The 56,104-nt window shown below is 66.1% G+C and carries 51 protein-coding genes (2 of these 51 cut by a window edge); 29 read left to right on the forward strand and 22 right to left on the reverse strand.

Going from position 1 to position 56,104, the window contains the following annotated elements; genetic code table 11:
- The 7 genes from ACSQ3N_RS04925 to ACSQ3N_RS04955 form a co-directional block, all read left to right on the forward strand.
- A protein-coding gene (locus ACSQ3N_RS04925; protein ID WP_056173200.1) for a M20 aminoacylase family protein crosses the window boundary here: on the forward strand, positions 1 to 459 show its final stretch. It extends 759 nt beyond the left edge of the window; 459 of the gene's 1,218 nt are visible here — the last part of the coding sequence; its start codon lies beyond the left edge, outside the window; the stop codon is at positions 457 to 459.
- Between the two features lie 85 nt (positions 460 to 544).
- Positions 545 to 2,128 (forward strand): ABC transporter substrate-binding protein, encoded by a 1,584-nt coding sequence (locus ACSQ3N_RS04930; RefSeq protein ID WP_056173202.1) that lies wholly within the window; start codon positions 545 to 547, stop codon positions 2,126 to 2,128.
- 140 nt (positions 2,129 to 2,268) lie between these two features.
- Positions 2,269 to 3,180 (forward strand): ABC transporter permease, encoded by a 912-nt coding sequence (locus ACSQ3N_RS04935; RefSeq protein WP_056173205.1) that lies wholly within the window; start codon positions 2,269 to 2,271, stop codon positions 3,178 to 3,180.
- A 125-nt stretch (positions 3,181 to 3,305) separates the two neighbouring features.
- Entirely contained in the window at positions 3,306 to 4,307 is a 1,002-nt protein-coding gene (locus tag ACSQ3N_RS04940) for an ABC transporter ATP-binding protein (RefSeq protein WP_056173208.1), read from the forward strand.
- A complete protein-coding gene (locus ACSQ3N_RS04945; RefSeq protein WP_436145736.1) occupies positions 4,304 to 5,350 on the forward strand; it encodes an ABC transporter ATP-binding protein in 1,047 nt (348 codons plus the stop codon). Before ACSQ3N_RS04940 ends, ACSQ3N_RS04945 begins: the two co-directional genes overlap by 4 nt.
- A gap of 292 nt (positions 5,351 to 5,642) precedes the next feature.
- Positions 5,643 to 8,102 carry a hypothetical protein gene (locus tag ACSQ3N_RS04950; protein ID WP_436145737.1) on the forward strand — a complete coding sequence of 820 codons (2,460 nt, stop codon included), beginning with the start codon at positions 5,643 to 5,645 and terminating at the stop codon, positions 8,100 to 8,102.
- Between the two features lie 54 nt (positions 8,103 to 8,156).
- Positions 8,157 to 8,645: a type III secretion system chaperone gene (locus ACSQ3N_RS04955; protein ID WP_056173214.1), complete on the forward strand. Its 489-nt coding sequence runs from the start codon at positions 8,157 to 8,159 to the stop codon at positions 8,643 to 8,645.
- Positions 8,646 to 8,716: 71 nt separating this feature from the next.
- Here the strand turns inward: ACSQ3N_RS04955 and ACSQ3N_RS04960 are convergent, their stop codons facing one another.
- Positions 8,717 to 9,562, reverse strand: coding sequence for a MurR/RpiR family transcriptional regulator (locus tag ACSQ3N_RS04960; protein WP_056173217.1), 846 nt, complete (start codon positions 9,560 to 9,562; stop codon positions 8,717 to 8,719).
- A 279-nt stretch (positions 9,563 to 9,841) separates the two neighbouring features.
- On the opposite strand from ACSQ3N_RS04960, the gene ACSQ3N_RS04965 reads away from it, so the two are divergent.
- From ACSQ3N_RS04965 to tal, 4 genes are all read left to right on the forward strand, one after another.
- Complete coding sequence (locus ACSQ3N_RS04965) at positions 9,842 to 10,867, forward strand: ABC transporter substrate-binding protein (protein ID WP_200912414.1); 1,026 nt, start codon at positions 9,842 to 9,844, stop codon at positions 10,865 to 10,867.
- Positions 10,868 to 10,870: 3 nt separating this feature from the next.
- Positions 10,871 to 13,108, forward strand: a complete 2,238-nt coding sequence (locus tag ACSQ3N_RS04970; protein ID WP_436147919.1) for an ABC transporter permease — start codon at positions 10,871 to 10,873, stop codon at positions 13,106 to 13,108.
- A 123-nt stretch (positions 13,109 to 13,231) separates the two neighbouring features.
- Positions 13,232 to 14,296: an ABC transporter ATP-binding protein gene (locus ACSQ3N_RS04975; RefSeq protein ID WP_436145738.1), complete on the forward strand. Its 1,065-nt coding sequence runs from the start codon at positions 13,232 to 13,234 to the stop codon at positions 14,294 to 14,296.
- 28 nt (positions 14,297 to 14,324) lie between these two features.
- Positions 14,325 to 15,272, forward strand: coding sequence for a transaldolase (tal, locus tag ACSQ3N_RS04980; protein WP_436145739.1), 948 nt, complete (start codon positions 14,325 to 14,327; stop codon positions 15,270 to 15,272).
- Positions 15,273 to 15,469: 197 nt separating this feature from the next.
- Here the strand turns inward: tal and ACSQ3N_RS04985 are convergent, their stop codons facing one another.
- Both ACSQ3N_RS04985 and ACSQ3N_RS04990 read right to left on the reverse strand, forming a co-directional pair.
- Positions 15,470 to 16,861: a sensor histidine kinase gene (locus ACSQ3N_RS04985; protein WP_056173225.1), complete on the reverse strand. Its 1,392-nt coding sequence runs from the start codon at positions 16,859 to 16,861 to the stop codon at positions 15,470 to 15,472.
- A gap of 117 nt (positions 16,862 to 16,978) precedes the next feature.
- A complete protein-coding gene (locus ACSQ3N_RS04990; RefSeq protein ID WP_436145740.1) occupies positions 16,979 to 17,695 on the reverse strand; it encodes a response regulator transcription factor in 717 nt (238 codons plus the stop codon).
- A gap of 236 nt (positions 17,696 to 17,931) precedes the next feature.
- On the opposite strand from ACSQ3N_RS04990, the gene ACSQ3N_RS04995 reads away from it, so the two are divergent.
- From ACSQ3N_RS04995 to gloA2, 7 genes are all read left to right on the forward strand, one after another.
- A complete protein-coding gene (locus ACSQ3N_RS04995; protein ID WP_436145741.1) occupies positions 17,932 to 19,182 on the forward strand; it encodes an ABC transporter substrate-binding protein in 1,251 nt (416 codons plus the stop codon).
- A gap of 101 nt (positions 19,183 to 19,283) precedes the next feature.
- Positions 19,284 to 20,405 (forward strand): carbohydrate porin, encoded by a 1,122-nt coding sequence (locus ACSQ3N_RS05000; protein WP_436147920.1) that lies wholly within the window; start codon positions 19,284 to 19,286, stop codon positions 20,403 to 20,405.
- A gap of 295 nt (positions 20,406 to 20,700) precedes the next feature.
- The gene (locus tag ACSQ3N_RS05005) at positions 20,701 to 21,582 is read left to right on the forward strand and encodes a carbohydrate ABC transporter permease (RefSeq protein WP_056173237.1); all 882 of its coding nucleotides are present in this window, start codon (positions 20,701 to 20,703) and stop codon (positions 21,580 to 21,582) included.
- Entirely contained in the window at positions 21,572 to 22,441 is an 870-nt protein-coding gene (locus ACSQ3N_RS05010; protein WP_056173240.1) for a carbohydrate ABC transporter permease, read from the forward strand. Before ACSQ3N_RS05005 ends, ACSQ3N_RS05010 begins: the two co-directional genes overlap by 11 nt.
- A 14-nt stretch (positions 22,442 to 22,455) precedes the next feature.
- A complete protein-coding gene (locus ACSQ3N_RS05015) occupies positions 22,456 to 23,520 on the forward strand; it encodes an ABC transporter ATP-binding protein (protein ID WP_056173242.1) in 1,065 nt (354 codons plus the stop codon).
- A gap of 271 nt (positions 23,521 to 23,791) precedes the next feature.
- Entirely contained in the window at positions 23,792 to 24,778 is a 987-nt protein-coding gene (gene glk / locus ACSQ3N_RS05020) for a glucokinase (protein ID WP_436145742.1), read from the forward strand.
- A gap of 2 nt (positions 24,779 to 24,780) precedes the next feature.
- Positions 24,781 to 25,233 (forward strand): SMU1112c/YaeR family gloxylase I-like metalloprotein, encoded by a 453-nt coding sequence (gloA2, locus tag ACSQ3N_RS05025; protein ID WP_436145743.1) that lies wholly within the window; start codon positions 24,781 to 24,783, stop codon positions 25,231 to 25,233.
- A gap of 44 nt (positions 25,234 to 25,277) precedes the next feature.
- Here gloA2 and ACSQ3N_RS05030 read toward each other — a convergent pair whose 3' ends face one another.
- The 3 genes from ACSQ3N_RS05030 to zwf all read right to left on the reverse strand — a co-directional run bounded on the left by ACSQ3N_RS05030 (position 25,278) and on the right by zwf (position 27,859).
- Complete coding sequence (locus ACSQ3N_RS05030) at positions 25,278 to 25,865, reverse strand: DUF6036 family nucleotidyltransferase (protein WP_436145744.1); 588 nt, start codon at positions 25,863 to 25,865, stop codon at positions 25,278 to 25,280.
- The gene (locus ACSQ3N_RS05035) at positions 25,862 to 26,326 is read right to left on the reverse strand and encodes a type II toxin-antitoxin system Phd/YefM family antitoxin (protein ID WP_436145745.1); all 465 of its coding nucleotides are present in this window, start codon (positions 26,324 to 26,326) and stop codon (positions 25,862 to 25,864) included. Before ACSQ3N_RS05035 ends, ACSQ3N_RS05030 begins: the two co-directional genes overlap by 4 nt.
- A 78-nt stretch (positions 26,327 to 26,404) precedes the next feature.
- Positions 26,405 to 27,859 (reverse strand): glucose-6-phosphate dehydrogenase, encoded by a 1,455-nt coding sequence (zwf, locus tag ACSQ3N_RS05040; protein ID WP_436145746.1) that lies wholly within the window; start codon positions 27,857 to 27,859, stop codon positions 26,405 to 26,407.
- 212 nt (positions 27,860 to 28,071) lie between these two features.
- Between zwf and pgi the strand changes: the two genes are divergently transcribed.
- From pgi to ACSQ3N_RS05060, 4 genes are all read left to right on the forward strand, one after another.
- Complete coding sequence (pgi, locus tag ACSQ3N_RS05045) at positions 28,072 to 29,634, forward strand: glucose-6-phosphate isomerase (protein WP_436145747.1); 1,563 nt, start codon at positions 28,072 to 28,074, stop codon at positions 29,632 to 29,634.
- Between the two features lie 234 nt (positions 29,635 to 29,868).
- On the forward strand, positions 29,869 to 31,104 hold the full coding sequence (locus ACSQ3N_RS05050; protein WP_436145748.1) for an AGE family epimerase/isomerase: 1,236 nt from the start codon (positions 29,869 to 29,871) through the stop codon (positions 31,102 to 31,104).
- A gap of 201 nt (positions 31,105 to 31,305) precedes the next feature.
- Complete coding sequence (locus ACSQ3N_RS05055) at positions 31,306 to 31,764, forward strand: type VI secretion system amidase effector protein Tae4 (RefSeq protein WP_436145749.1); 459 nt, start codon at positions 31,306 to 31,308, stop codon at positions 31,762 to 31,764.
- Entirely contained in the window at positions 31,761 to 32,138 is a 378-nt protein-coding gene (locus ACSQ3N_RS05060; RefSeq protein WP_436145750.1) for a T6SS amidase immunity protein Tai4 family protein, read from the forward strand. The genes ACSQ3N_RS05055 and ACSQ3N_RS05060 overlap by 4 nt, the downstream gene beginning before the upstream one ends.
- Here the strand turns inward: ACSQ3N_RS05060 and ACSQ3N_RS05065 are convergent.
- A complete protein-coding gene (locus ACSQ3N_RS05065) occupies positions 32,122 to 33,042 on the reverse strand; it encodes an SMP-30/gluconolactonase/LRE family protein (RefSeq protein WP_436145751.1) in 921 nt (306 codons plus the stop codon). The genes ACSQ3N_RS05060 and ACSQ3N_RS05065 overlap by 17 nt on opposite strands.
- Before the next feature lie 97 nt (positions 33,043 to 33,139).
- On the opposite strand from ACSQ3N_RS05065, the gene edd reads away from it, so the two are divergent.
- The 4 genes from edd (at position 33,140) to ACSQ3N_RS05085 (ending at position 38,723) form a co-directional block, all read left to right on the forward strand.
- Entirely contained in the window at positions 33,140 to 34,909 is a 1,770-nt protein-coding gene (gene edd, locus ACSQ3N_RS05070) for a phosphogluconate dehydratase (RefSeq protein ID WP_436145752.1), read from the forward strand.
- A 141-nt stretch (positions 34,910 to 35,050) separates the two neighbouring features.
- On the forward strand, positions 35,051 to 35,680 hold the full coding sequence (gene eda / locus ACSQ3N_RS05075) for a bifunctional 4-hydroxy-2-oxoglutarate aldolase/2-dehydro-3-deoxy-phosphogluconate aldolase (RefSeq protein WP_436145753.1): 630 nt from the start codon (positions 35,051 to 35,053) through the stop codon (positions 35,678 to 35,680).
- Between the two features lie 316 nt (positions 35,681 to 35,996).
- A complete protein-coding gene (locus tag ACSQ3N_RS05080) occupies positions 35,997 to 36,296 on the forward strand; it encodes a DUF805 domain-containing protein (protein ID WP_056173272.1) in 300 nt (99 codons plus the stop codon).
- A gap of 336 nt (positions 36,297 to 36,632) precedes the next feature.
- A complete protein-coding gene (locus ACSQ3N_RS05085; protein ID WP_436145754.1) occupies positions 36,633 to 38,723 on the forward strand; it encodes a TonB-dependent siderophore receptor in 2,091 nt (696 codons plus the stop codon).
- Positions 38,724 to 38,981: 258 nt separating this feature from the next.
- On the opposite strand, the gene groL is transcribed toward ACSQ3N_RS05085, so the two are convergent.
- Positions 38,982 to 40,634 carry a chaperonin GroEL gene (gene groL, locus ACSQ3N_RS05090; protein WP_436145755.1) on the reverse strand — a complete coding sequence of 551 codons (1,653 nt, stop codon included), beginning with the start codon at positions 40,632 to 40,634 and terminating at the stop codon, positions 38,982 to 38,984.
- Positions 40,635 to 40,806: 172 nt separating this feature from the next.
- Complete coding sequence (locus ACSQ3N_RS05095) at positions 40,807 to 41,097, reverse strand: co-chaperone GroES (protein WP_056173280.1); 291 nt, start codon at positions 41,095 to 41,097, stop codon at positions 40,807 to 40,809.
- Between the two features lie 348 nt (positions 41,098 to 41,445).
- Here ACSQ3N_RS05095 and ACSQ3N_RS05100 point away from each other — a divergent pair, with 348 nt between their 5' ends.
- On the forward strand, positions 41,446 to 42,666 hold the full coding sequence (locus ACSQ3N_RS05100; protein WP_436145756.1) for a sensor histidine kinase: 1,221 nt from the start codon (positions 41,446 to 41,448) through the stop codon (positions 42,664 to 42,666).
- A gap of 126 nt (positions 42,667 to 42,792) precedes the next feature.
- Here the strand turns inward: ACSQ3N_RS05100 and ACSQ3N_RS05105 are convergent, their stop codons facing one another.
- The 5 genes from ACSQ3N_RS05105 to ACSQ3N_RS05125 form a co-directional block, all read right to left on the reverse strand.
- Positions 42,793 to 43,029 (reverse strand): hypothetical protein, encoded by a 237-nt coding sequence (locus tag ACSQ3N_RS05105; RefSeq protein WP_436145757.1) that lies wholly within the window; start codon positions 43,027 to 43,029, stop codon positions 42,793 to 42,795.
- Between the two features lie 20 nt (positions 43,030 to 43,049).
- A complete protein-coding gene (locus tag ACSQ3N_RS05110) occupies positions 43,050 to 43,604 on the reverse strand; it encodes an ATP-dependent Clp protease proteolytic subunit (RefSeq protein ID WP_436145758.1) in 555 nt (184 codons plus the stop codon).
- A gap of 102 nt (positions 43,605 to 43,706) precedes the next feature.
- The gene (locus ACSQ3N_RS05115; RefSeq protein WP_436147921.1) at positions 43,707 to 46,001 is read right to left on the reverse strand and encodes a xanthine dehydrogenase family protein molybdopterin-binding subunit; all 2,295 of its coding nucleotides are present in this window, start codon (positions 45,999 to 46,001) and stop codon (positions 43,707 to 43,709) included.
- Positions 46,002 to 46,033: 32 nt separating this feature from the next.
- Positions 46,034 to 47,071: an FAD binding domain-containing protein gene (locus tag ACSQ3N_RS05120; RefSeq protein ID WP_436145759.1), complete on the reverse strand. Its 1,038-nt coding sequence runs from the start codon at positions 47,069 to 47,071 to the stop codon at positions 46,034 to 46,036.
- Complete coding sequence (locus tag ACSQ3N_RS05125) at positions 47,068 to 47,544, reverse strand: (2Fe-2S)-binding protein (protein ID WP_056173295.1); 477 nt, start codon at positions 47,542 to 47,544, stop codon at positions 47,068 to 47,070. Before ACSQ3N_RS05125 ends, ACSQ3N_RS05120 begins: the two co-directional genes overlap by 4 nt.
- Before the next feature lie 293 nt (positions 47,545 to 47,837).
- On the opposite strand from ACSQ3N_RS05125, the gene ACSQ3N_RS05130 reads away from it, so the two are divergent.
- On the forward strand, positions 47,838 to 48,125 hold the full coding sequence (locus ACSQ3N_RS05130; RefSeq protein WP_056173298.1) for a hypothetical protein: 288 nt from the start codon (positions 47,838 to 47,840) through the stop codon (positions 48,123 to 48,125).
- 77 nt (positions 48,126 to 48,202) lie between these two features.
- On the forward strand, positions 48,203 to 48,496 hold the full coding sequence (locus ACSQ3N_RS05135; protein ID WP_056173302.1) for a hypothetical protein: 294 nt from the start codon (positions 48,203 to 48,205) through the stop codon (positions 48,494 to 48,496).
- Between the two features lie 176 nt (positions 48,497 to 48,672).
- Here ACSQ3N_RS05135 and ACSQ3N_RS05140 read toward each other — a convergent pair whose 3' ends face one another.
- The 8 genes from ACSQ3N_RS05140 to ACSQ3N_RS05175 all read right to left on the reverse strand — a co-directional run.
- Positions 48,673 to 48,849 carry a DUF3606 domain-containing protein gene (locus tag ACSQ3N_RS05140; RefSeq protein WP_082517130.1) on the reverse strand — a complete coding sequence of 59 codons (177 nt, stop codon included), beginning with the start codon at positions 48,847 to 48,849 and terminating at the stop codon, positions 48,673 to 48,675.
- Between the two features lie 420 nt (positions 48,850 to 49,269).
- Complete coding sequence (locus ACSQ3N_RS05145) at positions 49,270 to 50,724, reverse strand: N-acyl-D-amino-acid deacylase family protein (protein WP_056173307.1); 1,455 nt, start codon at positions 50,722 to 50,724, stop codon at positions 49,270 to 49,272.
- Position 50,725: 1 nt separating this feature from the next.
- A complete protein-coding gene (locus tag ACSQ3N_RS05150; protein WP_056173310.1) occupies positions 50,726 to 51,649 on the reverse strand; it encodes a MurR/RpiR family transcriptional regulator in 924 nt (307 codons plus the stop codon).
- A gap of 2 nt (positions 51,650 to 51,651) precedes the next feature.
- Complete coding sequence (locus tag ACSQ3N_RS05155) at positions 51,652 to 52,935, reverse strand: amino acid deaminase (protein ID WP_056173313.1); 1,284 nt, start codon at positions 52,933 to 52,935, stop codon at positions 51,652 to 51,654.
- Positions 52,932 to 53,957 (reverse strand): ABC transporter ATP-binding protein, encoded by a 1,026-nt coding sequence (locus ACSQ3N_RS05160; RefSeq protein WP_082517122.1) that lies wholly within the window; start codon positions 53,955 to 53,957, stop codon positions 52,932 to 52,934. The genes ACSQ3N_RS05155 and ACSQ3N_RS05160 overlap by 4 nt, the downstream gene beginning before the upstream one ends.
- On the reverse strand, positions 53,954 to 54,997 hold the full coding sequence (locus tag ACSQ3N_RS05165; RefSeq protein ID WP_056173316.1) for an ABC transporter ATP-binding protein: 1,044 nt from the start codon (positions 54,995 to 54,997) through the stop codon (positions 53,954 to 53,956). The genes ACSQ3N_RS05160 and ACSQ3N_RS05165 overlap by 4 nt, the downstream gene beginning before the upstream one ends.
- Positions 54,994 to 55,884 (reverse strand): ABC transporter permease, encoded by an 891-nt coding sequence (locus tag ACSQ3N_RS05170; RefSeq protein WP_156372212.1) that lies wholly within the window; start codon positions 55,882 to 55,884, stop codon positions 54,994 to 54,996. The genes ACSQ3N_RS05165 and ACSQ3N_RS05170 overlap by 4 nt, the downstream gene beginning before the upstream one ends.
- Positions 55,881 to 56,104 carry the end of an ABC transporter permease gene (locus ACSQ3N_RS05175; RefSeq protein ID WP_056173319.1) on the reverse strand. The gene runs 724 nt beyond the window's last position, so the window shows 224 of its 948 coding nt (coding positions 725-948); its start codon lies off the right edge, out of view; its stop codon occupies positions 55,881 to 55,883. The genes ACSQ3N_RS05170 and ACSQ3N_RS05175 overlap by 4 nt, the downstream gene beginning before the upstream one ends.

Raw genomic sequence — 56,104 nt, forward strand, 5'->3', positions numbered from 1 at the left:
GACCTGGGCGCCTTCAGCGTGCTGCCCGGTTCCGCCACGCTGGTGGGCACCGTGCGCACCTTCGACCCTGTCGTGCAGGAGATGGTGGAAAAGCGTCTCAAGGAGCTGTGCAACGCCATCGCCCTGGGCTTCGGCGCCACCGCCACCGTGCACTACGAACGCATCTACCCCGCCACCATCAACAGCGAGAGCGAGGCCGTCTTCGCGGGCGATGTGGCCGAATCGCTGCTGGGCGCAGACCATGTGGTGCGCGACCTCGAACCCAGCATGGGCGCGGAAGACTTCTCCTTCATGCTCCAGACCCGCCCCGGTGCCTACCTGCGCATCGGCCAGGGCACGGGTGCCAGCGGCAGCGCGCTGCACAACAGCCGCTACGACTTCAACGACGACATCCTGCCGCTCGGTGCTGCACTGCACGCAAGCCTGATCGAGCAGTCGATGCCTTTGGCAATGCCCTGAGCGCTGGCCGCTTCGCGCACTGCCTTATCCCATTCCCCTGGATGTACACCCCTTCCGCATCCTTTTTCACCACGAGGAGATTTCCATGAAGTTCCAGAAAAAAGCCGTCCTGGCTGCATTGTTTGCCGCGATGGCTGCAGGCAGCATGGTCGCCAACGCGCAGACCATCCGGATCGCCAACCAGGGTGACGCGCTCTCCATGGATCCGCACTCGCTCAACGAATCGCTCCAGCTGAGCGTGACCAGCAACGTGTACGAGCCACTGGTCGGCCGCAACAAGGACCTGAGCGTGGCGCCTGCACTGGCCACGGCCTGGAAGCAGACGGCACCCACCGTGTGGCGCTTCGAGCTGCGCAAGGGCGTGCTGTTCCATGACGGCACGCCTTTCACCGCCGACGACGTGGTGTTCAGCTTCGGCCGCATGAAGGGTGAAGGCTCGGACATGAAGGCCACCAACAGCGACATCAAGCAGGTGCGCAAGATCGACGACCACACCGTCGAAATCGAAACCGTGGCGCCCCAGCCCATCCTGCCCGACGTGATCACGACCTCGTTCATCATGAGCAAGAAGTGGTGCGAGACCAACCAGGCCGTGACGCCCGTGGACCGCCGCAAGGGCATCGAGAACGCAGCCTCGTTCCGCTCCAACGGCACCGGCCCCTTCCGCCTGCGCGAGCGCCAGCCCAACGTGCGCTCGGTGTTCGTGCGCAACGGCTCCTACTGGGGCAAGATCGAAGGCAACGTGAGCGAGGTGGTGTTCACCCCCATCTCCAACGACGCCACGCGCGTGGCGGCCCTGCTGTCTGGCGAAGTGGACGTGATGGAGCCCGTGCCGGTGCAGGATATCGACCGCGTCAACAGCAGCGCCAACACCCGTGCGGTGACCGGCCCTGAGCTGCGCACCATCTTCCTGGGCATGGACCAAAAGCGCGACGAGCTGCTGTACTCCAACGTCAAGGGCAAGAACCCCTTCAAGGACAAGCGCGTGCGCCAGGCCTTCTACCAGGCCATAGACATCGAAGGCATCAAGAAGACCGTGATGCGTGGCGCGTCCAACCCTTCCGCGCTGATGGTGGGCCCTGGCATCAACGGCTTCCAGCCCGAGACCAAGCGCCTGCCGTACGACGTCGAAGCGGCCAAGAAGCTGATGGTCGAAGCGGGCTACCCGAATGGTTTTGAAGTGTCGATGAACTGCCCGAACGACCGTTACGTGAACGACGGCCGCATCTGCCAGACCGTGGCCGCCAACCTGTCACGCATCAACGTCAAGATCAACCTGCAGGCCGAAACCAAGGGCACCTACTTCCCCAAGGTGCTGCGCCGCGACACCAGCTTCTACATGCTGGGCTGGACGCCCACGACCTACGACTCGCACAACGCGCTCAATGCGCTCATGATCTGTCCGGACGAAAAGGGTGGCGCGGGCCAGTTCAACCTGGGCGCGTACTGCAACCCCAAGCTGGATGAGCTGACCAAGAAGGTCCTGGTCGAGACCGACAAGGCCAAGCGCGACGCCATGATCAAGGAAGCGTTCGATCTGCACAGCGCCGACATCGGCCACCTGCCGCTGCACCAGCAGGCCCTGGCCTGGGGCGTGAACAAGAACGTGAAGCTCGTGCAGATGGCCGACAACTTCATGTACTTCAAGTGGATGAGCATCACCAAGTAAGCCGCCGGCCACGAAGCAAAGAAGTCTGTACGTCAAGCGAAAGACATCGAGAGAACGACAACCGTTTCTTTTGACAATCCACACCACCGCGCGGCCGCTACCCGGGCCCTGCGGTGGTGACTGTTTACTGGTTCCCCACAATGAAAACAACCCTTGCCCGATGGTTTGACAGCGATGTCGGCTACAGCTTTCGCACCTCTCCGGTGGCGATGGTGGCCGCCGCGATCGCGCTGATCTGCGTGTTCTGTTCGGTGTTTGCCGGATGGGTCGCACCCCACAACCCGTTCGACCTTGCCACGCTGGAACTCAGCGACGCGCGGCTGCCGCCCGCCTGGAGCGCCGAAGGCTCCATGAAATACCCCCTGGGCACCGACGACCAGGGCCGCGACATCCTTTCCGCGGTGATTTACGGCGCACGCATTTCGCTCGTCGTGGGGCTGGCCTCCGTGGTGCTGTCCGTCGTGGTGGGCGTGGCCTTCGGCCTGCTCGCGGGTTTTCGCGGCGGCTGGATCGATGCCGTGCTCATGCGCCTGTGCGACGTGATGCTGTCCTTTCCCGCCATCCTGGTGGCGCTGCTGATCGCCGGTGTGGGCCGTGCGCTGTTCCCCAACGCCCATGAGTCGCTCGCCTTCGGCGTGCTGATCATCTCCATCTCGCTCACCGGCTGGGTGCAGTACGCGCGCACGGTGCGTGGCTCCACGCTGGTCGAGCGCAACAAGGAATACGTGCAGGCCGCCCGCGTGACGGGCGTGTCGTCGCTGCGCATCATGCGCAAGCACGTGCTGCCCAACGTCATGGGCCCGGTGCTGGTGCTGGCCACCATCCAGGTCGCCACGGCCATCATCACCGAAGCCACGCTGTCCTTTCTGGGCGTGGGCGCGCCGCCCACATCGCCCTCGCTGGGCACGCTGATCCGCATCGGCAACGACTACCTGTTCTCGGGCGAATGGTGGATCACCGTATTCCCCGGCGCCATGCTGGTGCTGATCGCCTTGTCGGTGAACCTGCTCGGCGACTGGCTGCGCGACGCCTTGAACCCACGCCTGCGCTGAGCACATGGCCCCCACGCTCCGCACTGTCGTGTCGTCGCTGGCCCCCAAGGGGGCAGGTTTCGCCTTGGGGCGGCCCGGCGGCGAAACCACCGCCTCGTGCCTCCAAAGATAAAAACGGTACACCCATGAGTCTTCTCGAAGTCAAAAACCTCGTTGTCGAATTTCCCAGCCGCCGCGGTACCCTGCGTGCGCTGGACGACATCTCCTTTTCCATCGCACCCGGCGAGATCCTGGGCGTGGTGGGAGAGTCCGGCGCCGGCAAATCCCTTACCGGCGCGGCCATCATCGGCCTGCTGGAGCCGCCGGGCCGCGTCGCCTCGGGCCAGATCCTGCTCGAAGGCCAGCGCATCGACAACCTCAGCAATGAAGAGATGCGCCACATCCGCGGCCGCCGCATTGGCGCGATCTTTCAGGACCCGCTGACCTCGCTGAACCCGCTGTACACCGTGGGCCGCCAGCTCACCGAAACCATCCTGGCCCACTTGCCTGTGACGCCCGCCGAGGCCCGCCAGCGCGCCATTGCGCTGCTGCAGGACACCGGCATTCCGGCTGCGGCAGAGCGCATCGACCACTACCCGCACCAGTTCTCCGGCGGCATGCGCCAGCGGGTGGTGATCGCCCTGGCGCTGGCGGCCGAGCCCAAGCTCATCGTCGCCGACGAGCCCACCACGGCGCTCGATGTGTCCATCCAGGCGCAGATCATCACGCTGCTAAAAAACATCTGCAAATCGCGCGGCGCCGCCGTGATGCTGATCACCCACGACATGGGCGTGATCGCCGAGACCTGCGACCGCGTGGCCGTGCTGTACGCCGGCCGCGTGGCCGAGATCGGCCCGGTGCACGATGTGATCAACAAGCCGTCGCACCCCTACACCAGCGGGCTCATGGCCTCCATCCCCGACATGGAGCAGGACCGCGAACGCCTCAACCAGATCGACGGTGCCATGCCCCGCCTGAACGCCATCCCCAAGGGCTGCGCCTACAACCCCCGCTGCCCCAAGACCTTTGACCGCTGCATGACCGAACGCCCTGACCTGATGCCGGCGGGCTCCACCCGCGCTGCCTGCTGGCTGCACGCCGGTGCATCCGCGACGACTGCTGCCGCCACCGCCGGAGTGACCGCATGAGCGCCGCCACCACCACGACCCACGCCGCCGCAGCGTCCACACCGGTGAAAAGCAACGCCCTGGTGCAGGCGCACGACCTCGCCAAGACCTTCGACGTATCGGCCCCCTGGCTCAACCGCGTGATCGAACGCAAGCCCCGCACGCTGCTGCACGCGGTGGACGGCGTGAGCTTCGAGATCGAGAAGGGCAAGACCCTGGCGCTGGTGGGCGAGTCCGGCTGCGGCAAGAGCACCGTGGCGCGCCTGCTGGTGGGCCTGTACGAGCCCACGCGCGGCGGCCTCACGTTCGACAAGCAGGATGCGCACGCCGCGTTCAAGGGCAACGATGCCCGCGCCATGCGCCGCCGCATCCAAATGATCTTCCAGGACCCGTACGCCAGCCTGAACCCCCGATGGCTGGTCGAAGACATCATCGGCGAGCCGCTCAAGGAGCACGGCCTCATCACCGACAAGGCCGAGCTCAAGCAACGCGTGGGCGAGCTGCTCAAGTCCGTGGGCCTGTCGCCGCTCGACATGGTCAAGTACCCGCACCAGTTCTCCGGCGGCCAGCGCCAGCGCATCTCCATCGCCCGCGCCCTGGCCACCGAGCCCGAGTTCCTGGTGTGCGACGAGCCCACCTCCGCCCTTGACGTGTCGGTGCAGGCACAGGTGCTCAACATCATGAAGGACCTGCAGCGCGAGCGGCAGCTCACGTACCTGTTCATCAGCCACAACCTGGCCGTGGTGCGCCACGTGAGCGACCAGGTCGGCGTGATGTACCTGGGCCGCCTGGTGGAGCTGGCCGACAAGCACACGCTGTTCAACACGCCGCGCCACCCCTACACGCGCATGCTGCTCGATGCCATCCCCAAGATGCACGACACCGGCAAGGCGCGCACGCCGGTGCAGGGCGAAGTGCCCAACCCGCTGAACCCCCCGCCGGGCTGCGCTTTCAACCCGCGCTGCCCGCACGTCAACGAGCGCTGCCGTGCCGAGCGGCCTGCGCTGCTGAACATCGGCGGCATCCGCATTGCCTGCCACGCGGTGGAGGAAGGGCGAATCTAGTACCGTGGGCCGTGGTGCAGCGGTAATACGAACGCTGCCGCGACGCATCCCATCATTTGACAAGGGCTCCTCACGGAGCCCTTGTGCGTTGTGCGTCGCGTTGTACAAAGCGTCGTGCTTGATGCGTGTGCATGGCGCTTGGTAGCAGTCAGTCCTCCGCGGCACCAGGCTTCGCTGCGGGCAAAGGGGCTGCGTCCCCTCAGGCCCCTTCCAGGTCCCGACATTTTCTGCCTGCCGCATGGAACGTCCGTGCCGAGCCGGTTACTCACGGCATGAAAGGAAATCTCCTGCCATGTCATCCCCCGTCAACGCCGGTGCACAGCTGCACGGCATTTCGCTCCAGCACAATTTTCAGCAAAGCCCCGTGGGCAGCCTCGGGGGCCGCACGGTGCAGCAGGCGCCTGCCCAGCCTCCGCGCAGCCTGGGCACTGTGCTGTCCGATATCGGGCGTGGCATCCAAAGCCTGGCATCGCGGGCCCTCAATGCCGTCACGCCGCACGGCGTGCGCACCGAAAGCAAATTCCGCGCGGGCCTGGAAGCGACCAGCGCCCACATGGGCAACCTGCTGGGCGCCATCTCGCATTCCTCCACGCACCAGGCCGACGGCGCGGCCGCCCAGAAGCTGCTGGGTGGTCTGCGGGACGTGGCCGCTCCGGTGACCAGCCGCGGCGTCAGCCTGGACACCGTCGTGCGCGAACGCACCACCGCCCAGCTCCAGCAGATGACCCCGGATGAGCGCCAGGCCCTGCACAAGGGCCTCGTCATGGCGGAGAACAGCGCCTTGAAGGGCGACCCCGTGCTCGCCGCCGTGCGCTCGGCCATGGAGCAGCATGCCATCGACCAGGGCATGGCCGCGCTGCAGGGCGACCTGGACCTGGCCATCGCGATGACCGCCAAGGAGGCGCAGGACACCGGCATCACGGGCCGGGCCTTCCAGCAGGTCTACGACACCGCACGCGAGGTGCTGCGCGACCAGGGCTTCGGCCCCCTGCCCGACAAGGAGTTCAAGGAAATGCAGCGCGCCCTGGTGCTGCAGGCCGTGGAGGCGCGGGTGGGCGACGGCGACCCGGCCCAGGTGGTGCCGATGGCGCAGGTCATCAACCTGCTGCCCAGCAAGGAGCTGCATGCGCTGATGCACACCACCGCCCAGATCGGACCGGAAGACCCGACGGCCGCGCGCTTCGTGGTGAGCGGCGCCATCGGCGTGCGCGCCGAGAAGCTCGAGAAAGCCGTGGCCGACGGCTCGGCCGCGCTGCTGGCACGCCGTCTGCCGTCCGAGGACGACCCGAGTGGCATGCTCCATGCGCCGCAGGCCGTGGCGCGCGACATCGCCACCACCGGCAGTGCGCTGGCAGAGCTGCGCGCGCACTGCGACATCCACGGCATGCACTTTCCTGCGGCGCTGGAGGCGCCCGTGGAACAGTTGCAAGGGCATCTGCAGGCCTACCTGAACCCGACCCACCTGTCGCAGTTGCCCGAGCTGAGTGCCGGACAGCTGCACAGCCTGGGCGATGGCCTGCGCGGCCTGGGCGTGCAGGCGGGGCAGGCCGAGATCGCGGCCGATGCCACGCGCCGCCGCTCCGAAGCGATGGACGCAGGCGCGCAGGCCATGCAGCCCGCGCTGCAGGCGCTCGCGCAGGGCGACACCGCAGGTTTGCTGCGCGGCCTGGGCACGGCCCAGCCCGCGGCCAATGCGGCCCTCGACGTGCACATCCGCCTGGGCATGAAGGTCGAGGGCGCGGACGAGGTGATGGCCTTCCGCGAAAAGCTGGTGGGCCACGCCATCAAGGACCTGGACACCCCGGCGCTGCAGGCGCTGTCCGCGCGGCTGGGCAGCCCGGCCGCCGAAGCCCTGTCCGACGAACTCGCGTCGGCCGCCATGCCGCTGCTGGGCGGCTCGGATGCGATGGAGGCCTACGACAGCGGCCTGGGCCGGCAGATGTTCGACCGGGCCACCGACCTGGGCATGCTCAAGCACTGCGTCGACCAGCGGCTGGGCGAGCTGGGGGCCGCAGTGCCCGCGCCCGCCTGGGACGGAGCACCGGCCCCGGCGGGCGTGGTGCGCGACGTGTTCAGCGCCGTTCGTGTGGAGGACAACGCGGTGGTCGTGCGCTCGGGCACTGGCGGCCCGGCGGTGCAGGGCGCCGTGCAGGACAACCTCGACGGCATGCTGGCAGCGCCCGGCAAGGACCGCGAACACGAGGTGGGCGGTGTGAGCGAAGGCTTCGTCAAGGACCTGACGCGTGCGAGCTACACCGTGGCCGATGCGAGCGGCGTTGCTCGCCCCATGATCGACAAGGACAACCCCGACAAAGCCGGCAGCGTCCGCTCCGCAGCCGCGCAGCTGCGCGAGTTGGCGGGCGGTAACGAAGCGCTGGCGCTCAAGGTGTCTCGCCTGGCCAACCAGAACGTGCTGGCCGGCGTGCAGCAGGTGCTCATGTCGCAGCAGAGCCCGCTGCGCCTGCCCGACGGCACCCCAGGCCGGCTGATGGGGCCGGAGCGCATCGAGTACGCACTGTCGAGCGACGGCGAGGGCGGCATCGTGCTGCAGGTGAACTACGCGGTCCAAGGCGCCGATGTCTTTCTGCCCGCGCCGCGCAACGCCCACGAAGGCGTGGGCACGCCCGTGCAGCTTGATGCGGCGCAGAGCGGCGGGCAGTTCGCCTTTGCTCTGCACATCGGCGCGGACCTGGCAGTGAGCGTGCAGGAGCCCGTGCGCTTTACCTACGACGCTGCCCCGGCGGTCGTGTGACCCGCATCGTGTCCTGACGACCTCTTCCTCTTTTGCAAAAGCGATCCATCATTCATGTCCACCGCCGACCAACTTCTTCTTGATCTGGGCCAGACCGCGGGGCTGTCGCAGACGCTGCGATTCGACGCCCAGGGCTGCGCCCGCCTGGTGTTCGACACCAGCCTGGCCATCGACTTCGAGCGCGACGACGACGCGCGGGTCCTGCAGGTCTACAGCGTGCTCGGGCCGCTGCCCGCCCAGGGGCGGGAAGCGTTGTACCGGCGGCTGCTGGAAGCCAATCTGTTCGGCGCTGCCACCGCCGGCGCTACCCTGGCGGTGGACGGGCACACCCAGGAGGTGGTGCTGTGCCGCACCGTGGACGTCGAAGAGACCGGCGGGCCCGCATTCGTGCGGCTGGTAGAGGGCTTCGTGGCTGTGGCCGAAGACTGGAAAAAGCTGCTGCTCTCGGGCGGCGGTGCTGAATCCCCGGTACCGTCGGCAGGTTCGGGCCTGATGCCCGGCGGGATGATGAGCGTGCCCCTGAGCGGCTTTCTGCGCGCCTGACCCCGCTCTTACTCACGCTCAGTGCGGTGTGTGAAGCCTGGCTGCGCGGTCAGCGCCGCGCCGTACGCCGATCAAGCGTACCGCTTGGCCCGCAGGTTGTCCTTCATCTGCTGCAGGATGGGCTGCAGCGGGCTGCCGATGCGCAGGGCCACGCAGGTGGCCAACACGTCGATGATGAGCAGGTGCATGAGCCGCGACACCATGGGGCTGTAGCGGTCGTAGCCCTCGGGGTGGTCGGCCGCCAGGTGGATGGGGCAGGTGCTCGCCAGGGGCGAGCCGCTGGCGGTGATGGCAATGGTGGTGGCGCCGTTCTTGCGCGCGATGTCGGCGGCGTCCATCAGGTCCCGCGTGCGGCCCGAGTTGGAGATGATCACCGCGCAGTCGCCGGGGCCCAGCAGCGTGGCGCTCATCACCTGCATGTGGCCGTCGCTGGTGGCGATGGACGTGACACCCAGGCGAAAGAACTTGTGCTGCGCATCCTGCGCCACGATGCCGGAGTTGCCCACGCCGTAGAACTCGATGCGCTTGCCGGTTTTCCACGTGGCTGCAATGGCTTCGGCGGCGCGCTCCAGCGCCACGGTGCTGGCGGCATTGCGATACTGCAAAAAGGCGGCCACGGCGTTGTCGACCACCTTCACCAGCACGTCGCCGGTCTTGTCGTCCGCATCCACGCTGCGGTGGATGAAGGGCACGCCCTCGCTCACGCTGCCTGCGAGCTTGAGCTTGAAATCCGCCAGCCCGTCATAGCCCATGCTGCGGCAAAACCGCACCACGGTGGGCTTGCTCACGTGGGCCCGCTCGGCCAGCTCGCGCACCGGCAGCCGCGCAAACGTGCGGGGGTCGGTCAGCACCAGCCGGCCCACGCGCTGTTCGGCGGGCGCCAACGAGGGGAGGGATGCGGTGATGCGTTCGAGCATGTCGGTAGGTGTGTGTCAGCCCAGGCCGGCGCCGGGCGGCTCACGGTGCATCGACGATGGGCGGGGCAGGGCTGTCATGGGGGCTCGGTGTGCGCCGCGCTGGCGGGCGGCGCGGGGGCGTTGTTCGACTAATGTAACTTGGTTCCCAACATTCCGGACCCGGGTGATTCCTCCCTTTCATCATGCTTGCAGCGGGGTTGCGGGCTTCCCCCCTGGCCCCTGTGGGGGACGGGCGATAGCATCCTTTCATTCTGTAATTCCGATACCAAGGAGCCTTCCATGCGCAAACCTCTGCTGAAACTACTGGCCGGTGCGGCTCTGACGACCGCCGCCTGCGGCAGCTGGGCCCAGGGCCAGGTCAACATCATCTGTTCCGTGCAGGCCGAGTGGTGCAACCTGATGTCCACCGTGTACGCCAAGACCACCGGCACCAAGGTCAACATGACGGCCAAGGGCTCGGGCGAGGCGCTGGCGCAGCTCAACGCCGAGAAGGCCAATCCCAAGACCGACATCTGGTTCGGCGGCACGGGCGACCCGCACCTGCAGGCCGCGGAGCAGGGCCTCACGCTCGAGTACAAGTCGCCGCAGCTCGCGCAGCTGTACCCCTGGGCGCAAAAGCAGGCCGCCGACTCCAAGTACCGCACCGTGGGCGTGTACCTGGGCCCGCTGGGCTTTGGCTACAACAAGGAGCTGCTGGCCAAGCGCAAGCTCAACCCGCCCCAGTCGTGGGCCGACCTGCTCAAGCCCGAGTTCAAGGGCGAGGTGCAGATGGCCAACCCCGCGTCGAGCGGCACGGCCTACACCATGATCGCCACGCTGGTGCAGATCATGGGCGAGGAAAAGGCGTTCGAATACCTGAAGGCGCTGCACCCCAACGTCAGCACCTACACGCGCTCGGGCACGGCCCCGGTCAAGGCGGCGGCGCGCGGCGAGACCACCATCTCGGTGAGCTTCGTGCACGACGTGACCACCGAGGCCGTCAACGGCTTTCCCGTGGCGTCCATCACGCCGTCCGAAGGCACCGGTGCCGAGGTCGGCTCCATGAGCATCGTCAAGAACAGCCCCAACGCGGAGGCGGCCAAGAAGTTCTATGAATGGGCGCTCACGCCCGGCGGCCAGCAGTTTGGTCTGGCGGCCAAGCAGTTCCAGCTGCCCAGCAACACCCAGGTGCCCAAGGACCCGCGCATGACGGACCCGGCCAAGATGAAGCTCATCAACTACGACTACGCCAAGTACGGCGCCAGCACCGAGCGCCGCCGCCTGATCGCGCGCTGGGAAAAGGACGTGCAGAACGCTGCGCGCTAAGGACTGGTGGTGTCGGCGACCGCGGCGGCGAACAGCGCAATTTCACGATCTCCTGCAACCCGCGCCTCGGTCAACCGCCCCCTGTGGGTGTGGCTGGCCATCGGCGTGCTGGGCTACCTGGCCTTCCCCTGGTATGCCCAGCAGGACTCCAACGGCCTTCTGGCCATCGGCCAGGTCTTCAGCAGCGAGCAGGCGGGCAACGGGCTCATGCAGGCCGCGCTGCTGGGGCGCCCCTGGCTGTGGCTGGGCCTGGTGGGGCTGGCCATCGCGGCCGCAGGCGCCGTCCTGCCTGCAGGCCGCCGGCAGGGCGCGGTGCTGGCAGTCGGCGGGGCGGTGGGCCTGCTGGCGCTGCTGCTCAGCGGCTTTGCCATCGGCGGGCGCGGCTGGGCCTTCGACTGGTTGAACCAGATGTTGGGCGAGCTGGGCGCGCGGCAGCCGGGCATCGGCTGGGGCGGGTTCGTGGTGCTCTCGGCGCTGCTGGTGCTGACGGCCTTCGGCGTGGCGCGGCGCGGTTTCTTCAAGGGCGATCTGTTCGTCGCAGCCGCCGTGCTGGCGTGCGGCAGCCTGCTGGCACTGTTCATCGTGTTTCCGGTGCTCAAGGCGCTGTCGGCGGCGTTCTTCCTGGAAGACGGCCCGTTCTCGCTGAGCGTGCTGTGGGAGCGCATTGCGCACGAGCGCAACTTCGGCCTGTCGTGTGTCAGCGGCGGCCAGCGTTGCGGCGTGGCATGGAACACGCTGTTCCTCGGGCTGATGACCGCCACCAGCACCACGCTGCTGGGCACCTTCATGGCGCTGATGGCCGAGCGCGCCTCGCGCCGCTATGCACGCCCGCTGAACATCGTGGCGCTGCTGCCCATCATCACGCCGCCTTTCGTGGTGGGCCTGGGCCTGATCCTGCTGTTCGGCCGTGCGGGCGTGTTCAACCAGTTCCTCGAATACGCGTTCGGCATCACGCCCTCGCGCTGGTTCTACGGCTGGTTCGGCGTGTGGGTGGCGCAGACGTTTGCGTTCACGCCCATCGCCTTCATGATCATGCGCGGCGTGGTGCAGGGCGTGGCGCCCAGCCTGGAGGAAGCCGCGCAGACGCTGCGCGCCAGCCCCCACAAGACCTTCATGAGCGTGACGCTGCCCCTGCTCAAGCCGGGCCTGGCCAACGCGTTCCTGGTGGGTTTCATCGAGAGCATGGCCGACTTCGGCAACCCCATCGTGGTGGGCGGGCAGTTCTCGGTGCTCTCCACCGAGATCTTCTTCGCCATCGTGGGTGCGCAGTACGACCAGGGGCGCGCGGCGTCGCTGGCGTGGATCCTCACGTTCTTTGCGCTCACGGTGTTCGCCATCCAGCGCGGGCTGCTGGGCAAGCAGAACTTCACCACGGTGTCGGGCAAGGGCGACGCGGGCATCGCCATGCCGCTGCCCACCGGCGTGCGCCGCGTGGTGCATTCCATCGCGCTGCCGTGGATGGCGTTCACGCTCATCGTGTACCTGTTTGCGCTGGCCGGCGGCTTCGTGCAGACCTGGGGTCGCGACTACACCATCACGCTGGCGCACTTTCGCACTGCGTTCAGCATGGAGTGGGGCGAGTTCGGCATCGTGTGGGCCGGCACCGCCTGGAGCTCGCTGTTTACCACGCTCAAGCTCGCAGCCATCTCGGCGCCGCTCACGGCCACGTTGGGCATCGGCATCGCCTGGTTGCTGGCGCGCACCGAGTTCCGGGGGCAGGGCGCCTTCGAGTTCGCCGCCCTGCTGGCTTTTGCCATCCCTGGCACCGTGCTGGGCGTGAGCTACATCCTGGCGTTCAACGTGCCGCCGTTCGAGCTCACGGGCACCGCACTCATCATCGTGCTGTGCTTCATGTTCCGCAATCTGCCGGTGGGGGTGCGTGCAGGCACGGCGGCGTTCAAGCAGCTCGACCGGTCGCTGGACGAAGCCTCGGTCATGCTGCGGGCCGGCAGCGTGCAGACGCTGCGCCACGTGGTGCTGCCGCTGCTCAAGCCGGCGCTGGTGGCCGCGCTGGTCTACAGCTTCGTGCGGGCCATCACCACGGTGAGTGCGGTGATCTTCCTTGTCACCGCCGAGAACGAGCTGGCCACCACCTACATCATCGGCCGCGTGGGCAACGGCGACTACGGCGTGGCGCTGGCGTACTGCACGGTGCTCATCGTGCTGATGTCCGCCTCCATCGGCCTGATCCAGCTGCTGGTGGGTGAGCGCAAGCTGGGCCGACGAGGAAGCACCCCCTGAGTCGCCTTCGGCGCCTTCCCCCTCAAGGGGGACGACGCCCTCGCTGCGGGGCGGCCCTTGCTCGGCGTCCCGCGCATGCGCCACGCCCGTTAATTCGCGTCATCGTCCATTGAAAAGACAATCATGAACAACATCGAAGATGCGGGCATCGTGTTCCGCAACATCACCAAGCGCTACGGCCGCGACACCTCGTTGGGCCTGGCCGTCAAGGGCATCAGCTTCGAGGTGCCGCGCGGCACGCTGGCCACCATCCTGGGGCCGTCGGGCTGCGGCAAGACCACCACCTTGCGCATGATCGCGGGGCTGGAGTCGCCCACCTCCGGCGAGATCTTCATCGGCGGCAAGGACGTGACCACGCTCGGCCCGGCGCAGCGCAACGTGAGCATGATGTTCCAGAGCTACGCGCTGTTTCCGCACATGAACGTGGCCGAGAACGTGATGTACGGCCTGCGCATGTCCGGCCAGCGTGACGAGGTGGCACGCGTCAAGGCGGTCGAGGCACTGCGCGGCGTGGGCCTGGTAGGCTATGACGACCGCCTGCCCAGCGAGTTGTCCGGCGGCCAGCAGCAGCGCGTGGCGCTGGCCCGCGCGCTGGTGCTGGAGCCCGAGGTGCTGCTGTTCGACGAGCCCCTGTCCAACCTGGACGCCCGCCTGCGCCGCGAGATGCGCGAGGAGATCCGCGCGCTGCAGCAGCGCCTGTCGCTCACCGTGGCCTACGTCACGCACGACCAGAGCGAGGCCATGGCCGTCAGCGACCAGATCATCGTGATGAACCAGGGTCTGATCGCGCAGCGGGGATCGCCCCGCGCGCTGTACGAAACCCCGGGCAGCGAGTTCGTCGCCGGCTTCATGGGCGAGGCCATGCTGTTCCCCGCCACGGCCCGCGCCGATGGCACGGTGACCGTGGGGCCGCTCACGATCCGCCCCCGGGCCTGCAAGCAGCAAGGCGCGGTCAAGGTCGCGGTGCGGCCCGAGGCATGGCGCATCGAGCGCCAGGGCGAGGGTCTGATGCCCGCGCGGCTGGAGAAGGCCGCGTACCTGGGCGCGGTGCACGAATACACCTTTGCCACAGAGCTGGGGCCCATCTTCGTCGTGTCGTCGGACCTGAGCGACGTGCTCACGCCGGGCGAGGACGTGCGGCTCGGCCTGGGCGTGCACGGGGTATCGGTGGTTGGTAGTACCGACTGAGCGGACGCTGATGTTCAATAATGACGCCATGAACCAACTCGACGCCCTCAAACAGTTCACCACCGTGGTTGCCGACACCGGCGACTTCAAGCAACTGGCGCAATTCCAGCCCCAGGATGCCACCACCAACCCGTCGCTGATCCTCAAGGCCGTGCAAAAGCCCGAGTACGCGCCGCTGCTGCAGGACACCGTGGCCCAGTTCCGCGGCCGCGCCATGGACGAGATCATCGACCGCCTGCTGGTGCGCTTCGGTCGCGAGATCCTCGCGACCATCCCCGGGCGCGTGTCCACCGAAGTGGATGCCCGCCTGAGCTTCGACACCAGCGCCACCGTCGCCCGCGCCGAACGCATCATCGAGCTGTACCAGGCCGAAGGCATCCACATCGACCGCGTGCTCATCAAGATCGCCGCCACCTGGGAAGGCATCAAGGCCGCCGAGCAGCTGGAGCGCAAGGGCATCCACACCAACCTCACGCTGCTGTTCTCGTTCGCTCAGGCCGTGGCCTGCGGCGAGGCCAAGGTGCAGCTGATCTCGCCCTTTGTCGGCCGCATCTACGACTGGTACAAGAAGCAGGCTGGCGCCCAGTGGGACGAAGCCGCACGCGCCGGTGCCAACGACCCGGGCGTGCAGTCCGTCACGCAGATCTACAACCACTACAAGCGCTTTGGCATTGCCACCGAGGTGATGGGCGCGAGCTTTCGCAACGTGGGCCAGATCACGGCGCTGGCCGGCTGCGACCTGCTGACCATCGCCCCCGAGCTGCTGGCCCAGCTGGCCGCCAGCGACGCGCCGCTGCATCCCGCACTGGACGCCCAGGCCGCCAAGACGCTGGACCTGGCTGCCGTGAGCTACGACGAAGCGGGCTTTCGCTTTGCGCTGAACGAAGACGCCATGGCCACTGAAAAGCTGGCGGAAGGCATCCGCGCGTTTGCGGCGGATGCGGTCAAGCTGGACAAGCTCATTCAGGCCGCGTGAGATCCGCTTAAGCAGGTTGCTATAAAAAACATAGCTGCTAGCGCTTGTCCATCAAGCGGTAGCAGCTTTTTTATGTGAATTCAGGGTGTGTGTGATGCCGCAGCGCTGCTGACCCGCTGACCCTTCGGTCTGCTACCCACAGGTCTTATCCTCGCACCGGTCGCACCCGACACAGGCACCCGCCAAGGCGTCAATGCTCAGCCCGCCGGCAACCGCAGCCCCACACGCAACCCGTGCGGCTCCACGTTTTCCGCCACAGCCTGGCCACCGTGGCGCAGTGCAATTTCTTCCACGATGGACAGCCCCAGGCCACAACCCCCGGGCTTGTCCGAGCCACGCCAAAAACGTGCGAACAGGTCCGACATGTTCGCGGGTGGCACGCCCGGCCCGTCGTCTTCCACCACCAGCGTGGCCCACAGGCCCGGGGCAGCATTCACCCGCACGGTGACGGTGGCACCCGCGCCGGCGTAGTGCAGCGCGTTGTCGATCAGGTTGTTCAGCGCCTCGCGCAGCAGCAGCGGGTGGCCCTGCACGGTCAGGTAGTCGTCGCCTTCGTAGCCCAGGTCCATGCCCTGCGCCAGCGCGCGCGCGGCCCACTCGCGTGCCACCTCGCGGGCCAGCGCGGCAATGTCCACTGCCTGCATCTCCACGTTCGATTCGGAGCGCGCCAGCTGCAGCAGCTGGTGCACCAAGTGGGCGCTGCGCTGGGCGGCGGCCAGCACTTTTTGCAGGCGCTCCTGCACGGCGGGCTCGTGGCTTTCGTGCAGGGCCAGCTCGGTCTGGCCGATCAGGCCGGCCAGGGGCGTGCGCAGCTGGTGCGCGGCGTCGTTCAAGAAGCGCTTTTCCTTGCGCTGCCCGCGCGCTACCGTCTCCAGCAGGCCGTTGATGGTGCTGGCCAGGGAGTGCACTTCTTGCGGCGCGGACGTGAGCTCGATGGGCGGCAGCGGGTCGGCGGTGTTGTGCTTGCGCGCGCCCGCTTTCTCGATCTGCGCCTCCAGGCGCTTTAACGGCTGCAGCCCGCGCAGCACGCCGGCGTAGACCACCGCGCTCAGCGCCAGGCCCATCAGGCCCATGGGCAGCAGCATTTGTTCGAGCAGCTCCTGCGCGATGCGCTCGCGCACCGTCAGGCTCTGCGCCACCTGCACGCGGAGGGTCTGGCGGGTCTGGGGCGTGCCGTAGTCCACATCGAGCAGCGCCACGCGCACGGGCTTGTCGTCCACGCGGGCCTGGTACAGGTACGGTTCGCCCACGCGCACGTCCACGGGCGGCGGCGAGGGCAGCTGCGCGTTGCCCAGCAGAAAGCGCCCGGGCGGGGACGAGACCATGTAGGTGATGCGGTCGGCTGGGTCCTGCTCCAGGATGTCCTGCGCGGCCTTGGGGAAGTCCACCAGCAGCCCGTCGCCGATGGGCTTGATCTGCCGCGCCAGCGCCCGCACCGACTGCGTCAGCGTCTGGTCGATGCCCTTTTCGCCGTTTTGCAACGCCACCCGCCACGCAAGAAAGCCGCCCGACAGCCACAGCACCAGTTGCGGCAGCAGCAGCCAGAGCAGCAGCTTGCGCTGCAGAGAGACGCCGTGGATGGGCTGCATGTCAGTCGTTGCCGGCATGTGCCACGCCGAGGCCGCTGAGCAAGGGCCGCCCCGCAGCAAGGGCGGTGTCCACCTGAGGGCAAGGTGCGAAGTGTCTCCAGCGCAAACCCATTCGCTTCATGGCTTTTCGAGCATGTAGCCCAGGCCCCGGATGTTGCGGATGTTCAGGCTCGTTTCGTCCAGCTTCTTGCGCAGCCGGTGCACGTACACCTCCAGCGCATTGGAGGCGAGCGGCGGTGCCGACTGACCGGGCTCCGGTGGGCCGGCGCGCCAGGCGGCCAGCACGTCGTCGCGCGTGACGACTTCGCCGCAGCGGTTGACCAGCAGTTCCAGCAGTTCCCACTCGCGCTGCGTGAGTTCCAGCGGCGTGCCGTCGAGCGTGGCCGCCTGGCTGGCATGGTCCAGCAGCAGCGCGCCGATGGTGGTGCTGGGCCCGCCCGAGGCGCTGCTGGGCTGCGTGAACGCGGGCTGCCGCGCGCGGCGCAGCATGGCCTGCAGGCGGGCCTGCAGCTCCTGCATGTTGAAGGGCTTGGTGATGTAGTCGTCGGCCCCTGCGTTGAGGCCCGCCACCCGGTCGTCGATGCCGTCGCGGGCGGTGAGAATCAGCACCGGCAGGCCGGCGATGTGGCCGCGGACCCAGGTCAGCAGCTCCATGCCGTCGGCGCCGGGCAGGCCCAGGTCCAGGATGATCCCGTCCACCGCCTGGGTCTGCAAAAGCGCGGTGGCCTGCGCCACACTGCACGCCGTGCAGACATCGTATTCAAGCTGTTTGAGCTGCCCGGTGAGGGCGTCGAGCAGCAGGGCATCGTCTTCAACGATCAGTAGGGTGGGCATGGTCTGTGAGCATAGCAAAGCATCCCGCCTGCGGTGGATGCAGAGCCTGCACCCGAGCCCATGGCTGAGCCCAGCCGACGTTGTAATTCGATAACCGGGCTAGGAGACTGGCATGTAACCAACAACCCGGGAAAGCCCTGATATGTTCATTAATTATTGTAATTAAAGTACCGACTGCGCTGAACGTCACCGGTATGTGGCGCGTAAACGGATTCAAACATCGAGGAGACAAGGGTATGTGGAAGATGACGAAGATCGCCGCAGTGGCGGTGGGCCTGGCGGCAGCGATGTCTGCCAGCGCGGGGGAGGTCGAGGTTCTGCATTACTGGACTTCGGGCGGCGAGGCCAAGTCGGTCGCCGAGCTCAAGAAGATCATGCAGGCCAAGGGCCACACGTGGCGCGACTTTGCCGTGGCCGGTGGCGGTGGCGACAGCGCCATGACCGTGCTCAAGAGCCGCGTGATCTCGGGCAACCCACCGTCTGCCGCGCAGACCAAGGGTCCGGCGATCCAGGAATGGGCGTCCGAAGGCGTGCTGGCCAACATGGATGCACTGGCCAAGGCCGAGAAGTGGGACGACCTGCTGCCCAAGGTCGTCGCCGACGTCATGAAGTACAAGGGCGCCTACGTGGCCGCCCCGGTCAACGTGCACCGCGTCAACTGGATGTGGGGCAGCTCCGAAGCCCTGAAGAAGGCCGGCGTGGCCGCCATGCCCAAGACCTGGGACGAGTTCTTTGCAGCCGCCGACAAGCTCAAGGCCGCAGGCCTGGTGCCCGTGGCCCACGGCGGCCAGAACTGGCAGGACTTCACCACCTTCGAATCGGTGGTGCTGGGTGTGGGTGGCGCCAAGTTCTACCAGGACGCCCTGGTCAAGCTCGATGACAAGGCCATCAACAGCGACACGATGAAGAAGTCGCTCGAGACCTTCCGCCGCATCAAGTCGTACACCGACGCTGGCGCCCCGGGCCGCGACTGGAACCTGGCCACGGCCATGCTGATCCAGGGCAAAGCGGGCTTCCAACTGATGGGCGACTGGGCCAAGGGCGAGTTCCTGGCGGCCAACAAGGTGCCGGGCAAGGACTTCCTGTGCGCAGCAGCACCGGGCACCACCACGGCCTACACCTTCAACGTGGACTCCTTCATCCTGTTCAAGCTCAAGGACGCCGCCGCCCAGAAGGCGCAGAGCGACCTGGCCAGCTCCATCATGAGCCCCGAGTTCCAGGAAGTGTTCAACCTGAACAAGGGTTCCATCCCGGTGCGCGCCGGCCAGAAGATGGACAAGTTCGACGACTGCGCCAAGGCCTCGGCCAAGGACTTCATCGACACCGCCAAGAGCGGCAGCCTGCTGCCCAGCGTGGCCCACGGCATGGCGATCGCGCCCGCGACCGAAGGCGCCATCAAGGACGTTGTCAGCCAGTTCTGGAATGACGACAAGGTGAGCGTTGCCGACGCGATGAAGAAGATCGCGACCGCCGCCAAGACCAAGTAATCCAAGCAAACCACCAGTAGAGGGATCCCATCATGATGAAAAGAAACCGCCTCACGGCGGTGGCTTTGGCCGCCGCATGCGCGATGAGTAGTGCCATGGCAATGGATGTTGCCGGCTTCGAGTTCAACGGTTACTCGCGGGGCGGCCCGGTGTTCAACCACTCCGACGGCGTCAAGGGCAACCTGGCGCTCGGCGGCGAGCTGCAAAAATTCCGCCTGGGCAACGAGGGCGACAACGGCATCGAAGTCAACTTTGCCAAGGGTTTCGAGACCAACGGCATCAAGTGGAAGATCAACTACATGCCCGCCAAGTGGGGCAGCGGCGACATCAGCACCGAGCAGGCCTTCGTGGAAATGAGCGGCTTCTCGTTCTCGCCCGAAGCCAAGTTCTGGGCCGGCCAGCGCCGCCTGCGTATCCAGGACGTGCACATCGTCGACTACTTCCTGCTGAACTACGGTGACAACGTCGGCGCGGGCGTGACCGACGTGCCGATCGGCGGCATGAAGCTGGGTGTGGGCGTGTTCAGCGGCGACAAGTTCGACGGCAACCTGCCCAACGACGTGAAGGCGCACCGTATCAACGCCGACCTGTCCGAGATCAACACCAACCCCGGCGGCAAGCTGCGCGTGCTGCTGACGGCCGTGGGCGGCAAGAACCAGGTCGGCGGTGGCTCCGGTTCGGGTGTGTCGCTGATGCACACGCAAAAGGAATTCCTGCTGCCGAGCATCAGCAACACGCTGTACCTGCAGACGTCCCGTGGCCATGCCCGCATCGATGGCGAGTTCGAGTCTATCGACGGCACCCGCGCCGGCCGCCGCTCCACGCGGATCGCCGACTCCATCAACTGGCAAAGCGGCCCCTTCGGCGGCCAGGCCCTCATTGGCTACCAGACCAACAAGGCTGACCTGACCGGTGTCGAGACCAAGGACTTCTCGCTGGGCGGCCGGGGTTCGTACGCCTTCACGCAGAACTTCAAGATGCTGGCCGAGCTGTCGACCACGACCCGCAAGGGCAACACGGGCCCTGACCAGCGCCTGTCCAAGGTCACGCTGGCCGGCGCCCTGGCGCTGTCGGAAGACTTCTGGTCACGCCCTGAACTGCGCCTGTATGTGACCAAGGCCAACTGGAACCAGGCAGCGGCCGTGGCGAATGCCGCCACGTTCGGCGCCAACGGCAAGACCTCGCGTACGCTGGTGGGCGTGCAGTACGAGGTCTGGTGGTAAGCAATTCCACACCGGGCCGCAGGACGTGTTGCCAAGGTTTGCGCCTTGGCTGCGCCGCCCGGCGGCCTGGGCATGGAATGGTGAAGTGAGTGAGTTAGCGAGTTAGTCAGAGGTTACTTTGTTCGGTTGGGGGGCACTCTGTGCGTGCCCCCCTTTTTTCATATTGCAGGCACATGCCACACATTTTTCGCAGCCGTCCAAGATGGCTCCCACGCTTTGCCTTTCACCTCGCCTTTGCCCCTGCGCGGGCCGCTGATCGCAAGGCCGTGGCTTTTCATTCGGGGGTGGCCCGGCGATGACCAAGAATTCGTTTGAGACATGGTTGCCCAAGCTGGTCGTGACACCGGCTTTTGTGTTGGGATTCGCGTTCATCTACGGCCTGATGCTGTGGAACGGCGTATTGAGCCTGACCGTGTCCCGCATGCTGCCCAACTACGACTGGGCGGGCCTGGCGCAGTACGAGCGCCTGTGGGAGATGGACCGCTGGTGGGTGGCCCTCAAAAATCTGGGCATCTTCGGCGTGGGCTACGTCGGCGGGTCGCTCGCCATCGGCGTGGTGCTGGCCGTGCTGCTGGACCAGAAGATCCGTGCCGAAGGCGCACTGCGCACGATTTATCTGTACCCCATGGCGCTGTCCTTCGTGGTCACGGGCACGGCCTGGAAGTGGCTGCTGAACCCGGGCCTGGGCATCGAAAAAATGGTGCGCGACTGGGGCTTTCCCAACTTTGAATTCGGCTGGCTGGTCGACACCGACATGGCCATCTACTGCGTGGTGATCGCCGGCATCTGGCAGAGCGCGGGCTTTGCGATGGCGCTCTTTTTAGCCGGACTGCGCGGCATCGACGACAGCATCATCAAGGCCGCGCAGGTCGACGGTGCATCGCTGCCGCGCATCTACTGGCGCATCGTGCTGCCGGCCCTGCGGCCCGTGTTCTTCTCCACGCTCATGGTGCTGTCGCACCTGGCGATCAAGAGCTTCGACCTGGTGATGGCGCTCACGGCCGGCGGGCCGGGCTTTGCCACCGACGTGCCCGCGACCTTCATGTACACCATGTCGTTCTCGCGCGGCCAGATCGGCCTGGGCGCAGCCAGCGCGACCATGATGCTGGCCACTGTGGCAGCCCTGGTCATCCCCTATCTCTATAGCGAACTGCGGACCAAGCCCCATGACCGCTAAGCCCTCTCTGCTCCCGTCCGTGGGCCGCTTTCTGGTCTACGCGGTGCTGGCCCTGGCCACCGCCTTCTTCTTGCTGCCGCTGTACGCGATGCTGGTGACTTCGTTCAAGGATGCGGAGGAGATCCGCAGCACGTCGCTGCTGGCCTTGCCCGCCGCGCTGAACTGGTCGGCCTGGGGTACGGCGTGGTCCAGCGCCTGCACCGGTGTGGACTGCAACGGCCTGCGCCCGTTCTTCATGAACTCGGTGGCCATGGCGGTGCCGGCGGTGCTGATATCGACCGTCTGGGGCGCGCTCAATGGCTACGTGCTCAGCCTGTGGAAGTTTCGCGGCAGCGACACGCTGTTCGGCCTGCTGCTGTTCGGCGTGTTCATGCCCTTCCAGGTGGTGCTGCTGCCGATGAGCCAGGTGCTCGGCTGGCTGGGGCTGTCCAGCTCCATCACCGGCCTGGTGATGGTGCACTGCCTGGCGGGCCTGGCGGGCACCACGCTGTTCTTTCGCAACTACTACGCGGCCATCCCGAAAGAGCTGGTGAACGCGGCGCGCATGGACGGCGCCAGCTTCTTCCAGATCTTCTGGCGCATCGTGCTGCCGCTGTCCACGCCCATCGTGATGGTCACGCTGATCTGGCAGTTCACCAACATCTGGAACGACTTCCTGTTCGGCGTGGTGTTCTCGGGCACCGACTCCAAGCCGGTGACGGTGGGGTTGAACAACCTGGCCAACACCAGCTCCAGCGTGAAGGCCTACAACGTGGACATGGCCGCCGCCATCATCGCGGGCCTGCCCACCATGGTGATCTACGTTCTCGCAGGCAAGTTCTTCGTGCGCGGCCTGACGGCCGGCGCAGTCAAGGGATAAGGGTAATCAAGAAAATGGCGTCATCACTCGACATCGCAGGCATCAACAAGCGCTTTGGCAAGGGCGACAAAAGCGTGGAGGTGCTGCGCAAGGTGGACATCCACGTGGCACCGGGCGAATTTTTGATCCTGGTGGGCCCCTCGGGCTGCGGCAAATCCACGCTGCTCAACATCATCGCGGGGCTGGACGAGCCCACCGAGGGCGAGATCCGCATCGCCGACAAGAACGTGGTGGGCATGCCCCCGCGCGACCGCGACATCGCCATGGTGTTCCAGAGCTACGCGCTGTACCCCACGCTGTCGGTGGCCGACAACATCGGCTTTGCGCTGGAGATGCGCAAGATGCCCAAGCCCGAGCGCCAAAAGCGCATCGACGAAGTCGCCGCCATGCTGCAGATCACCCACCTGCTCGACCGCCGGCCCAGCCAGCTGTCGGGCGGCCAGCGCCAGCGCGTGGCCATGGGCCGGGCCCTGGCGCGCCAGCCGCAGCTCTTCTTGTTCGACGAGCCGCTGTCCAACCTGGACGCAAAGCTGCGTGTGGAGATGCGCGCCGAGATCAAGCGCCTGCACCAGGCCAGCGGCATCACCAGCGTGTACGTGACGCACGACCAGGTCGAGGCCATGACCCTGGGCTCGCGCATCGCGGTGATGAAGGGCGGCGTGGTGCAGCAGCTGGGCACCCCCGACGAGATCTACAACCGCCCGGCCAACACGTACGTGGCGACCTTCATCGGCTCGCCCACCATGAACCTGCTGCGCGGCGGCGTGCAGCCGGCCGGGCAGTTCGGCATCGAGGGCGCGTCGCTGAGCCTGGCACCGCCCCGGTCCGTGCCCGAGATGCTGCTGGGCGTGCGGCCCGAGCATCTGCAGATGCAGGACGACGCGCCCTGGCGTGGCCAGGTGAGCGTGGTCGAGCCCACCGGGCCGGACACCTACGTGATGGTCGATACCGCCGCTGGCAACGTCACGCTGCGCACCGATGCACAAACGCGCGTGCAGCCCGGCGACCACGTGGGCCTGACCGTGGCGCCGGCCAATGCGCACTGGTTCGACGCGAAGACCGAAGAGAGGCTGGGCTGAGGTGTAGCGACAGCGCCCTGGGATTGGCGGCGCTGCTGTAGCCTCGCTCTCGCGACCTCTTCCGACGAGGGCAGGGGGCGCACCCGATGCCCGGGCGGCACCGGTTCCACGACCGCGCTCGCTGCGCGCATCAAAACGTCCAGGATGTTTCGGACGGAGACTTAGGTCTTTGCGGGGCTTTGTATTTCAGGTAAAAACTGCCTGTACCGCTCGTCCATCAAGCGCAAGCAGCTATATTTTTCATAGCTGCAGAACATTTTTCTTCAAGCCCATGCACTCCACGCACCCGCAGCGCCTTCTCGCCGACATCGGCGGCACCAACATCCGCCTGGCCTGGCAGGACTCGCCCACCGGCCCGCTCAACGACACCCGCGTGCTGCCCTGCGCGCAGTTCCCCACCGTCGATGCCGCGCTGTCGGCATACCTGAAGGAAGTGGGCGTGCCCACGCCGCGCGAGGCTGCCTTCGGCATTGCCAACCCGGTGACGGGCGACGCCATCCGCATGACCAACCACAGCTGGAGCTTCTCGCAGCGCGCGGTGCGCGAGGCGTTCGGCTTCGAGCGGCTGGTGGTCATCAACGACTTCACGGCGTTGGCGCTGGCGCTGCCGCTGCTCACGCCCGACCTGCTGCGCCAGGTGGGCGGCGGCCAGGCGGTGCCCGGCAGTGCCATCGCGCTCGTCGGGCCCGGCACGGGGCTCGGGGTGTCCGGCCTGGTGTTCCCGCCGGGTTCCAGCGCCGGCGTGCCGCTGTCGGGCGAGGGCGGCCACGTCACGCTGGCCGCGCAGACGCAGCGCGAATTCGACGTGCTGGCCATCCTGCAGGAGCGCTACGGCCACGTGTCCGCCGAGCGCGCCGTGTGCGGCGCGGGCCTGGTGGACCTGTACCACGCGGTGCGCCGCCTGGCGCAGCGCGGCGGTAAAGAGGTGAGCTCCGCCGCGCAGGTGACGGAACTGGCGCTGCAGTCCCAGGATGCCCTGGCGCTCGAGGCGCTGAATCTGTTCTGCGGCTTTCTGGGCAGCGTGGCCGGCAACCTGGCCCTGACGCTGGGCGCCCGCGGCGGCGTGTACCTGGGCGGCGGCATGGTGCCGCGCCTGGGCGAGTGGTTCGACCAATCCTCGTTCCGCGCACGCTTCGAGGCCAAGGGGCGCTTCAAGTCGTATCTTGCAGACATCCCCTGCTGGATCATCGACCCCAGCGCCACGCCCGCGCTGTACGGCGCATCGCGCGCACTCGATATCGCGGGCTCCGAAGGGTGACGGTGGGCGGCAGTGATCCGCCTGCGCCACCCTCGCAGGCTGCGCTGCCTGCACTGCAGCTGAGCGGCATCCACCACGTGGCGATCATCGCGAGCGACTATGCGCGCTCGCGCCGCTTCTACACCGAGGTGCTGGGTCTGCGGGTGGTGAACGAGGTGTTCCGCGCAGAGCGGCAGTCGCACAAGCTCGACCTGGAGTTGCCCGACGGAACGCAAGTCGAGCTGTTCTCCTTTCCCCACCCGCCAGCGCGCGCTTCGTACCCGGAGGCCTGCGGCTTGCGCCATCTGGCGCTGCGGGTAGCGGACCTCGATGCCAGCCTCCAGGTGCTGGCCTTGCACGGTGTTGCCGTGGAGCCGGTGCGCACGGACCCGTTCACGGGCGTACCCTTCACGTTCATTGCGGACCCGGATGGGTTGCCGATCGAACTGGTGGGGCGGGCTGGACGCGGAGATTGAGCCTCTCCACGCCCGCTGCGCTCGGCGAGCGATCAATGGTCAGGTCACTTCGGTTTCGATGAGGTCGCAGCCAACTCGGCCCGCGCTGCAGCAGTGGTCTTCTCGAACCATTCCGAGTCTTCTTCCACTTGCTTGCGAACCACCCGCTCTTCCTCTTCGTCCAGGAACGTGGTGCTTCGCAGCCGGCTTCTGACGACGGGCAACGAAACCAAACCACAGGCAATCCCGGCGCGGGCCCATCGGAGGTCCCTGGGCTCGCTGCGGGCGTACTTGGACACGGCTGCGTCGTTGGGGTCCAGGAACCAGATGCGCAGCCCATCACGGTGCACGCACAGCATGCGGGCCTCCCAACCGTCGGGCAGGCTCGGCAAGGTGGGCGAGACCGGGTCCAGGTAGTAGCCGTGCTCCATGCGAAAAGGCGACTCCTCGCCCAGCATGGGCCCCAGGTCGAAGATGCGGCCAGGGTCTGCCTTGGTGTAGCAGTCGATGTCGATGGACATCGACATTGCTTCAGGAATGCGAACCCCATCTTCCACACCGAGTACGGACAGGCTTCCGATGACGACGTAGTCGGAATGTCCGCTGAGCTCTCGGGCGCGCTGGAGGGCCACGACCACCTGGTCGAGGTTCATGGCGCGAGCCCCGGCCAGGGTGAGTTCTGGCGCAGCGCGGGCCCCCAGCTATCAGCGTCCGACACCATGGCCTGGGCCAACTTTGGCAAGGGCAGCTCCAACAGCGCCTGCCACCGGTCGATGTAGTCGCTGCTGCAAAGCTGGTGCGTGCGCCATTGCTCCACGACGGCCATTGCTTTTTTCACCAGTTGCCGGCCCTGCGCGGGGGGCAGTGTTGCCAGGTCGACGGCCAGCTGTTGGTGCCTGATCAGGCGCTCGTTCTCGCGCAGGGTCTGGGCCAGCCGTGCCATCTTGCGTTCGGACAACGTTGCTTGCCGTTTGTCGACTGAAGAGAAGTATTCCGGCGCAGCCATGATGGCCTTGACCTTGCCATGCTTTTCGATGGCCACAGGGCCACGCTCGGCGGCCTCAAGGAGATGGCCGAAAGACTGCTTGGCGTCGGTGGCCGAAATTTGCTGCATGGTGGCGCTCCAATTTTGTCCATTTTATAAAGAAATGGACAAAATAAAATATCCAGGTCTTTGGCGCCCCCGTTGGTATCACATTTCCTCGCTCCAGCAATGCCCATCCCGCGCGATCATCGCGCTGGCAGCGCTGGGGCCCCAACTGCCCGGTGCGTACGGACGCGGGCCGGCGGGGTCGTTCCTCCAGTGCTGCAGGATGGGCTCCACCCAGCGCCAGGCTTCTTCCTGCTCGTCGCTGCGCACGAAAAGGTTCAGGCGACCGGCGATCACGTCGAGCAGCAGGCGCTCGTAGGCGCCCACGCGCTCGGTGCCGAAGCGCTGGTCGAAGTCCAGGTTCAGCGCCACCTGCGACAGCGCGGGCTCGGTCTGGTTCTGGGGCGCGCCCTGGGCCAGCAGGTGCAGCTCCAGACCGTCCTTGGGCTGCAGGTTGATCACCAGGCGGTTCACCGCGCCGGTGGGCATCTTGAAGATGGGGTGCGGCACGGGGCGGAAGTTGACGACGATGTGCGCGTCGCGCCCCGCCAGCCGCTTGCCGGTGCGGATGTAGAACGGCACGCCCGCCCAGCGCCAGTTGGAGATCTCGGTGCGCAGCGCGACAAAGGTCTCGGTGGTGCTGTTGCCGGCCACGCCCTTTTCCTGCAGGTAGCCCGGCACGTTGTGCCCGTGCGTCTTGCCTGCGGCGTACTGCCCGCGGATCACGTGCTGGCCGATGGTCTCCATGCTCCAGGGCTTGAGCGACTGCAGCACCTTGAGCTTTTCGTCGCGGATCGCGTTGGCGCTGGAGTTGATGGGCGGCTCCATGCCGATCGCGCACAGCAGCTGCAGCGCGTGGTTCTGCACCATGTCGCGCAATGCGCCGGTCTGGTCGTAGAAGGCGCCGCGCGTCTCCACGCCCAGCTCTTCGGCGATGGTGATCTGGATGTTGGCAATGTGCTCGCGGCGCCACAGGGGCTCGAACAGCGCGTTGCCAAAACGCATCGCAAACAGGTTCTGCACCGACGGCTTGCCCAGGTAGTGGTCGATGCGAAAGACCTGCTCCTCCTTGAGCACGCGGCGCAGCGTGTCGTTGATGGCCTGGTTCGACTTCAGGTCGTGGCCCAACGGCTTTTCCAGCACCACGCGGGTGTTGGGGCCGTTCAGGCCGACGGCGGCGATCTGCTCGCACACGTTGGTGAACAGGCTGGGGGCCGTGGCCACGTACATCACCACCGTGTCGGCGCCACGTTCGTGCAGCACGTCGGCCAGGCGGGCGTAGTCCTGCGTTTGCGACAGGTCCATGCGCAGGTAGTGCAGCAGCGCGCCGAAGCGCTCGAACTCGTCCGGGGTGGGGCGCTTGGCCAGGTCCACGCTGTCGAAGCGGGACTGGATCAGGCTGCGGTATTGTTCGTCGCTCAGCTCGTCGCGCGCCACCGCAATGATGCGGCCCCCCTCGGGCAAGGTCCCGTGGCGAAACGCCTGAAAGAGCGCGGGCATGAGCTTGCGCCAGGCCAGATCGCCGGTGCCTCCAAACAGGACGAGGTCAAAACTCATGGGGTCTCCGTATCAGTGGTGTGGGTGGTGTGCACGCAGTCCTGCTGAGGGCCATGTGCAGGCTCGAAATTGTAATCTCGTTACATCGGAATGTGTAGGTGCAAAGGCCGTAGAACGATTTTTGACAGTTCGGCTGGCAAAAGGTATCGAACAAATTAGGTAATCAAGTTACTATCTCGCCGCGTGTTCTTTTACCTCTCGTGAATTCCACCATGTCCCTCCGTTGCGACCAGACACCGCAGTGGCCTCAGTTGCAGGCTGCCTATTCCACCCACGGGCACCAGCTGGACCTTCGGCAAGCTTTCGCCGACGATGCGCAGCGGTTCGGCCACTTCAGCCAGCAGGCCCCGCATGTGTTTGCCGACCTGTCCAAGAACCTGTGGGACAGCGCGACCGAAGCCCTGTTGCTGGACATGGCCCGGTCCACCGGCCTTACACAGCACCGCGATGCAATGCTTAGCGGCCAGCCCATCAACAGCACCGAAGGCCGCGCCGTGCTGCACACGCTGCTGCGCCGCCCGGCGGGACTGGCACTGCCTGGTGACGACAGCAGCATCGCCGGCCATCTGGCCGACGTGCATGCCACGCTCGATGCCATGCTGGCCTATGCCGATACGGTGCGGGCCGACAGCACCATCACCGACATCGTGAACATCGGCATCGGCGGCTCGGACCTGGGGCCGCACATGGCGGTGCTGGCGCTCGAAGAGTTCCGCGCCCAGGGCAAGCAACTGCACTTCGTCTCCAATGTGGACGGCCATGAGCTGCACACCGTGCTGCAGTCGCTGCGGCCGCAGAACACGCTGTTCCTCATCGCGTCCAAAACGTTCACCACCGCCGAGACCATGACCAACGCCCGCTCGGCGCTGGCGTGGTTCGCGGCGCAGGGCGGGCAGGATGTGGGGCGCCATTTCGCGGCGCTCACCACCAATGTCGATGCAGCCCGGGCGATGGGCATCACCACCACGTTCGGCTTCTGGGACTGGGTGGGCGGGCGCTATTCGCTGTGGTCGGCCATTGGCTTGCCGATCGCCATTGCCATCGGCTCCGCAGGCTTTCGCGACCTGCTGGCGGGCGCGCACGCGATGGACGAACACTTTCGCACCGCACCGCTGGCGCAGAATCTGCCGGTGCGACTGGGGCTGCTCGACGTCTGGTACCGCAACTTCCACGGCTTCACCAGCCGTTGCATCGCGCCCTACCATGCGGCGCTGCGCCGCGTGCCCGCCTATCTGCAGCAACTGGAGATGGAGAGCAACGGCAAGCGCGTGGCGCTCGATGGCACGCCGGTGTCGGTGGCCACATCGCCCGTGCTGTGGGGCGAGCCGGGCACCAACGGCCAGCATGCGTTCTTTCAGATGTTGCACCAGGGCACGGACGTGTTGCCCCTGGAGTTGATCGCCGTACGCCAGGCCACGCACCCCCTGAAGGGCCACCACGAAAAGCTGCTGGCCAACGCCCTGGCGCAGGCCCAGGCGCTGATGATGGGCAAAGAGGGCGAGGACGGCCACCGGCACTTTCCGGGCAACCGCCCCAGCACCTTCCTGCTGCTGGATGCGCTCACCCCCGCATCGCTGGGGGCGCTGATCGCGCTGCAGGAGCACCGCGTGTTTGTGAGCGGAAGCCTGTGGGGCATCAACAGCTTCGACCAGTGGGGCGTGGAGCTGGGCAAGGTGCTGGCCAAGGACCTGGAGGCGCGCTTGGCCAGCGGCGACACCGGGGGGCTGGATGGCTCGACCGCCGGGCTGATGGGCCGCCTGCGCAGCGGTATTTGATTTGAAGTGCAGGGGGCCGAAGGCTCCCTGCCTTCGTTTCATCGCCGCCCATTGCCGACCATTTGCCGACCATTCCCATCCCGTTCAGGCTGAGCCTGTCGAAGCACCGCGCAGCGCTTCATCCAGCACGCAAACCGACCCCTCAAAACAAACATCCGTTCACGCCGCGCAGTGTCGAAGCGATGGGCCAAGGCTTCGACAAGCTCAGCCCGAACGGTCCAGGAGATTTTCACCATGACTGCCTCCCTGCCGGACTTCCGGTCGCCCACCTTTCTGCGCCAGCATCTGCGCGACACCATGGCGTTCTACGACCCGGTGGCGACCGACCCGAGTGGCGGCCTGTACCACTTCTTCCTGGACGACGGCACGGTGTACGACACGCGCACCCGCCACCTCGTCAGCGCCACACGCTTCGTGGTCACGCACGCCATGCTGTACCGCACCACGGGCGAGGCGCGCTACCAGGCCGGCATGCGGCACGCGCTGCAGTTCGTGCGCGACGCTTTTCTGGACCCTGCCACGGGCGGCTACGCATGGCTGATCGACTGGCACGATGGCCGCGCCACCGTGCTCGATGCCACGCGGCACTGCTACGGCATGGCCTTCGTGATGCTGGCGTACGCGCGCGCGTTCGAAGCCGGTGTGCCCGAGGCGCGCGCCTGGCTGGCCGAGGCCTTCGACACCGCAGAGCGCCACTTCTGGCAGCCCGCGCACGGCCTCTATGCCGACGAGGCCTCGCCCGACTGGGCGCTGACCAGCTACCGCGGCCAGAACGCCAACATGCACGCCTGCGAGGCGATGATCTCGGCCTTTCGCGCCACGGGCGAGCAACGCTACATCGAGCGCGCCGAGCAGCTCGCGCAAGGCATCTGCCAGCGCCAGGCGGCCCTGTCGGACCGCACATCGGCCCCCGCCGCCGAAGGCTGGGTGTGGGAGCACTACCAGGCGGACTGGTCGGTGGACTGGGAGTACAACCGCCACGACCGCACCAACATCTTCCGCCCCTGGGGCTACCAGGTCGGCCACCAGACCGAGTGGGCCAAGCTGCTGCTGCAACTCGACGCCCTGGCCCCCGCCGACTGGCACCTGCCCTGCGCGCGCTTCCTGTTCGACGACGCGCTGGCCAAAGGCTGGGATGCCGTGCATGGCGGCATCGTCTACGGCATGGCGCCCGACGGCAGTGTTTGCGACGACGGCAAGTACCACTGGGTCCAGGCCGAAAGCATGGCCGCCGCCGCAGTGCTGGCCGTGCGCACCGGCGAGCCGCAGTACTGGGACTGGTACGACCGCATCTGGAGCTACTGCTGGGAGCACTTCGTGGACCACGAGCACGGCGCGTGGTTCCGCATCCTCGACGGCGCCAACCGCAACCACACGCGTGAGAAGAGCAACGCGGGGAAGGTGGACTATCACAACATGGGGGCGGTTTATGACGTGTTGTTGGCAATCGGTAACCGTGTCGGAGTGTGAAAGTTAATTTTTCAACACTCCTGATTATGAAGGTTTCGATTAATCCTGTGGCTAAAATTGGACGAAAGTGCTGAGTTTGAAAATCTGAAGATTTTTTCTCTTCTCCTGTGCCAGTGGTTTGCTAGATTGCGCATTTCTTAAAGATTAAGTTCAATGACACGCCCTAGAAGACCGGTTTTTAACCATGCATGGCGCGCTTTCATGACGGTTCGTGTTCCCGTCAAAGAGGTCGGGCGCAAGATTGGCGGTATGGTTTACAAAAACACTGAGCTTGATCCAAAGCTCGGTGGCTTTCAAAATGCTTGTGCCATCAGAATGAGCTATGTTCTGAATATGACTGGCTTTCCCATCCCCAAGGGGCAGTCATACAAGTCAGTCAGCGGTGCAGATGGTCAGCAGTATCTGTACCGTGTGTCAGAGATGATGGCCTATTTGGAAAAGACTTTTGGCAGGCCTGACAAGTCTGTGCGGGCGCCCAAGACGACCGACTTTCACGGGCTGAAGGGCATCATCGTTGTCAAGGGGCAAGGTTGGGCCAATGCTGTGGGGCATATCACGCTGTGGGATGGGGTCAAATGTTCTGATAGTTGCCATTTGATGGCAGACCCTGACAATGGTCCGTTTGTGCCTGATATTGGATTGCTCTGGGTCTTGTCATGAAAGCACTTTTTCTTGCGCTTGCGCTGATAGCATGGGTAACGCCACCGGCATTTGCACGGCCTTTGGCGCAGACCAGCCAATACTCCCAGAAAACACTGTTGAAGAATTGGGCTCTCAGCATTTGTCTGGCCCAGGTGGCGCAAGATGAGCGCACTGCGCAGGACGCCGCGTCAACGGCTGGCGCCTACCTGGAGTTTGGCCACCAAGATTTGGTGGTGTATGAGCAGATCAGGGCACTGGTTGCCAAGTATGTTGCGCTCCAATATGGCGGGTCAGTGCCCTCTGAGTTCAAGACCATGAAATGCATTGATCTATTTCACAGCAAAGAGTTGGATCAACTGACCGCCAGGGCAACAGTCAAAAAGTCGAAGTAGTAAATTTCTGAACAGCGAGTCCAGTCGTATCAACTGCCACGCTGAACAGAGACCCCGCCGGCACCTCAGCCTCTTGCTCCTCCACAGGCCGCCCGGCCCGCGCCGACGTGATGTACAGCGTGCGCAAGTCCTCCCCGCCAAAACACACCATGGTCGGGCACTGCACCGGCACAGCGATGCGCTGCAGTACATCCCCTGTGGGAGACAGCTGCAGCACGCAGGCCCCTTCGTACATCGCCACCCAGTAGTTGCCCTCCACATCCACCGCCGCGCCATCCGGCCGGCCTCCGTACGGCTGCCCATCCACCTTGCGGTCGAAGTGCACCCAGGGCCGTCGATTGGTGATCGCACCGGTGGTCAGGTCGAAGTCAAAGCGGTCGATGCGGTGCTCGGGCGTGTTGGACCAATACATCACGCGGTTGTCGGGGCTGAAGGCGAGGCCGTTGGCGGTGAAGTTGTCGCCGGCCATGTGCCGCACGGTGTAGCCGGTGCCATCTGCAGCCGCCGACAGGCACCACAGGGCCGCGTCGGGTGCGGTGCGCGGGGTGATCATCGAGCCTGCCCAGAAGCGGCCTGCCGCATCGCAGCGGCCGTCGTTCAGGCGCAGGCGCCGGGTGTCGTGCTGGTCCGGCGGCAACAGGGCGAGCAGGGTGAGGTCGCCGCTCGCAGTGTCGAGTTGGTAGAAGCCGTCCCGTAACCCGATTACGATGTTTCCGCCTGCCGAGGGCGCGCAGCATGCGGGCTCGCTGGGGGTCTTCCACTGGCGGTGCTCTCCGCTCACGGGGTTCCAGGCAATCACCGTGTGTCCCTGAATGTCACACCAGTAAAGGGATTTTTCCTCGGGGTGCCAGAAAGGAGATTCGCCCAGTTCGGACGGCGGAAGGGGCAGGCGCTTAAGGGTCATGGGTTGAAGTGCGGTGGTTATCGAGTTACATTCTAGGGCCCAGAACAGGGCCTGTGCACAGGCCTTTTCCCTCCTTTCCCCACCGATGGAGCATCCCATGCATTCAGTCGTAGCGCGCGTGACGGCTCGCATCATCCAGCGCAGCGTGGACACGCGGGCCGCCTACCTGGCCGGTGTCGACGCCATGATCCAGCGCAAGCCCCCGCAAGACCGCATGGGCTGCGCCAACCTGGCCCACGCGTACGCGGCGCTGCCCGGCGCCGAGAAGTTCAAGGTCACCGTCGAAAAGGCGCCCAACATCGGCATCGTGACGGCTTACAACGACATGCTGTCGGCCCACCAGCCGTACCAAAGTTACCCCGCGCTGCTGCGCGACGAGGCCGCCCGCCACGGCGCCACGGCCCAGGTGGCCGGCGGCGTGCCGGCGATGTGCGACGGCGTGACGCAGGGCACGCCCGGCATGGAGCTGTCGCTGTTCTCCCGCGACGCGATTGCCATGGCCACGGCGGTAGCGCTGTCCCACGACGTGTTCGACGCCGCGCTGCTGCTGGGCGTGTGCGACAAGATCGTGCCGGGCCTGTTGATCGGTGCGCTGCACTACGGGCACCTGCCCTGCGTGTTCGTGCCCGCCGGCCCCATGGGCTCGGGCCTGCCGAACAAGGACAAAGCCAAGGTGCGCGAGCAGTACGCGCAGGGTCTGGTGGGGCGTGACGAGCTGCTCAAGGCCGAGTCGGCCGCGTACCACAGCCCCGGCACCTGCACCTTCTACGGCACGGCCAACAGCAACCAGATGCTGCTCGAAGCCATGGGTCTGCATGTGCCCGGCGCAGCCTTTGCGCCACCCGGCACGGGCGAGCGCGAGGCCTTCACCCGCCAGGCGGTGCGCACGGTGCTCGACATCGGCAAGCGCGGCCAGCGCTTCACGCCCATCGGGCGCCTGGTGGACGAACGCTGCATCGTCAACGCCATGGCCGCGCTGCTGGCCACCGGGGGCTCCACCAACCACCTGATCCACTGGGTGGCCATTGCGCGCAGCGCCGGCATCCTGATCGACTGGACGGACTTTGACGAGCTGTCGTCCGTGGTGCCGCTGCTGGCCCGCGTGTACCCCAATGGCGATGCCGATGTGAACCAGTTCGAGGCCGCGGGCGGCCCGCCCTGGATCCTGCGCGAGTTGCTGGACAACGGCCTCATGCACGGCGACGTGCTCAGCGTGAACGCAGGCGGCATCGCCGAAGGCGGGCAGGCCGCACCGGCGGTGTCCGGCGATGTGTCGGTGCTGCGGCCGGTGAGCGAGCCGTTCTCGCCCACGGGCGGCCTGCGCCTGCTGCAGGGGCGCCTGGGCCGTGCGGTGATCAAGGTCTCGGCCGTGCCGGAAGACCGCCACATCATCGAGGCGCCCGCGCGCGTGTTCGACTCGCAGGAAGCATTGCTCGCCGCCTTCAGCGCGGGCGAGGTACAGCAGGACATGGTGGCCGTGGTCCGCTTTCAGGGCCCGCAGGCCAACGGCATGCCCGAGCTGCACAAGCTCACGCCCCCGCTGGCCGTGCTGCAGAACCAGGGCTTCAAGGTGGCGCTGGTGACGGACGGCCGCATGAGCGGCGCATCGGGCAAGGTGCCCGCCGCCATCCACGTGACGCCCGAGGCGCTGGCCGGCGGCCCGCTGGCCAAGGTGCTGGACGGCGACATCGTGCGGGTGGACGCCGTGGCCGGTACGCTCGACGTGCTGGTCGACGAGGCCACCTGGGCGGCACGCGTGCCGGCACCGTACAACGCGGCCTCGCAGGTCGGCTTCGGCCGCGAACTCTTCACCAACTTCCGCCGCCATGCGGGCGGAGCCGAGCAGGGCGCCTGCACTTGGCTGTAATGGTCTCGCCCTGAGCCGCTTCGCGCCTGCCCCAAAGGGAAAGCCACCGGTGGCCTGGCAGAGCCAGTTCCACGGTGGCCCTGGTAGGGCGTCGCGCCAGTTTCATCCGCCGCTTTCGGCACACAGTCACAAGGAAAAACCATGAATCCGCTTGATATCGCCAGCCATGGCCCCGTCATCCCCGTCATCGTGATCGACCGCGTGGAAGACGCGTTGCCGCTGGCCGAAGCCTTGCTCGCCGGTGGCGTGAAGGTACTGGAGGTGACGCTGCGCACCGCTGCCGGCCTGCCGGCCATCGAGACCATCGCCCGCAATCTGCCCGACGCCGTGGTGGGCGTGGGCACGGTGCTCAACGCCGACGACGCGCGCCGCGCGAGTGAGGCCGGCGCCCGCTTTGCCGTGAGCCCCGGCTACACCTCGGCCGTGGGCAGTGCCTGCAAGGGCCTGAACCTGCCGCTGCTGCCGGGCGTGGCCACTTCGGGCGAGATCATGGCGGCGCTGGCCGATGGGTTCTCGTTTTTGAAGCTGTTCCCGGCCGAGGCGGTGGGCGGCATTCCGCTGCTCAAGTCCTGGGTCAGCCCGTTCGGTGCGGTGAGTTTTTGCCCCACGGGTGGCATCACCAACGCCACTGCGTCCCACTACCTGGCGCTGCCCAATGTGCGCTGCGTGGGCGGCTCGTGGCTCACGCCCATCGACGCCGTGCGCGCGGGCGACTGGGCGCGCATCACGCAGTTGGCGCGCGAAACGCAAGGCTTGCGCAAGGCGGCCTGAATCCAGCGGATGTCGGGGCAATATCAGCCCCGATGCGCTGCTAGAGCTTGTCGTATCAGCGCCAATAGCTATCAAAAAATTAGCGATCCATGTGACATAGTGCGCCGCCTGAGGCGTGGTCATGTACGCGGCGAGTGGGCGCGTGGCGGAAGCACGCCGCTTCCTCCTATCATGCGCAGGGGCTTCGGGCCCCACACAAGAGGGAGCCTTTGCATTCTTCAATGCGTGAAGCGCCGAGCGTCAAGCGCCCGCAGACGCTGCAGCGATGCATGCGAATGCTCCCAGACGTTCATGTTTCCAAGAGAGGGAGTTCACTATGGATTTTGTTTCGGCTGTCAAAAGCTGCCTCACCCAGTACGCCACTTTTTCTGGGCGCGCTGTGCGTTCCGAGTTCTGGTGGTTTTTCCTGGCCCAGATTCTGGCGGTGGTCGTGGCCAGCTTTCTGGGTGACGTGGTCTCGGGCATTGTGTCCATCGCGCTGCTGCTGCCTGCGCTGGCCGTGGGTACGCGCCGCCTGCACGACATCGGCCGCAGTGGCTGGTGGCAACTGCTGTTGCTGACCGGTATCGGCTTCTTTCTGCTGCTGTTCTGGTGGGCGCAGCCGAGCGAAGGCTGATCTCTTCAGGCGGCGGGCTCAGGGCCTGCTTTCGCAGCCCGCTGTCCTCACGGTCAGCGGGCTTTTTGTTGGCGGCTGCGGGCCGCGCGGTCCCGGGCCAGGGGCGATCCGCAGGCCGCCCGCCGCGCTGGGGCAACGGGCAATGGGGTGAAAAAGCAGCAAAAAAGGGCCTGCCGCTTGATAGAAAAGCGCTGATAGCTATCAAATAAGGAGCAAAGGCCTGTAGCCACGGACGCCCGGATGTTGCCGATGTACGACATCCTGCGCTCAAGGCCACCAGTATGGCGTTTTGATTTTTAGAATAGAAATCATTCTTATTTCTATTATCGAGAAATCATGACATTTCCATACCGGCCGACCGCGGTCTGCATAGGCATTGCCCTGGCCTTCGGTGCCGTGCCTGCGGGGGTGATGGCACAAAGCGCCACAGCCACATTGTCCGAAGTGCGCGTGGACGCCAACGCCGAAAAAGAGTCCGCCACCGCCCCCGTGGTGGGCTACCGCGCGCGCAATGCGGCCACCGCCACCAAGACCGACACCCCGCTGTCGGAAACCCCGCAGTCCGTCACGGTGGTCACCCGCGACCAGTTGGTGGACCAGGGCGCCACGACCTTTCAGGAGGCACTGCTCTACGCAGCCGGGGTGCGCAGCGATGCCTACGGGCTGGACAGCCGCTCCGACAGCGTTCGGGTGCGCGGCAGCTCGCCCGATACGTACCTCGACGGCCTGCGCCAGAGTTACAACTACTACACCAGCACCATCGCGTCCGACCCCTACGCGCTGGAGCGCCTGGAAGTGCTGCGCGGCCCGTCCGGCATGCTGTTCGGTGCGGGCACCGTGGCCGGCGTGGTCAACATGGTCAGCAAGCGCCCGCTGCAAGAATCGCAGCGCGAAGTGGGCGTGCAGTTCGGCAGCTGGAACCGCAAGCAGTTGCAGGCCGACCTGACGGGCCCGCTCACCAAAGACGGCGAATGGTCGTACCGGCTGGTGGCCGTGGCGCGCGATGCGGACACCCAAACCGACTACGTGAAAAACGACCGGCGCCTGATCGCACCATCGCTCGCCTGGCGCCCCAATGGCGCTACGTCGCTCGTCCTGCAGGCCCACTGGCAGCAAGACCGTACCGGCAGCACGGCGCAGTTCCTGCCGTGGTCGGGCACGCTCCTGCCCAACCCCAATGGCAAGCTGCCCATCAACCGCTTCATCGGCGAGCCGGGTGACTACTACGACACCGACCGCGAATCCATCGGCTACCTGTTCGAGCACCGCTTCAACGACGCCTGGACCGTGCGCCAGAACCTGCGCCTGGCGCGCAACGAGAACCGGGGCGGCTATCACTACGCCGACTTTTTCTCTGACCCCCGCATAGACCCCGTCAACCAGCGCCTGGTCGGCCGCCTGTACGGCAAGAACGTCACGCGCACCCGCATGGCCGCGGTGGATACGCACCTGCAAGGCAACATGACCACAGGCGCGGTGCGCCACCAGTTGCTGCTGGGCGTGGACTGGAACCGGCAGACCGAGAACAAGACCGAAGCCGATGACTCGTACAACGCGCCCATCGACGCGTTCGCACCGGTGTACGGCAACCGCATCAACCCTGCGATGGCCGTCAAACCCGAGAACGTGCAGCGCCAGAGCGGCCTGTATGTGCAGGACCAGATGAAGTGGGGCAACTGGATCTTCATCGCGGGCCTGCGCCACGACCGCGCCGTGAACGGTCTGGCTGGCTCGGCCGATGACCGCACCAGTGACACCACCAAGCGCCTGGGCGTGATGTACCAACTGGCCGGAGGCTGGACGCCCTACATCAGCTACGCCGAGTCCTTCAGCCCGGTCAGCGGCACCAACGCCTATGGCCAGCGCTTCAAGCCGCTGGAGGGCGAGCAGATCGAGGTGGGCGTGAAGTACGTGCCCGAGGGCAGCTCCACCCAGTTCACAGCCGCGGTGTATGACCTCAAGGAAAAGAACCAGCAGGTGGCCGACCCCACCAACCCCAAGAACGTGCTGCAGGTGGGCCAGACCCGCAACAAGGGCCTGGAGCTGGAATACAAGGCCCGCGTCGCCACCGCGTTCGATCTGACCGCCCACTACAACTACACCGATGCAGACCCGCTGCTCGAAGGCCTGCCGCGCCATCAGGCTGCCGTGTGGGGCGTGTACCGATTTGCCGTCGGCAATGTGCGCGGCTTCTCGGTCGGGGCAGGGTACCGTTGGCTGTCGTCGTTCCGCGACCGCACCGGGCCCGAGGTGCCGTCCGCCAGCGTCGTCGACGCACTGCTGGCCTACGACACGCAGGACTGGCGCTACGCGCTCAACATCAGCAACCTGGCCGACAAGAAGTACATGAGCACCTGCCTGGCGCGCGGCGACTGCTGGTGGGCCACCCGGCGCAACGTGGTGCTGAGCGCGACGTACCGGTTCTGATCGCTGGCACAGCACGTCAACGCATCAATCTGTAGCTATTAGCACGCCGTGGAACCGCTCACGCCGAGCCTGTCGAAGCGCCGCGCAAGGCTTCAACAGGCCCAGCCCGAACGGCAGGAGCGCTGAGTACAACCTGAAGTGCCATCCCTAGGGCGCCACCCAGTAAAAAACCCCGCAGGCTTCGCAGCCTGCGGGGTTTTTTGTGGAAGCTTGCGCGCGGCAGGATCGTGGCCCACCCCGCGCAGGTCCGGTGGGCAATTACATGCCCATGCCGCCCATGCCACCCATGCCGCCCATGTCGGGCATGCCGCCGCCAGCACCGGCCTCGTCCTTGGGTGCTTCAGCAACCATGGCTTCGGTCGTCAGCAGCAGCGATGCCACGGAGGCAGCGTTCTGCAGGGCCGTGCGGGTGACCTTCGTGGGGTCCAGAATGCCCAGCTCGAGCATGTCTCCGTACGTGTCGTTCGAGGCGTTGAAGCCGTAGTTGCCCTTGCCGGCCAACACTGCGTTCACCACCACCGAGGCTTCGCCGCCGGCGTTGTTCACGATTTCGCGCAGGGGCGCTTCGATGGCCTTCAGGACCAGCTTGATACCGGCTTCCTGGTCAGCGTTGTCGCCCTTGATCGAGTCACCGACAGCTTGCTTGGCACGCAGCAGGGCCACGCCGCCACCAGCCACAACGCCTTCTTCCACAGCTGCGCGCGTGGCGTGCAGTGCGTCTTCCACGCGGGCCTTCTTTTCCTTCATTTCGACTTCGGTGGCAGCGCCGACCTTGATCACGGCCACACCGCCAGCCAGCTTGGCCACGCGCTCTTGCAGCTTTTCGCGGTCGTAGTCGGACGTGGCTTCTTCGATCTGCACGCGCACTTGCTTGACGCGGGCTTCGATGTCGCCAGCTGCGCCAGCGCCGTCGATGATGATGGTGTTTTCCTTGCCCACTTCGATGCGCTTGGCCTGGCCCAGGTCGGCCAGGGTCACCTTCTCGAGGGTCAGGCCCACTTCTTCAGCGATGACCTTGCCGCCCGTCAGGATGGCGATGTCTTCCAGCATGGCCTTGCGGCGGTCGCCGAAGCCAGGAGCCTTCACAGCCACCACCTTCAGGATGCCGCGGATCGTGTTGACCACCAGCGTCGCCAGGGCTTCGCCGTCGACTTCTTCGGCAATGATCAGCAGGGGGCGGCCGGCCTTGGCGACTTGCTCCAGCGTGGGCAGCAGGTCGCGGATGTTGCTGATCTTCTTGTCGAACAGCAGCACGAAGGGGTTGTCCAGAATGGCGGATTGCTTTTCTGGGTTGTTGATGAAGTAGGGCGACAGGTAGCCGCGGTCAAACTGCATGCCTTCCACGACGTCCAGTTCGGAGTCGAGGGACTTGCCGTCTTCCACGGTGATCACGCCTTCCTTGCCGACCTTGTCCATGGCGTCAGCGATCAGCTTGCCGATGGTTTCGTCGGAGTTGGCGGAGATCGAACCGACCTGGGCGATTTCCTTGGAGGTGGTCGTGGGCTTGGAAGCCTTCTTCAGCTCGGCGACCAGGGCCGTCACAGCCTTGTCGATACCGCGCTTGAGGTCCATCGGGTTGATGCCGGCGGCCACGTACTTGAAGCCTTCGCGCACGATGGCTTGAGCCAGCACGGTAGCGGTGGTGGTGCCGTCACCAGCGTTGTCGCTGGTCTTGGAGGCCACTTCCTTCACGAGCTGGGCGCCCATGTTCTGCAGCTTGTCCTTGAGTTCGATTTCCTTGGCCACGGACACACCGTCCTTGGTCACGGTAGGGGCGCCGAACGAGCGCTCCAGCACCACGTTGCGACCCTTGGGGCCCAGGGTGACCTTGACCGCGTTGGCCAGGATGTTCACGCCTTCAACCATGCGTGCGCGGGCTTCGCCGCCGAAAACTACGTCTTTTGCTGCCATGTTTGGCTCCTAAATTCAGAAATTCTTTAAACGGATAACGGGTTGTGGTGAAAGAAAGCGTAGCGAGCAGGTGTCAGGCTAGGCGCACGGAGCGCAGCAACCGGAACGTACTTGCCTAGTACGTGAGGATTGCGAGCACCGCGCAACGACGCCTGGCGCCTGCGCAGTAGCTTTATTTCTCCACAACGGCGAACAGGTCGTCTTCCTTCATGACCAGCAGCTCGTCGCCGTTCACCTTGACGGTCTGGCCCGAGTACTTGCCGAACAGAACGCGGTCACCGACCTTCACGTTCAGGGCGAGTACTTCGCCCTTGTCGTTCTTCTTGCCGGGGCCGACGGCCAGCACTTCACCTTGATCGGGCTTTTCAGCGGCGTTGTCAGGGATCACGATGCCGGAGGCGGTCGTGGTTTCGCTTTCGATACGCTTGACGATCACGCGATCGTGCAGAGGGCGAAGGTTCATTGCAATGCTCCTGTTGTCAGTGAAAAAAGGCTGAGGACTCCAGCGCCCGGCGGACCAGACGCTACAAAATTCCCGGCAGACACGCGTGTTAGCACTCGTCTGGGGTGAGTGCTAATGATACGGGCAATTGTGGCGGTTTCAAGACGGGGCCGGCATTTGCCCGATCTGAGAGGTAACCAGAGGATGCAGGGCAGCCCGCCTTGAAACCCCGAAATGCGCGCGTCCCCACCCCGGATTCGGCCTTTGTGCTACCAGCCGGCGCCCTCCGTTGCCATGGACAGGGCCCGCCCTTGTGATGTGGAACCTCGCCGACAGCCCGGGGTGGACCTGTACCGTACATTAATCGCAATGAACCTGGTCACGTCCGTTATCTCCGAGCCGTCCGTGGATAGCGAGGAAGCGATTGCGCGGGACATTGCTGCCGTGGGAAAGCTCAGCATTGTTCCTCGCCTGCTGAAGCTTTTGTGTGACAACACCGGCATGGGATACGCCGCCATAGCGCGGGTGACCGATGAGACCTGGACCGCGTGTGCGGTGGAAGACCGCATCCAGTTCGGTCTTGGCCCAGGCGGGCAGCTCGACCTGAAAACCACCCTGTGCTACGAATCCCGGCAAATTCGGCGGCCGATCGCGTTTGATCACGCCAGCGAAGACCCCACCTTTCGCGATCACCACACGCCCAGAATCTACAAGCTCGAGAGCTACATCTCGGTGCCCATCATTCGCCCCGACGGGTCCTATTTCGGTAACCTGTGCGCTATCGATCCCAACCCTGCGCAGGTCTCTGACGTCCGCACGGTGAACATGTTCACGGCGCTGGCGGACATGATCGCGCTGCAGCTGTCGATCGATGAAGCCTACGAGGCCGCGCACCAGGAAGTGGCCGAGCAGCGGGCGATTGCCGGTCTGCGGGAGCAATTCATTGCGGTGCTGGGGCACGATCTGCGCAACCCGCTCGCGGCCATCGCCACCACGGCCGAATTGCTCGCACGCAGGCCGCAGCCGCAGGACCAGAAGCTCGCCGAGCGGCTGCGTAGCAGCACACGCCGCATGAGCGGTTTGATCGACAACCTGATGGACTTTGCGCGCGCACGGCTGGGTTCCGGGATCGGTGTCGAGATCCGATCTGCGGTCGACCTGGCCGACGCCCTGTCCGCGGTGGTCGACGAGGCCCGCGCCGCCCATCCCCAGATGGTCATACAGGACTTGATTCGCGTCGATGCACCCGTGGCGTGTGACCCGCCGCGCATTCAGCAACTGCTGTCCAATCTGCTGGGCAACGCCTGTCACCATGGCGACGTGCAGCAACCGGTGCTGGTCAATGCGCACATCGAGAACGGGACGCTCGAAATCTCCGTGCGCAATCGCGGCGGTGGCATTTCGGCCGAGGACCTTGAGAAAATCTTCCAGCCGTATTGGCGCCCCGCCTCCAGCAAGCCTGGCGGAGGCCTGGGACTCGGGCTGTACATCTGCTCCGAAATCGTGAAGGCGCACGGTGGTGAGCTGGTGGCCACCTCGACCGTCGAAGGCGGCACCTGCTTCACTGCGCGACTGCCGATCAGCCGCTAGAAAATACGCGGCGTCTGGCCGCTGCCGCGCAGCCTCTGCGCAGATACCGATGGGCGCCGCGCCTGACGCTACACGCCAGACCCGTGGCGCTACTGCTGAACGCTCCCAAACACAATGGACATGCGCTCAACGGTCATCGGCTTTGAACAGGCCGCGCACATTCATGGCCGCCAGGCACACCTGCAGGGCAATCACTGCGTTGGCACCCGCCGGAATGCCCCAGCCCACCCACAAGACATTGCTGGCCAGAAACACCCAGAACCCGATCTTGCGACGGTGCTGGTCGCGCGACCCTACCAGCCAGGCCGCCAAGACCGACGCGGCAAACGCCGGCCACTGGATGAGGTCGACCCAGTCAGTCATGGAACTTGCAGTGGCGCATGTCAGATGACCGCAGCCACCAGTGCTCGGTCCACGGCCTCTGGCGCAGTCAGGTACCAGTCCTTGTCCAGCACCTGCTGCTCGATCTGCTGCGCGGTGAGCGAGGTCCCCTCCGCCAGCTTCGCGAAACCCTCGCTTTGCAGGCGCTGTCCGGATTCGATCTCTGCCAGCACGTCGTTGACCTTGGCCCTGCAACTTCTCAAGGCACCATCCAGTGTGATGCTGGCGGTCATCTTGCGCTCATGGATGAGCAGCTCGCAGTCGCGCGTCAGGAAGCGCCGGGCTTTGGGTATCGCAGACATGATGGTGACGCCGGCGGAGTACACATAGGTCTTGCCCAGAAAGTAGATGTCTCTGCCTTCCAGTTGCCACAGCCTCAACTCTTCGGCGATGCGGCGCCCGACTTCTGCGTCTCCACCCGACGTGCTCAACTCGAACACGATCGGGCCGTTGGTTTTTGCTTCCGATTGCTGGCGAAAAAATTCTGACAGCATGAGCTCATTGACGTTGCCGAACAGGCGGATGTCGGGGGACAGGGAGGGAATGGAAGTCGTCATCGTTCAGGTAGGTTGAAAAGAATGGTGGCGTGAGGATTTTTGTAGGCTGTTGTCCGAAGCAGCGTGTGGCGGGTAGGCACCCACACGGGCCACGCAACGACGTCAAGAATGCGAAGGGCTGTAGGGCGCATCCGTCTGTTGCGATGCATCGGACAGTTGCATGACCTTGTCGGGCGTCATGGGCGTGCTGCGGATGCGCTTTCCGGTGGCGTGAAAGATGGCGTTGCAGATGGCCGCGGCCACGCCGACCTGGCCGATCTCGCCCACGCCTTTGGCGCCCAGGCGGCTCACGATCCTGTCGTCCTCGTCGACGAAGATGACGTCGATGTCGTGGATGTCCGCCTGCACGGGGATGTGGTACTCCGCAAAGCTGTGGTTCATGAAGCGGCCCAGCGTGTTGTCTGAGTGCGCCTCTTCATGCAGGGCCTGGCTGATTCCCCAGACCACGCCGCCGTAGATCTGGCTGCGCGCGGTCTTGGCACTGATGATGCGGCCGGCCGCGATGGCGCTCACCACGCGGGTCACGCGCACCGTGCCCAGCTCCTCGTCGACCCGCACCTCGCAAAAAACCGCCGAGTGCGTGGCCCGCGAATACTTGCGCTGCTTGAGCATGTGGGGAAGCATCAAGTACTTCTCCTCCAGCGGTGCGCTCATCGACGCAAGGACCGTGGCAAGCGGGACATGCGCCCCCGCCACGCCCTTCAGGCGCAATGCGCCGCGGACAAACTCCACGTCTGCAAAACGTGCCTTGGCCAGCGGCGAACCCTTCAGCCCCCGCGCCATCTTGAAGAGCGTTTTCTGCAGCTTCTCGCAGACCCCTTCGACAGCCGAGCCGACTGTCGCAACGTGGGAGGAGCCGCCTTCGATGGGCGCCACGGGCAAGGTGGAATCTCCCAGCTTGAAGGTCACGTGTTCCATTGGCAGCCCCAGGGCGGCGGCTGCAATCTGCGCCATCACGGTGTAGGTGCCGGTGCCGATGTCGCTGGCCGCACTGCTGACTTCCAGACGCCCGTCGGGATGCAGCACCGCGCGGGCGCGGGCGAACATTTGCATGGCGTCCCACACGCCGGTCGCCATGCCCCAGCCGATCAATTCGTTGCCGTCCCGCATGGAGCGCGGCTCCAGCGTGCGGCGAGACCAGCCAAAGCGCTCGGCGCCCTGCGCGTAGCAGGCCTTCAATTCCTTGGTGGAATGGGGCAGGTCGGTGGTGGGGTCGAACTCTGCATAGTTCCTCAAGCGCAGCGCGAGCGGATCCATCTTGAGCGCGTGGGCCAGCTCATCCATGGCCACCTCGATCGCGTGCACCCCGTGTGCAGCACCCGGCGCCCGCATGTCGATGGGGCTGAAGCGGTCGAGATCGACGAGTTTGTACTCCAGCCGCACGTTGTCGCTGCGGTACAGCTGCCCGGACCAGTTGACGACGACTTCGACGTAGTCTTCCAGGCGCGAAGTCTCTGCAACGGCCTCATGAATGATCGATCTGAGCCGTCCATCACTGTCGGCAGCCAACCGTACCCGCTGCGTGGTCTCGGGCCGATGGCCGAAGGTGAACATTTGCTGGCGCGTCAGCACCACGCGTACCGAGCACTCGGTATGCAGCGAGGCCATGACCGCAAGAATGAGGTTGTATTGCGGCCGAAGCCCCGACCCGAAAGCGCCACCCACGAACGGGTTCTTGACGGTGACTTTGTCTTTGCCCAGCCCGAAGACGCGGGAGACCACCCAGCGGCTGTTCTGCGATCCCTGCGTCTTGTCGTAGATGGTGAGGTGCCCTTCGTCGCCACGGACGACGGTTGTTGCGTGCATCTCCATGGGGTTGTGATGTTCTGCACCGCTGTAGTAGCTGGCATCGATTTTCACGGGCGCCGCTACAAACGCGGCGTCTGCGTCGCCCTTGGGTTTGGGGGGCGGCACATACCCGGCCTTGAATCCCTTGGGCTCGTGGGCGCGATGGACTTCCGCGCGCAGATCGGTGGCATGCGGCTCGGTGTCGTACTCCACCTGCACGAGTTGTGACGCTTCGCGAGCGGCTTCAAAGGTGTCGGCCAGCACCAGGGCAATGGGCTGGCCGCTGTACAGGATGGCGTCGCTGTACAACGGCTTGAACGGCGATCCGCCCGGCGCAGTCATGTCCTTGTAGAAGATATCCATGGACCGGGTCCGCGGACGGTTCTCGTGGGTCAGGATATCCCGCACGCCGGACACGGCCCTCGCCCGGTCCAGCAACAGGCGGGCGATCCGGCCGCGGGCGACGGTGCTGTTGACCACCACGCCAAAGAGCATGCCCTGCACGAAATGGTCTGCCGCATACAGCGCCTGGCCGGTGACCTTCAAGGGCCCATCGGTGCGTGACAGCGAGTCGCCAAGCTGGACATAACCTGTGCCCGCTTCGGCCATCGGCTGTTGGGTGGCGGGAATGATGGACGGGTTCACAGGGCTTGCCCTTTCTTCGCTCTGCCCGGAAGCAGGCTGGTGTGCTTGGCCATGGCCATTTCAAGTGCGCGCACTACCGCACGCTGCGCCATCGGAATCTTGAAAGCATTGCTGCCCAGGGCGCTTCCCTGGGCCTGGGCGCCAGCGATCAGAGCCGATCCCGCTTCAGAAAAAGCCGCACGGTCTGGCCGCTTCCCGTGCAGCAGCCGCTCCACATCCGGCAGGCGCCAGGGCTTGTGCGCCACACCTCCCAGCGCAATGCGGGCCTCGGCGATACGGCCGCCGTCGTCGATGTGCAGGGCCGCGGCGACGGACACCAGCGCGAAGGCGTAAGACGCCCGCTCTCTGATCTTGAGGTACGCGCAATGCTCCACAAAATCGGGCGCGGGCGGCAGTTCGATGTGCGTGATGAGCTCGCCCGGCATCAACGTGTTGTCCACGTCCGGCTGGTCACCCGGCAAGCGATGAAATTCCAGAAACGGGATGCTTCTGCGACCGCCCAACGACTCGACATGCACCACTGCATCGAGCGCCGCCAGTGCCACGCACATGTCGGAAGGGTGCGTGGCGATGCACTCCGTGCTGGCGCCCAATATCGCGTGCTGGCGCGCCAGGTTGCCGATGGCCGAGCATCCGCTGCCGGGTTGGCGCTTGTTGCACGGCGTGCCGGTGTCATAGAAGTAGTAGCACCGCGTGCGCTGCAAAAGGTTGCCCCCGTCCGTGGCCATGTTGCGGATCTGCGGAGATGCACCAGACAAAATCGCGGCGGACAAAAGGGGATATTGCTCTTGCACCAGCGGGTGATGTGCGGTGGCGGCGTTGCGCGCCAAAGCGCCGAGCATCAGGCCACCGCTTTCGGACGGCTCGATATCGTGGAGCGCCAGCGCATTGATGTCCATCACATGCTCTGGCCGTGCCACCCCTTCTTTCATCAGGTCCAGCAGATTCGTTCCGCCGGCGATGAAGGCGCCCTTGCCACCCCAGCCGACCGCCGCCGCGACATCGCTGGCTGCTGCATAGGTGAAGCGTTTCATGGCGCTGCCTGCTGTTCGAGTGCAACTTCGGCCACGGCATCCAGGATCTGCACATACGCCCCGCAGCGGCAGAGGTTTCCGCTCATGAGCTCGCGAATCTCATCCCGCGTTTGTGCGTGCCCTTCGTTGATCAAGCCCACTGCCGAACACAGCTGGCCGGGCGTGCAGTAGCCGCACTGGAATGCGTCGTGCTCCATGAAAGCCCGCTGCAGAGGGTGGAGTTGGCCTGCGGTGGCCAGGCCTTCCACCGTGGTCACGCTGGCACCGTCGCGCATGACGGCGAGCGTGAGGCAGGCGTTGATGCGTTCTCCATTAACCAGCACGGTGCAGGCGCCGCACTGGCCGTGATCACACCCTTTTTTAACGCCGGTCAGACCGAGTTTGTCGTGCAGAAGGTCCAGCAATGTCACGGAAGACTCGACGTCGAATTCGCGCTTCCAACTGTTGATCGTCAGCGTGATCGGGTGGGACATGGGGGCCTTGATCGTTATTCGGAAAAAACGATTCTGAGTCGATGCCTTTGGCCGTCTCTGTCGGACAACACGCACTTCACGGGCCCGCATCCCGAGCGCGCATCGCCTGAAATGATTGTTCTCAATACTGGAACAGTCAGTTCGCGACCAGGTGGTTTTTCTCTGAACACCACCGGCGTACAGTTCAACCCATCGATGAGCCGAACCCGCAAGGCGACTCACCGAACCCGGTTCAAGAATGGTTTTTGTCCCGGCTTTATTGAGACGCTTTTTTAACTTCAAGGACTTTCATCATGAACAACACCGCACGCTTCCTCTCCATCGCCGCTGTCGCTGCTTTCGCTTCCTTCGGTGCACAAGCCGACGAAGCCGATGCTTCGCAATATGTGTCCAAGTTCGAAACCAACCGCACCCGCGCTGAAGTGGCTGCAGAAGCTGCAACCGTCGCCCAGACACGCAGCATTGAGCCCGCAGGTTCGCGCGTGGTGACCTACAAGTCCACCGCTGACCGCGCTGCTGTGCGTGCCCAGGCTGCTGACGCTGTGCGCACTGGCCAGATTCCTTCGGGTGAGCAAGGCTGAGCTGAATCCGACGGATTCAGCTTCCTGACTCTCTCTATAAAAAACCTGATTTCTAAAAAATACACTGGACTTTCATCATGAACAAGACCGCACGTTTCCTCTCCATCGCCGCTGTGTCCGCTTTCGCTGCCTTCGGTGCCCACGCTGACGAAGCCGACGCTTCGCAATTCGCCACCAAGTTCGAAACGAACCGCACCCGCGCCGAAGTGGCTGCCGAAGCCTCCACCGTTGCCCAGACCCGCAGCATCGAGCCCGCTGGTTCGCGCGTCGTGACCTACAAGTCCACGGCTGACCGCGCTGCGGTACGCGCCCAGGCTGCTGAAGCCGTGCGTGCTGGCACGATCCCTTCGGGCGAAATCAGCGCGATGTAATTGACGCAGTTGCGGGCCTTCCCATGGTGGTGGCATTGGCGGCATGTGCCGCGGGTGCTGCTGCCATGGGGAGTGTTTTGATCGCAGCTGTCCCAAGCAAAATGGGCTCCCTGATGGGAGCCCTTTTTGTTGGCGGGACAGGGTGAATTTGGAGGCCTTGGCTTGCGTCGGCAACCTCAGTGCGTGGCGAGGTACTCGCGGACCTTGTCGGCCGAGCGGCCGACCGCAGCGACTGCATCGCGCAATTGGGTTTCGGTCACGCCCAGGCTGTTGGTCCAGTCGCGCACTTCGTAGGGTTCGCTCAGGTTGATGAAATTGCGGTCCTGTGCCGTTTTGTTCTTGTCGTCGCTCATGAAATGCTCCTTGATGAAGCAGCAAAAAATAGCATTGGCGACCAAAGCCATCTGTAGGACAAGGCTGCTTCGGGGCCGCAGACATGAATAGGCGATGGGCCCAAAAAAAGGGCCCGCACGCAGCGGGCCCAAAGACGCTTCATCTACCGGTGCCTGATCACCGGCAAATTCACAGTGCCACCGTGCGCGATCAGGCTTAGTAGGACTATGACCCCTCGGCCTGCGGTCATGAGGCCTATAGGCAGCGTTTTGGAAGCGAGAAAAAAATGCACTCCCAAGCCGTTGGAAACAGAGAGATGAGGAAGATGAGGAGAGATGAAGTCTGTGACGCCAGTCCGGTGAGGCAGTTGGCAGTGCACTGAGCCTCGCCCCGGATTCATGGGTCTTGTGCCAGGGCACGCGTCAGGCCATGGATAACAACTAGCCTCTGCGCACAAATCGCCCTGCACGTGCGCCGGTGGCGCGCAGCCGGGCCGTGTAGCTCAGCATGCCGTTGACCCAGACCCGCTCGATGCCTTCGCTGAACTGCTGCGGGTGCTCAAACGTGGCCACGTCTTTGACCCGCGCCGGGTCGAACACCACCACATCGGCCGTATGGCCCGCCAGCAGGGTGCCGCGCGCACCCAGCCGGAAGCGCCGGGCTGACAGGCCCGTCATCTTGTGCACGGCTTCTTCCAGCTGTAGCAAGCCCTTCTCGCGCCAGTAGCAGGCCAGCACGCGCGGAAAGGCGCCCCACAGCCGCGGGTGGGGCCGCTCGTCGTGCGGCAGGCCGTCGGAGCCGATCATGGACAGCGGGTGCGCGATCACGCGCTCCACGTCGTCCTCGCGCATCTGGAAGTAGCACGCCCCGCCGGGCTTGAGCCGCACAGCCGCCTCCTGCTGCGACACGCCCCATTCGCTCGCGATGTCGGCCAGGTAACGCCCACCCATCTCCGGGTGCGGCTGGCTGCCGGTGATGAGGATGTCGATGATGCCGTCCACCAGGTCCTCGCGCAGCACGGTGGAGCCCGCCGTGTAGGGGTACACGTCCATGCCGATCTCCTGGCCGCGGGCCAGCTCCTCCAGCAGCGGCAGTGTCTCGCGGGTGCGGCCCCAGTTGGCCGGGCCCGCGCATTTGTGGTGCGATATCACCAGGGGCAGGCCGGACTGCCGGGCCGTCAGCGCGGCCTCCTGCAGCGCCGGCAGGATGCCTGCCAGTTCGTCGCGCACATGGGTGGCGTAGACACCGCCATTGCGTGCGGCCACGCTGGCCACCGCCACGAGTTCGTCCTGGTCGGCCGCGTAGGCCTCGCTGTAGAAGATGCCGGACGACAGCCCCAGCGCACCGGCGTCCATGGCCTCCTGCATGTCGGTGGCCATGGCCGCGCGCTCGGCCGGCGAGGCCGCCTGGCGCAAGTCCGCCAGATGCCGCATGCGCAATGCCGTGTGGCCCATCAGCGCCGCCACGTTCACCGCGGGCTGGGCCGCGTTCACGGCATCGGCGTAGCTGGCCATGCTCGCATGCCGGAACTGCAGGCGGCCCAGCAGCGACAGGGGCGCGGACGGCGCCTCGGTCACCACGGGCGCGAGCGAGATGCCGCAGTTGCCCACGATCACCGTCGTGATGCCCTGTGACAGCTTGGGCAGCATGGCCGGGCCGTCCAGCACGGCCGCGTCGTCGTGGGTGTGCACATCGATGAAGCCGGGGGCTATCACCAGGCCGGTGCAGTCGATTTCTTCGGGCGTGCCGGCGGCGGCCAGGTCGGCCGGTGCGATCTGGCCCGGCGCCGCGATGGCCAGGATGCGGTCGCCGTGCATCAGCAGGTCGCCCTGCCAGCCGGCCGCGCCGGTGCCGTCCACGATCAAGCCATTCTTGAGCAGCGTTGCGGGCGCCATGTCACTCCTCCCGCGCCGGCAGCTTGTGCGCGCCGCCTTCCAGCGCCCCCGCGTACTCCGCGCTGTCGAAGCCGTGCTTGTGCAGCAGCTGCTTGAACTGCTGCAGCCCGCGCGCGGCCACCGGGCCGAGCTTCTGGGCCAGGCGCACCATCAGGATCTCGATGACCACCAGGTGGGCCAGGTAAGCCTCGGTGCCCACGCGCATCACCGCGTCCTGCGGCACGGACACGGCCAGCACCAGGTCGGCCGCCTCGGCCAGCGGGGTGCCCGGCTGGGTCAGGGCCACCACGGTGGCGCCCTGCGAGCGGGCGAAGCGCGCGGCCTCCAGCGTGTAGGGCATGCGGCCCACGTGCGAGATCACAAAGGCCACGCCGTCGGGCCCGAGCGTGCTGGCCGAGACCAGCTGCTGGTGCGCATCGAAGATCGCGTTGGCCGTGCAACCCAGGCGGAACAGCCGGCTTTGCAGCTCGCTGGCCATGAAGGTTGACGCAGCGCCCACCGAATAGCAATCGATGCGGCGCGCCGCGGCCAGCCGCTCGGCCACCTGGTCGAGCACCTGGGCATCGAGGTTGCGGCCCAGCTCGGTCAGCGAAGATACGGCCGCGTGCACGATCTTGCTGGCCACGTCGTGCGCGCTGTCGTCGGCCAGCACGCTGCGGTGCAGGTGCGAGCCGGACACGGCCAGGTCCTGCGCCAGCGCCACCATGAACTCGCGCACCGAGTCGTGCCCGAAGCTGCGGCAGGTGCGCACGATGGTGGGCATGGAAACGCCCGCCTGCTGGGCCAACTGTTCCACGGTGGCCACCACGGCCGCGCGGGGGTCTTCCAGCACCACGCGCACCACGCTGCGCTGAGCCTCGGGCAGGTCGGGCTGGCGCTCGCGCAACTGCTGCAGCAAGCTTTGGGATGTGTGTGTGATGGCCATGCTCAGAAACGGGTGCTGATGGCGCCGGTCACTGCCCAGTCGTCCTCGACGAGGGGCAGCCAGCGCCATTTGTCAAAAGTGGTGCAGGGGTGGGAGATGCCCAGCGCCACGCGGTCGCCCACGGCGGGCGGGCTGCCCGCGGGGTCGAAGCGCAGGTAGGCGTGCTGGTCGTTCAGCGCGCTCACGGTCCAGCCCTGCGGCACATCGCCCGCAGTGCGCTGGCCCCGCGGCGCCCAGCGCACGGGCACGGGCATCTCCAGGTCGTAGGACACATCGCGCCGCCCGCAGGTCAGCAGCGCCAAGCCCGGCTCGGGCACGGACTGCACCATGGCCCACACCTCCAACGCGGGGCGCAGCGATGCGTCCAGGCCCTCGCGCTGCTCCACATGGCGCAAGAAGCGCATGTAGTTGCCGTGGTCGTGCGTGATGTAGCAGCCCGAGCGCAGCACGCCGTCCACCGGGCGCGACAGGCCTTGTGTGCGCAGCAGCGGCACCACCAGGTCGAACACGGCGGAGCCACCGGCTGTCAGCAGCACGGTGGGGTCGGCAAACAAGCCGTGGGCGTCGCACTGCCGCGCCACCTCGGTCACGCGGCGTACCAGGGCAGTGACTTCGCGCGCATCGTGCTCGCTGTCGCAGCGTGCCACACCGCCCTCGTAGCACTCGATGCCGCCCAGTTGCGCGGCGGGCGAGCGGGCGATGGCCCGGGCCAGCGCCAGGGCTTCTTCCAGCGTCCTGCAGCCGGTGCGCTGGCCGGGGATGCCGATCTCCAGCAGCGTGTCGAAGCGGCGGGCCGCTTGCCCTGCGGCCTGGCGGCGCACGGCCCAGTCCTCGATCAGCCGCAGCTGCGCCAGCGAGTCCACCAGGAACCACACGCGCAGGTCCGCATGCCGCTGCAGCAGCGCCTGCAGGCCGTCCAGGTCGGCATCGCACACCACCTGATTGGCAATGATGGCGCGGCGCGCGCCGGCCTCCACACCCACCGAGAGCTGGTAGATGGTGGCGAACGTCAGGCCCCAGGCGCCGGCCGCGAGCTGCTGGCGAAACAGCTCGGGCGACATGGTGGTCTTGCCGTGCGGCGCCAGCGCCACGCCCTTGCGCGCCGCGAAGTCCTGCATCCAGGCCAGGTTGTGGGTCAGCGCAGAGCGCCGGATGACGGCCAGCGGGTAGGCCAGGTCGTCCGCCAGCAGGTTCCAGCCCCTGGCGGCCAGGTCGGACGCGCGGCAGGGCGCAGCGGTTTGCGGAAAGCTCTTGCTGCGGTGGTCGAGGATGAAGTCGTCGGTCATGGGGAAGTGGGGTGGTGCGCTGTTTTCCAGCAGGCATGCAGATGGCCCGGCTGCACCTCGCGCAGCAGCATATCGGTGCTGGCGCAGCGCTCTTCGGCCAGGGGGCAGCGGGTGCGGAACACGCAGCCCGAGGGTGGGTGGGCGGGGCTGGGCAGGTCGCCCTGCAGCAGCGGGATGCTACGCCGCTGCGCCGGGTCGGGGATGGGCGCGGCCGCCAGCAGCGCGCGCGTGTAGGGGTGCTGGGGGTGGGCGTACAGCGCCTCGGTGGGGGCGATCTCCATCACGCGGCCCAGGTACAGCACCACCACGCGGTCGCACAGGTATTCCACCACGTCGAGGTCGTGCGAGATGAACAGCAGGGTCAGGCCCAACTGCTCCTTGAGCTCGCCCAGCAGGTTCACCACCTGGGCCTGGATGGACACGTCCAGCGCCGACAGGGGCTCGTCCGCCACGATGAAATTCGGCTCCACGGCCAGGGCGCGGGCGATGCCGATGCGCTGGCGCTGGCCGCCGGAGAACTCGTGCGGAAAGCGGTCCGCATGCTCCGGCCGCAGGCCCACCTGCTGCAGCAGCTCGTGGATGCGGGGCAGGCGCGCGCGGCCCTTGGCCAGGCCATGGGTATCCAGCGCCTCGGCCAGCACCTCGCGGATGCGCATGCGCGGGTTGAGGCTGGCGTACGGGTCCTGAAAAATGATCTGGATCTTGGAGCGCAGCGGGCGGTATTGCCCCTGCGACAGCGCTGCCAGGTCCTGCACGGCACCCGCGCCGTGGTACAGCATCTGCCCGCCGGTCGGGTCCACCAGGCGCGTCAGCAGCCGGCCGATGGTGCTCTTGCCCGAGCCCGATTCGCCCACCAGGCCCAGGGTCTCGCCCTGGCGGATGGTGAAGCTCACATCGTCCACCGCGCGCACCGGGTGGGCGCCGCTGCCGAAGTACTTGCGCAGGTGCTGGATCTCCAGCAGCGGGGCCTCCGCAAGGCTGCCGGTGGGGGATGCCATGGGTTGTTGCAGCACGGCGCTCATGCGGTCACCTCGCGGTGGATGCAGCGCACCATGCGGCGGGCGCCGGTGGCTTCCAGCGGCGGCATCTGCGCATCGCACGCTGGCAGCTTGCGGGTACAGCGCGGTGCAAAGGCGCAGCCCGGGGGCGGTGCCAGCGGGCTCGATACCTGGCCCGGTATGGCCACCAGCTTGCGGCGCCCGGGGGCGGCCGCTGCGCCGCCCTGCTGCCGTGCCACACCGGGCAGGCAGGCCAGCAGGCCGCGCGTGTAGGGGTGCTCGGGCCGCGCGAACAGGTCGTGCACGCGGGCCGATTCGACGATGCGGCCGGCGTACATCACCGCCACGGCGTCGGCGTACTGCGCCACCACGCCCAGGTTGTGCGTGACGAACAGCATGCTCATGCCGGTCTCCTTCTGCAGCCGGCCCATCAGCGCGAGGATCTGCGCCTGGATGGTCACATCGAGCGCCGTGGTGGGCTCGTCGGCGATCAGCAGCGTGGGGTTGCAGGCCATGGCCAGTGCGATCATCACGCGCTGGCGCATGCCGCCAGACAGCTGGTGCGGGTACTCGTTCACGCGCTGGGCGGCGGCCGGTATCTCCACCAGCTCCAGCATGCGCCGGGCGTGGGCATGCGCGGTGCGGCGGTCCATCTTCAGGTGCAGGCGGGCGGACTCGGCGATCTGCTCGCCCACGGTGAGCACTGGGTTCAGGCTGGTCATGGGCTCCTGGAAGATCATCGCCAGCTCGTTGCCGCGCAGGGCGCGCTTGTCAGCCTCCTTCAGGGCCAGCAGGTCCACGCGGCGGCCGTCGCGCTGCACGAACCACGCCTGGCCGCTGACCTCGGCCTGCGAGGTGCGCGCGTGCAGGCCCATCAGCGACAGGCTGGTGACGGACTTGCCCGAGCCGGACTCGCCCACCAGCGCCAGCGTCTCGCCGGGGTGGATGGTGAACGACACGTCGGCCACGCTCTGGATGCGGCCGCCGTCGGTGGCGAACGAGGTCGACAGTCCGTGCACTTCCAGGCGGGCCGCGGTGGGGTCGGTCAAAGGTGCGGCACTCATACAGTCTTCTTCAGTTTGGGGTCGAGCAGGTCACGCACGCCGTCGCCCAGCATCTGCAGCGACAGCGCGGTGAGCACGATGGCGATGCCCGGCGCGAAGATGGTCCAGAACGCCTTGTCCGCATAGTCCAGGCTGCCGGCGATCATGGTGCCCCAGGTGGGGATGTCGGGCGGCACGCCCACGCCCAGGAAGGACAGCCCGGCCTCGGCCAGGATGGCGTAGGCGAAGATGAAGGTCACCTGCACGAGGATGGGCGACATCAGGTTGGGCAGGATGTGCTTGAGCAAGATCTTCGGGGTGCGCACGCCCAGGGCGCGCGCTGCGTCCACGAACAGCAGCTCGCGCAGCACCAGCGTGGTGGCGCGCACCACGCGGGCCACGCGCGGCGTGTAGACGATGACGAGGGCGAGCATCACGTTCCACAGCGACACCCCCAGGATGGACACCAGCGCGATGCCCAGCAGGATGTCGGGGAAGGACATCATGGCGTCCACCACCCGCATCAGCGGCGCATCCAGCCGCCGGAAGAACCCCGCGAACATGCCCAGCAGCGTACCCAGCAGCACCGCGCCGGCCGCCGTCACGAAGCCGATGAGCAGCGAGTACCGCGCGCCGTGCACGATGCGCAGCATCACGTCGCGCCCCAGCTCGTCGGTGCCCGCCCAGTGCGTGGCCGACGGCGCGCGCAGCCGCTCGCTGATGGACAGCGCATTGGGGTCGGCGTCCGAGAGGGCGGGATACACAGCGGCGATGCCCACCACCAGCGCCAGCGCGATGGCCGAGGCCAGCACCACCTTGCGCGCGAACAGCCGGCGCAGCACGGCCGCAAAGCGCTGCCACGAAGAAGGGGAGGAGGGCGAAGATGCCGAAGAGACGTGGCCGTTCATGGTGCCTCCAGCCGGATGCGCGGGTCCACCAGCGTGTAGATGAAGTCGATGGCGAGGTTGATGAACACGTAGATGGCCGCGATGACCAGCAGCGTGCCCTGGATGACCGGGTAGTCGCGCCGCAGCACCGCCCGCACCACCAGGTTGCCCACGCCGGGCAGGTTGAACACGGTCTCGGTCACCACGGTGCCGCCGATCATCAGCGCCATGGTCAGGCCCA

The sequence above is a fragment of the Acidovorax sp. LjRoot194 genome (assembly GCF_964253015.1).
In the GTDB taxonomy this organism is placed as follows: Bacteria; Pseudomonadota; Gammaproteobacteria; order Burkholderiales; family Burkholderiaceae_C; genus Acidovorax.

Bases quoted from the DNA above. Each gene is read 5' to 3' on its own strand.
- ACSQ3N_RS04930 (WP_056173202.1), top strand. From the start codon at position 545: ATGAAGTTCCAGAAAAAAGCCGTCCTGGCTGCATTGTTTGCCGCGATG.
- ACSQ3N_RS04935 (WP_056173205.1), top strand. From the start codon at position 2,269: ATGAAAACAACCCTTGCCCGATGGTTTGACAGCGATGTCGGCTACAGC.
- ACSQ3N_RS04940 (WP_056173208.1), top strand. From the start codon at position 3,306: ATGAGTCTTCTCGAAGTCAAAAACCTCGTTGTCGAATTTCCCAGCCGC.
- ACSQ3N_RS04945 (WP_436145736.1), top strand. From the start codon at position 4,304: ATGAGCGCCGCCACCACCACGACCCACGCCGCCGCAGCGTCCACACCG.
- ACSQ3N_RS04950 (WP_436145737.1), top strand. From the start codon at position 5,643: ATGTCATCCCCCGTCAACGCCGGTGCACAGCTGCACGGCATTTCGCTC.
- ACSQ3N_RS04955 (WP_056173214.1), top strand. From the start codon at position 8,157: ATGTCCACCGCCGACCAACTTCTTCTTGATCTGGGCCAGACCGCGGGG.
- ACSQ3N_RS04960 (WP_056173217.1), bottom strand. From the start codon at position 9,562: ATGCTCGAACGCATCACCGCATCCCTCCCCTCGTTGGCGCCCGCCGAA.
- ACSQ3N_RS04965 (WP_200912414.1), top strand. From the start codon at position 9,842: ATGCGCAAACCTCTGCTGAAACTACTGGCCGGTGCGGCTCTGACGACC.
- ACSQ3N_RS04975 (WP_436145738.1), top strand. From the start codon at position 13,232: ATGAACAACATCGAAGATGCGGGCATCGTGTTCCGCAACATCACCAAG.
- tal (WP_436145739.1), top strand. From the start codon at position 14,325: ATGAACCAACTCGACGCCCTCAAACAGTTCACCACCGTGGTTGCCGAC.
- ACSQ3N_RS04985 (WP_056173225.1), bottom strand. From the start codon at position 16,861: ATGCAGCCCATCCACGGCGTCTCTCTGCAGCGCAAGCTGCTGCTCTGG.
- ACSQ3N_RS04990 (WP_436145740.1), bottom strand. From the start codon at position 17,695: ATGCCCACCCTACTGATCGTTGAAGACGATGCCCTGCTGCTCGACGCC.
- ACSQ3N_RS04995 (WP_436145741.1), top strand. From the start codon at position 17,932: ATGTGGAAGATGACGAAGATCGCCGCAGTGGCGGTGGGCCTGGCGGCA.
- ACSQ3N_RS05000 (WP_436147920.1), top strand. From the start codon at position 19,284: ATGGATGTTGCCGGCTTCGAGTTCAACGGTTACTCGCGGGGCGGCCCG.
- ACSQ3N_RS05005 (WP_056173237.1), top strand. From the start codon at position 20,701: ATGACCAAGAATTCGTTTGAGACATGGTTGCCCAAGCTGGTCGTGACA.
- ACSQ3N_RS05010 (WP_056173240.1), top strand. From the start codon at position 21,572: ATGACCGCTAAGCCCTCTCTGCTCCCGTCCGTGGGCCGCTTTCTGGTC.
- ACSQ3N_RS05015 (WP_056173242.1), top strand. From the start codon at position 22,456: ATGGCGTCATCACTCGACATCGCAGGCATCAACAAGCGCTTTGGCAAG.
- glk (WP_436145742.1), top strand. From the start codon at position 23,792: ATGCACTCCACGCACCCGCAGCGCCTTCTCGCCGACATCGGCGGCACC.
- ACSQ3N_RS05030 (WP_436145744.1), bottom strand. From the start codon at position 25,865: ATGAACCTCGACCAGGTGGTCGTGGCCCTCCAGCGCGCCCGAGAGCTC.
- ACSQ3N_RS05035 (WP_436145745.1), bottom strand. From the start codon at position 26,326: ATGCAGCAAATTTCGGCCACCGACGCCAAGCAGTCTTTCGGCCATCTC.
- zwf (WP_436145746.1), bottom strand. From the start codon at position 27,859: ATGAGTTTTGACCTCGTCCTGTTTGGAGGCACCGGCGATCTGGCCTGG.
- pgi (WP_436145747.1), top strand. From the start codon at position 28,072: ATGTCCCTCCGTTGCGACCAGACACCGCAGTGGCCTCAGTTGCAGGCT.
- ACSQ3N_RS05050 (WP_436145748.1), top strand. From the start codon at position 29,869: ATGACTGCCTCCCTGCCGGACTTCCGGTCGCCCACCTTTCTGCGCCAG.
- ACSQ3N_RS05055 (WP_436145749.1), top strand. From the start codon at position 31,306: ATGACGGTTCGTGTTCCCGTCAAAGAGGTCGGGCGCAAGATTGGCGGT.
- ACSQ3N_RS05060 (WP_436145750.1), top strand. From the start codon at position 31,761: ATGAAAGCACTTTTTCTTGCGCTTGCGCTGATAGCATGGGTAACGCCA.
- ACSQ3N_RS05065 (WP_436145751.1), bottom strand. From the start codon at position 33,042: ATGACCCTTAAGCGCCTGCCCCTTCCGCCGTCCGAACTGGGCGAATCT.
- edd (WP_436145752.1), top strand. From the start codon at position 33,140: ATGCATTCAGTCGTAGCGCGCGTGACGGCTCGCATCATCCAGCGCAGC.
- eda (WP_436145753.1), top strand. From the start codon at position 35,051: ATGAATCCGCTTGATATCGCCAGCCATGGCCCCGTCATCCCCGTCATC.
- ACSQ3N_RS05080 (WP_056173272.1), top strand. From the start codon at position 35,997: ATGGATTTTGTTTCGGCTGTCAAAAGCTGCCTCACCCAGTACGCCACT.
- ACSQ3N_RS05085 (WP_436145754.1), top strand. From the start codon at position 36,633: ATGACATTTCCATACCGGCCGACCGCGGTCTGCATAGGCATTGCCCTG.
- groL (WP_436145755.1), bottom strand. From the start codon at position 40,634: ATGGCAGCAAAAGACGTAGTTTTCGGCGGCGAAGCCCGCGCACGCATG.
- ACSQ3N_RS05095 (WP_056173280.1), bottom strand. From the start codon at position 41,097: ATGAACCTTCGCCCTCTGCACGATCGCGTGATCGTCAAGCGTATCGAA.
- ACSQ3N_RS05100 (WP_436145756.1), top strand. From the start codon at position 41,446: ATGAACCTGGTCACGTCCGTTATCTCCGAGCCGTCCGTGGATAGCGAG.
- ACSQ3N_RS05105 (WP_436145757.1), bottom strand. From the start codon at position 43,029: ATGACTGACTGGGTCGACCTCATCCAGTGGCCGGCGTTTGCCGCGTCG.
- ACSQ3N_RS05110 (WP_436145758.1), bottom strand. From the start codon at position 43,604: ATGACGACTTCCATTCCCTCCCTGTCCCCCGACATCCGCCTGTTCGGC.
- ACSQ3N_RS05115 (WP_436147921.1), bottom strand. From the start codon at position 46,001: ATGGCCGAAGCGGGCACAGGTTATGTCCAGCTTGGCGACTCGCTGTCA.
- ACSQ3N_RS05120 (WP_436145759.1), bottom strand. From the start codon at position 47,071: ATGAAACGCTTCACCTATGCAGCAGCCAGCGATGTCGCGGCGGCGGTC.
- ACSQ3N_RS05125 (WP_056173295.1), bottom strand. From the start codon at position 47,544: ATGTCCCACCCGATCACGCTGACGATCAACAGTTGGAAGCGCGAATTC.
- ACSQ3N_RS05130 (WP_056173298.1), top strand. From the start codon at position 47,838: ATGAACAACACCGCACGCTTCCTCTCCATCGCCGCTGTCGCTGCTTTC.
- ACSQ3N_RS05135 (WP_056173302.1), top strand. From the start codon at position 48,203: ATGAACAAGACCGCACGTTTCCTCTCCATCGCCGCTGTGTCCGCTTTC.
- ACSQ3N_RS05140 (WP_082517130.1), bottom strand. From the start codon at position 48,849: ATGAGCGACGACAAGAACAAAACGGCACAGGACCGCAATTTCATCAAC.
- ACSQ3N_RS05145 (WP_056173307.1), bottom strand. From the start codon at position 50,724: ATGGCGCCCGCAACGCTGCTCAAGAATGGCTTGATCGTGGACGGCACC.
- ACSQ3N_RS05150 (WP_056173310.1), bottom strand. From the start codon at position 51,649: ATGGCCATCACACACACATCCCAAAGCTTGCTGCAGCAGTTGCGCGAG.
- ACSQ3N_RS05155 (WP_056173313.1), bottom strand. From the start codon at position 52,935: ATGACCGACGACTTCATCCTCGACCACCGCAGCAAGAGCTTTCCGCAA.
- ACSQ3N_RS05160 (WP_082517122.1), bottom strand. From the start codon at position 53,957: ATGAGCGCCGTGCTGCAACAACCCATGGCATCCCCCACCGGCAGCCTT.
- ACSQ3N_RS05165 (WP_056173316.1), bottom strand. From the start codon at position 54,997: ATGAGTGCCGCACCTTTGACCGACCCCACCGCGGCCCGCCTGGAAGTG.
- ACSQ3N_RS05170 (WP_156372212.1), bottom strand. From the start codon at position 55,884: ATGAACGGCCACGTCTCTTCGGCATCTTCGCCCTCCTCCCCTTCTTCG.